This window comes from Winogradskyella ludwigii (assembly GCF_013403985.1).
Taxonomy (GTDB): Bacteria; Bacteroidota; Bacteroidia; order Flavobacteriales; family Flavobacteriaceae; genus Winogradskyella; species Winogradskyella ludwigii.
The window spans coordinates 230686-288356 of sequence record NZ_JABFDF010000005.1; the positions used below are offsets into that span (position 1 = coordinate 230686).

The window sequence follows — 57671 nt, forward strand, 5'->3', positions numbered from 1 at the left end:
GTCACATCTAATTCCGAAGGATCTAGTTTATCAAAATTCTTACTTAATTCGATTCGTTCTTCTTTATAGAAAGAAATATATCTCGAAAATAATGCCGAAGAAATTAAGGTGCTTGGTACTCCAAGTTCTGCAGAAGCAATAGTTGTCCAATTTCCAGTGCCTTTATTTCCTGCTTTATCTAATATCTTTTTTACTAACCAATCGTCTCCTTCTTTCTTTTGAAATATAGTTGCTGTTATTTCTAATAAATAACTACTCGCAGAAGCTTTCCAACCTTCTAAAGTTTTAGAAATGACATCTGGATTCTGACCTAAAGCCTCTAAAATAGTAGACACTTCAGCCAATAATTGCATTTCTACATATTCTACACCGTTGTGTACCATTTTTATAAACTGACCACTTCCTTCTGGACCAACGTAAGTACAACATGGTAAACCATTCTTGTCTTTCGCAGAAATTGTTTCTAAAAAGCGAGCCACATTTTCATAAGCATCTTTATCTCCACTTGGCATTATAGATGGTCCTTTTAAAGCTCCTTCTTCACCTCCAGAAACTCCGGTTCCTATAAAATGGATTCCTTTTGTTTTTAAATACTCGTTGCGTTCTTTTGTTTTTTTATAATTAGAATTCCCACCATCTATTATAATATCGTTTTCAGATAAATGCGGCAGTAAATCTTCGATAACATAATCTATTGTTTTTCCCGCATTAACCATGAGCATAATTTTTCGTGGTTGTTGCAGTGAGTTAACAAAAGAAGCAATATCATCAAAAGCTTTGGCTTGATCTAATTCCGAGTATTGCGCTTTAAAATTCTTAGCAACATCTTCCTCTACACCATCAACATGTCTATTAAACATAGAAATTTTAAAACCGTTGTTAGCTAAATTTCTACACAGACTTTTGCCCATGACTCCTAAACCAAATAATCCAAATTCTGAAGTATTCATTAATTCTTGTTTTATCTTTTTAATAATTTGTTCTGGTGTTAAGCTTATATCAATCTCAATAGCATTTTTAGGTTCTTCTAAAATATCGAATTGTGATTTCAATAATTCCGAAGGCATAAAATGATCTGCTCGACTATTTACACGTTCAAAAATCTGATCAAAAGATCCTGCGAGATGAACCCATTTGGTTTCGTTTTGAATATCAGAACTTAAAATATCACGATACTTTTGTTTTAAAGCAGAACATACAATGACACAACTAGTATTAATTAATTGTGTTTTTGCTAAGTTATTTAAAGTCTCTAACCAACCTTGTCTATCATCGTCATTTAAAGATTGACCACTAGACATTTTAGTAATGTTAGCCTCTGGATGAAAATCATCTCCATCAAAAAAAGCCATATTTAAGTCTTGCGCAAGTAGTTTCCCAATGGTGCTTTTACCACAACCAGAAACTCCCATTACAAATATTACATTTTTCAATAGTTTGTATTTTATTCGTTAGGCATTGTACCTTCTCCAACAGTGGCTTCCTTGAACCAAACTTCAGAATAACAGCCATTTTCATACTGCTTAGCAATATCTCCGTTATAAGTTTCAGATCCTGTATACCAAACCATATTCTCTTCGGGATCTTTACCGTTGGTTTGGTTATATGCACCTTGTTTAAAATAATTTATTTCGCCAGCATAAGCACTGTCACGCTCTATACCATCGCGACCTATTGATGCATACAATGACCATATCTGTTCTGGAATGTCTTGTTTTGTCGAAAAATCAGACTTCAATAAGTTTTTTGTGAACTTCACTGTTTCGTGTCCTTCACTTGTAAATGTAAGGTACATTATACCTTTATAAACATTTATTTCGTAACTGAATTCTTCACCTAAGGCAACACCATTTTCTGGTTCTGCAGGATATTCATTTGCACTTGGTCCAACTGCAGACATATCGTAACCCCAAATTGCTGTAGAATAATCCCATCTTGTTGAATTATCTTCACCATCTGTGTTAATTTCATAGTTCCAATACACAGACCCTTTTGTATGACCAGGGAATTTTTTGTAGAAGATTTTTATAGGTTCATTTTCGTGACCTTCATCACTATGAATTTGCCCAACTACCACTGAGTAAGATGCTGCAACTCTAGCATCTCCTGAAGTAGAAACATGTTGCACTTTTAATGTTCCTGTTAATTTACCGCCAACTTCTGGTATCCAGTGCTTTTTTTGACCCAACTCTGTTCTTGTATTACTAGACGTTCTTGATGTAATACCAGAGTTTGGTGTTTTATAAACGACCCAATCAATATCATTTTCGTTTTCCACATAGAAAAAATCATCTTTTTCATAACCAATTAAATCATCAGCCTTTGTACCATCTCCTAATAGAATCTTCCACTCATCCATAAATGGAATAACATCACTTGGGTATTTTGTGACTTTAGCAGTCTCAGCGGTATCTGTAGGTGAACCTGACGCGGTTTTAGAATTTTCTTTACAAGCGAATGCTGTTAAAAGAATAGCTAATGTAAATGCTACTTTTTTCATTTTGTTAGGGTTTATTAATTCTTAATGATTTAAACGATCTTTAGTGAATCATCATTTTACTCTATTCTTATTTTTAGAAACAATAATTATATTAAAAAAGAATGTAAAGTGGTTCAGTAGGATTAACAGACTAACTTTAATTTTTTATTCTGAACCACTTTAATCTTACCAGTATTTTGCACAATATGTTCTGGCTTTAGACCTCTTAATACATTAATTTCATTACTAAATTTTCTTCTGTTTTTATCTGACCAGAGTTTGTTAAACTGTTTTCAGATTCTATATTATTCTTCGCTCCCCATAAAATGGAAACAAATTGAACTTTATTATTTGTAAAAGTGTTTTTAGTGATATTCACATTTACAATACCATTATGGTTTAGCAATCTTTTATTTTCTTCATTAGCACCACAATTAATAAATGTACTGTTAGACACTAAAAGGTTTCCTCCTATAGTAGACTCATCATAACCACCTCTGTAATAATCAATCACATTAGCTTTCACGTTATTGAAATTACAGTTATTAATCGTTAAATATTCTGTGTTATAATCTCCTTTATCGTTTGTTTCTTCAGAAAGTTCAATTCCATTTTCACAATTTGAAATTGATGTATTTTCAAAAGTTATACGTTCTGAAAATGATTCTTTATATACTTTAAGAACATAACCAAAATCACTGATTTCTGCATTTGTAACGGTTAATCCAAAATGGTTAGACATGTTTTTATTTAAACTTGCAAAAGCATAATTTGAAGTATGCCCTTTTAAACTAATATTATTTACTGTCAGTTTACCCTTAGATTCTAATGAAAATAATGGTGTGTTAGATGCACCAGAAAAAACCAATTGTGCTTTTTCGTTTCCTTGAGACTGAATAATGATTGTTTTATTAATCACCAAAGATTTATCTAAACTATAAACACCTTTAGCTAAAGCAATGATATCTCCGTTGGTTGCTTCATTTATTTTAGTTTGTATGTCTTCTGCTTTGGTTACAGTATGAATTACAGGTTCTTTTGCTTCAACTACATTTGAAAACCATGACGTACCATATTTAGATTTGTCTAATATGTTTGGATTAGCAACATCTGCACTTACAGTTGCACCAATCGTATTATTATCTTTTCTTGAAGCACCAAACAAATCCTTTTCAATAGTATTGAAATCGAATCCATTATAAACTTCAACGTCATTAGAAATTCCCGTAGGAATTAAAATATTATCGGATACTTTTTTCAATTCTAAAGATGCGGTTACAATTCCACCATTAAAATCTTTAAAACTGACACCTTTATTATCTACAATATTGTCTTTAAATAGTACACCGTCTGCTTTGTCATTTTCAACGACAATGGCAGAAAGTCCTTTGTCATTATATATAACATTATTAGCAACAGTAGTTCTGATAGCTCGTGCAGATCTAATTTCAGATTTCGGTAAAACATCTGCTTGTGCAATATTTGTACCCACTCCAAATTGCCAAGGCGAACTACAATTTACATAAGTATTATAAGCAACCACCACATCTGTTACTTGGTTATAGCGGTTTAATGGCGATTTAGGAATTCCATTCATCACAGCCAATGGACTTCTAAAACTTGTACCTATTAAGTTATAGAAATAGTTATTGGTAACCCAATGTCCTGTATTAATGATTCTAATTCCTCCAACATTTTTATTTACACCATCTCCAATAAAGTAGTTACCATCGATAATAGAATAATTTCCATGACGGGTTACTAATGAGCCTTCACTTTTATAAAATACGTTGTTTCTAAATTCGTTGAAATTAGTTTTACTTGAAATGACTTCAACTTCACCATTACACTCTTCAAATAAATTATTGGCTACCATAGTATGGCTAGGAGACATAGATGTATAACTATTACCTAATTGAATAGTTTCTCCACTTGGACCTCCTTTTACTGGTCTTGGCCCAAAATGATTATTTACAATTTGATGGTAATTATTAATACTTTCAATACCTTCTATACTTACTCTAACAGTAGGTCCTCTATTGGTTTTACCAGCAATATAGCAGTTACTTAATTCATTATACCTTCCCCAAAACTGAACCCATAAATCACTGTTATCTCGTTTTGGTTTGTTAAAATCTTCAATAACAGAATTGGTTATTTTACAGTTAAAAGCGATTTCATCTAGTGTATCTTTATGGCTTATTTTAAAATCTACTACAGCACTAGAAGGTGAAAATCCATTTTTAAAATGTAAACCTTCTACGACTAAATATTCACCTCCGAATTTTAAATACGATTGCCCTTCAATAATAACCTTACCTGAAGTTTCAGCTTTTAAGGTTATTGGATTGTCTTTAGTCCCTTGTCCTCTAAAATTAATTTCAAGATTTTTATAAACACCATTCTTTAATATAAGGTCATCTCCCGGTTGGGCATTTTTAATGGCATTGTTTAATTCAGTACTATTAGAAATTAATAGAAGTTTTTCTTCTTCTGTTTGCTTATCACAAGAGAAAAATGCTAATAATAAACTGATAGCTAAGAGATACTTTTTCATTTATTAATTCTTTAAATTTTAATAGTGATCAATTTCACTACAACTTAACCCTTGGTTATCAACATCTTAATCATTAGAACATACTAAAAAAAAGTATCATACTATTAAATGACAACAACACTAACAATAACGACTTATAACGCTTATTTTTAATTGGTTAACCAGATTGGTTAACCAAAAATAATATAATTTTTTAGACTACAAAAAGTAATTAGGTTAATTTTACATATAATAGGGTTAATTGTAAATAGAAGACGCCTATATCCAAACGGAATTGGTTTAATAGCCTCCGATGTGATAATTAAGGTTAAAATAGATTTTGGAGATCGAGATATAACCTAATAATTATTATCGATTCTATTGCGCAGTATAATGGTATAAATAAGAAAAACCGCAACATCTTATATTAAGATTATTGCGGTTTTACTAAGTACTCAAGGCGGGAATCGAACCCGCACGTCTTGCGACATTGGATTTTGAATCCAACGTGTCTACCAATTCCACCACTTGAGCAAGTGTAATTTGATATTCCGATTACTCTACTAAAGTAAATTCGGACTGCAAAAATAGAAAAATATTTTTGGCTATTCGCTAAAATTAGTAGGTTTTATACTTTAGATAGAAAAAATAATTTTCTAACTTTGAAACGAACAGAAATCCCTTAACCAGACCCACTAAACAACTGATATCAAATGCCATACGAAACCAGAAAAGCCAAAATTTTTGCATGTTCTCAAAGTACACACCTTGCAGAGCAAATAGCTAAAAAATACGGAACTAAGCTAGGTAAAGTAATTACTTCAACTTATAGCGATGGTGAATTCCAACCGTCTTATGAAGAATCTATCAGAGGAACACGAATTTTTATTATAGGATCTACCAATCCAGGTCCAAAAAATTTAATGGAAATGTTATTAATGATAGACGCTGCAAAAAGAGCATCTGCAAGACATGTCACAGCTGTTATGCCTTATTTTGGTTGGGCAAGACAAGACAGAAAGGACAAACCTAGAGTTCCTATTGCTGCTAAATTGGTCGCTAAAATGTTAGAGGCTGCAGGAGCAACTCGTATTATCACTATGGATTTACACGCGGATCAAATTCAAGGATTCTTTGAAAAACCCGTAGATCACTTATTTGCTTCTACTATCTTTTTACCATATTTAAAAAGTTTAAATTTAGACAACCTTACTATTGCGTCGCCTGATATGGGAGGTTCTAAACGTGCTTATGCTTATTCTAAAGCTTTAAAGAGTGACGTTGTTATCTGTTATAAGCAACGTGCAAAAGCTAATGTGATCTCTCATATGGAACTTATTGGAGATGTAACAGGCAAAAATGTTGTCTTAGTAGATGATATGGTAGATACTGCTGGCACATTAACCAAAGCTGCAGATTTAATGATGGAACGTGGTGCATTAAGTGTAAGAGCTATTTGTACACATCCAATTTTATCTGGGAATGCTTACGAAAAACTCGAAAACTCAAAACTAGAAGAATTAATTGTAACCAATTCTATTCCTTTAAAGCAGCAAAGCCCAAAGTTAAAAGTGTTAAGTTGTTCTGATTTATTTGCAGATGTGATGCATAATGTACATCATAACGAATCTATAAGCAACAAATTTGTAATGTAACCCACACAAAACCCATAGCTTAAGACTCTTACAACTTACTAACAGAAGGCTATATGCCAATACATGCTCATGTTAAAAAAAACATGAGCTAACTACTAGTATTTTCATTTAAAATATTTACATTTGCAGCCCTCAAAATGAGGGAATTAAAATATTAATAAACAAACATTTCAAAAATGAAATCAATTACAATTAACGGATCTCAAAGAGAAAGCGTAGGTAAAAAGGCAACTAAAACCTTACGTAATGCTGGTCAGGTTCCTTGCGTTATATACGGAGGAGACAAGCCATTACATTTCTCATCACCAGAATTGGCTTTTTCAAAACTTGTATATACAGCTAGCGCTCATACAGTTGTGATTGCCTTAGATAACGGTGTAGAATACAATGCTATAATGCAGGATATTCAATTTCACCCAGTAACAGATAAGATTATACACATCGATTTTTATCAAATTTTCGAAGACAAAGAAATTACTATGGAAATTCCTGTACACACTACAGGTTCTTCTAAAGGAGTTATGAATGGTGGTAACTTAAGAATGCCATTCCGTAAGCTTAGAGTAAAAGCAACGCCTTCTAACCTTCCTGATTTTGTTGAAATCGACATCACTCCTTTAAAAATTGGTAGTAAATTATATATTACTGAATTAGAGAATGAAAACTACAAGTTTGTACACCCAGATAACACTGTTGTTTGTCAAGTAAGACGTAGTAGATTAGCTGTTGTAGATGCAGATGATGAAGACGAAGAAGAAGTTGAAGCAGGAGATGTGCCAGCAACTCAAGTTGGAGACTCTGAATAAATAAAACTATTCAAATACAAAAAGAGACTATCTGAAAAGATAGTCTCTTTTTTTTTGTGCTTAATTTATAAAGATCTCTAAAACCAAAATCCGAGATTAAAATACCAATACCCATTACCTGTATCTGGAGAGTAGGCATATTTAGCTTCTAATGGTCCCAAAAACGTTTCTAAAGAATATCCTAAAGCATAACCATTGTAAGTTGGTGAAGAAAAGAATTGACCGCTATCAAAAAGTCCGTCAGCTATATTCGCATAGTTTGCCGCGAATAAGACATGGTGCTTTTTAAAAACCTCGTAATCCAATGTAAACGTCGTCTTAACAAAACTATCCCCTGTTAAAGTTAAATAGTCGTAACCATAAAAGGAATAAAAATTATTAATAAAGTTAGATCCATAACCTCCTAATCCAAATCCAAATGCATTTGTAGATTTGTCTCCAAGTTTAAAACCTCCGTTAGCTTCTGTTTTTAAACTGAGCTTATTATTAAAACTAAAAGCATAACCAAGATCTGCTTTAGCTATTGAAAAATTTCTAAAACTGGTATTAAAACCAGTAGCGTCTACATACAGGTGAAAATCACCATTAAAATAAAAACCGCTTTTTGGAAAATGAAAATTATCATAAGTATCATAATTTAAATTCCCAAAAACACTATAATAATTAGAGTTTTCAAAAGTGATTTCAGTTTCATCATCGTCTTCAATAATAGTTTCAGACGTTATTTTAAAACGCTTATGCTCTATCCCTAATCGTAACGAAAAATCTTTCTGAAAAATAGTTTGCAAATATACCTGGTTGGTAAAATCTGATATTTCGGCATCAATTCTATTCAAGCTTGCTAATAAAGGTGAATTTTCATCTAACGCGAGTAAAGGATTAACATTTTTATTAAACTGATTAAATCGGGATTTTAAACCTAAACTGATATAGAACCCTTTATCAATAAAATAATCAAAATTATATCTAGAATTATCCCCTAAAATAACATCTAATGAGGCAATATCATTATTAAACAACAACTTCTTCTTGGTTAAATTAGCGAGCAGAGCACTCTTATAAAGCCCATCATAATGTATACCTAACCTAAGAAATGTAGAAGTTTCAGATTCTATAACATTACCTATAAGTTTATATTCCGATTCGTTTTCAGTAGGTTCTAAATCATATCTAAATGTATCAAAATTACTTGTAGCAATAAGACTGTTTATACCTTGTTTAAAATCTGTATAGCTTATTCTTTCTTCATCTTTTAGCTTAAGTTTTCCTAAAATAAAAGACCTTGTATACCGTTCATTACCTCCTAAACTAATGCGGTTAATGGTAAGACTATCAATAATTTTTAGTTCTGGCCGCTCTATATAATTAGACTGTTGGTTTTTTATATCCTGAAGTTTAGATAAATTAATTCTAGCTGCAGACTCTCCATGAAAAATAATATCCTTGCCTTCATCAAAAGAAATTACTGAAAAGCTAGAGATGTCGGGTTTGATATAAACATCCGTCAATTTTACTTTACTTCTCATAGCATTTATTGTACGAAAATTATTAATCTGTAGTAAAATATCTGGAGCAGATTTTAAAGCTAAACGATCTTTTAATGCATCTTGAACATCTACTCCTATAATAATATCCATTCCTTTTGCACGTAATTCTTCAACAGGAAAATTATTGGTAACACCACCATCAATTAAAATATTTCCATCAATACTTACCGGCTGAAACAATGATGGTAAGGCTCCGCTTGCTGTAACAGCTTCTGCCAATTTACCTTTTTCTATGATTAAAGATTCTCCTGTTTCTATATTAGTAGCAACACAAAAGAACGGAATAGGTAGCTTTTTAAAATCTCTAATACCATTAACAGGAAGTAATAAATGATACAGTAAATTATATACATTTTGCCCACGAGATAATGCAGAAGGCAAAGCGATTTTAAATTTATCAAAAGGTAACGTTACCATGTATTTTTGAGCATTCTCCCGTTCATAAAAGGACTTAGATGCTCTTGGAAAGTCGTCATTTATTAAGACATTAAAATCTTGTTCTCTAAAAATTGTTTCTAATTGTTTACCAGAATAACCTGCAGCATATAAAGATCCTATAATGGCTCCCATACTTGTACCTGCAACATAATCAATCTTAATACCTAGACTATCGATAACTTTTAAAACACCAATATGCGCAAAACCTTTAGCTCCACCACCACTTAATACTAAACCTACTTTGGGTTCAGGCTTAGACATCTCCTTCTGCGCATTTAATTGAAAAAACGCAGTAACAAATATGAGCACTATGAGAATTATTGTTTTCATTTTAATACACCAATCAATTTCTTTTTAATCCGAAAGGTTTTTTATTCTTTATGATAATAATTATATACTTTACTAGCTCTAGAGACTCCAACAACCGCCTCTAATTCATCTAACTTAGCGTTACCAATACGTTTTACCGTTTTAAATTGCTTCATTAAATCTACGATTGTTTGCTCTCCTACACCAGGAATATTTTCTAGCTCAGTTGTTAATGCTCCCTTGCTTCGTCTATTTCTATGATGCTCAATTCCAAAACGATGCGCTTCATTTCGTAGTTGCTGTATTATTTTTAAGGTTTCGCTTTTCTTGTCTAAATATAAAGGAATTGGATCATCTGGATAGAATAATTCCTCTAAACGTTTTGCAATACCTATAATCGCGATTTCTTGCCTCAAGCCTAAAACATCTAAGCTTTTTAATGCTGACGATAATTGGCCTTTACCACCATCTATAATAATCAGTTGTGGCAATGGCTGCTCTTCCTCTACTAAACGTTTGTAACGTCTGTACACCACCTCTTCCATAGATGCAAAATCATCTGGACCAACAACTGTCTTAATATTAAAGTTACGATAATCTTTTTTACTCGGTTTTCCGTTTTTAAAAACCACACATGCTGCCACCGGATTTGTTCCTTGAATGTTAGAATTATCAAAGCATTCAATATGTCTTGGTTCTTCAGACAAACGTAAATCAGCTTTCATTTGTGCCATAATCCTATTTGCATGCCTGTCTGGATCTACAAGCTTCACTTGTTTAAATTTATCCATTCTAAAATACTTAGCATTACGTATAGACAAATCTAAAATACTCTTTTTATCACCAAGTTTTGGAATGGTAATCTTTAAATCACCTCCTAAATTCACTTCAAATGGCACATAAATTTCTCTTGAATTTGAATTAAAGCGTTGTCTAATTTCAGTAATTGCTAATTCTAATAGATCTAAATCTGTTTCCTGTAACTTTTTCTTTAATTCCAGCGTATGCGATCTAATGATTGACCCATGGCTTAGTTGTAAAAAGTTAACATAAGCGTAAGATTCATCACTAACAATTGAAAACACATCTACATTATTAATCTTAGGATTTACAATCGTAGATTTGGCTTGGTAGTTTTCTAAAACTTCGAGTTTTTCTTTTATTTTCTGAGCATCTTCAAATTGCATCTGTTCTGCAAATTGCCTCATTTGAATTCTAAATTGTTGTAAGGAATCTTTAAAATTTCCTTTCAAAATCTCTCTAATCGCTACAATGTTGGCTTGGTATTCCTCTTCGGTTTCATAACCTTCGCAAGCACCTAAACAATTTCCTAAATGATACTCTAAACAGACTTTATATTTCCCCGAGCTAATTTTTGATTCAGACAAATCGTAGTTACACGTTCGTAATTGGTATAACCCTTTTATTAAACCTAAAAGCGTTTTTACGGTTTTCATACTCGTATAAGGTCCAAAATATTCTGAGCCATCTTTAATAACACGTCGTGTCGGGAATACTCTTGAAAACCGTTCTTTTTTTATACAAATCCAAGGATAAGATTTATCGTCTTTTAATAAAACGTTATACTTTGGTTTGTATTTTTTAATGAGATTGTTCTCTAACAGCAACGCATCATTTTCGGTTTCTACAACAATGTGTTTAACAGAAACTATATTTTTAACTAAAACACGTGTTTTGCCATAATCGTGATGCTTATTAAAGTAACTACTAACTCTCTTTTTTATATCTTTAGCTTTACCAACGTAAATTAACTGATCATCAATATCAAAATATTGATACACACCAGGCTGGTGTGGTAACGTTTTTATCTGTATTTCTAGAGTCGTTTTTGGCATTTTATCAAAGGTAATACTTCAATTTTTGATAATCTTTAATTTACTTTAAAAACAATACGACTAAAGCAACATAATGATTACATTGCATCACTATTTTAATAAAAAAGAATGCCTAAAAAATTTATTGGAAGAATAGACAAAGCAGATTTTCCTGCCCTAGATTTAATTGATATTGATATAAAAATTGATACAGGAGCCTATACCTCATCCATTCATTGTCATAAATATTATGAAGAAGATGGTGTCCTAAAATGTTTATTCTACGACAAAGGACATCCTAATTATAATGGAAAAAAGATCCTTTTTAAAAACTACACCACTACAAAGGTAAAAAGTAGCAATGGTATTGTTCAACGACGCTATAAGGTTAAGACGACTATATTTTTATTCAACAAAAAATATAGCATTCATCTTACTCTAAATGATAGAGACGATATGAAGTATCCTATTCTAATTGGTCGTAAGTTTTTGCTGAAAAAATTTGTTGTCGATGTGACCTTAAAAAATGTATCTTTTCAAGAAAAAAACCTATTAAACACATAACTGTAATTTTACCTATTCTATATTAAAACCCAAGACATGAACATTATTATATTATCAAGAAATCCTAATTTATATTCTACAAGGCGTCTTGTTGAGGCCGCAACAAAACGCAAGCATACTGTAGAGGTTATAGATCCTTTAAAGTGTGAAATTATTATTGAAAAGAAAAACCCTGCGATTATATACAAAGGAAAACACTTAGAAAATATAGATGCCATCATTCCACGTATTGGAGCTTCTGTAACATTTTATGGAACGGCTGTGGTAAGACAATTTGAGATGATGAAAGTTTTCTCTACAGTAGAATCTCAAGCTTTGGTTAGATCTCGTGATAAATTACGAAGCTTACAGGTGTTATCTCGTGCAGGTTTAGGAATGCCTAAAACTGTATTTTCAAATTACACTAAAGATGTATCTGAAGTTATTGAGTATGTTGGCGGAGCTCCATTGGTTATTAAATTATTAGAAGGTACACAAGGTCTTGGTGTTGTTTTAGCTGAAACCAAAAATGCAGCAGAATCTGTTTTAGAAGCTTTTAACGGCTTGCAAGCGAGAGTGATTGTACAAGAATTTATTAAAGAATCTAAAGGTGCAGATATAAGAGTTTTTGTAGTCGATGGTATCGTTGTTGGCGCAATGAAAAGACAAGGTAAAGAAGGTGAATTTAGATCTAACTTGCACAGAGGTGGAAGTGCAAATATTGTAGAACTTTCTGATGAAGAAGAAAATGCAGCACTAAAAGCAGCAAAATCTTTAGGACTTGGCATTTGTGGTGTAGACTTGTTGCAATCTGCCAGAGGACCTTTAATATTAGAAGTAAATTCTTCTCCCGGTCTTGAAGGTATAGAAACAGCGACTCAAAAAGATATTGCTAAAACCATTATACGTTATATAGAACGTAATATTTAAACGTCTATGAGTACAAAACAAACCAATGTCTTAAATATTTTAGGCACAGCTGTTGCACCTGGAAAAAGTGCTATTGTTAATTTTGAAGTTGCCAAATTACATACGCGTAATACTCTAGAAGTTCCAATCATTATTGAGCGCTCTAAAAAACCTGGACCTACAGTTTTAATGACTGCAGGTATTCATGGTGATGAAATTAACGGTGTAGAAATTATAAGACAAATTATCGCAAAAGGTATTAACATTCCTAAGACAGGCACCATTATTTGTGTTCCTGTCATTAACGTTTTCGGTTTTTTGAACATGGACCGTCTTTTTCCTGATGGACGAGATTTAAATCGTTCTTTTCCTGGAAGCGCCAATGGTTCTTTAGCCAGTAGAGTCGCACATTTTGTGATGACAGAGTTAGTACCTCATGTCGATTTTGCGATGGATTTTCATACAGGTGGAGCAGACCGTTTTAATGCCGCACAAATTAGAATTGTAGAACAAAACCCAAGACTTACCGAATTGGCTCATATTTTTGGTGCTCCCTTTATTTATTATTCTCAAAACTTAAACAAATCGTATAGAAATGCTTGTGATAAAGCTGGTATACCTATGTTATTGTTTGAAGGCGGAAAATCTTTTAATATCCATAACAATATAACCAACACAGGCGTCAATGGTGCCAAACGTGTGCTGCATCATTTTGGCATGCTTAGAAGTAAGTTTAAAGTATCAAGACCTAAAGCAGATGCTGTGGTAATTAAAGAAAGTAAATGGCTGAGAGCGAAATACTCTGGAATGTTTAAAGCCACTGTAGACATTAATGCTCCTGTAAAAAAAGGTGATGTATTAGGAAATATTACAGATCCTTATGGTAGTTTTAATTACTTTGTAAAATCGCCTTATTCAGGTTATGTTTTTAATGTGAATGAATCTCCTATTATTTATCAAGGTGATGCTATTTTCCATATTTCTACCGAAATTGAAGCCTAATGAAAAAGTCTTTATTAAGAAAAAAATATAAAGAATTACGTCAGCAACTATCCCTTACTGAAGTTGACGATTTTAGTTTAGACATTGCTAACAAACTCTTAACCTTAAATATTTGGGATAAAACCTTCTATCATATTTTTCTTTCTATTGAAGAACAAAAAGAAATAGACACCGATTATATCCTAAATATTTTAGCCGGAAAAGATAAAAATATTATCATTTCTAAAAGTAATTTTGAAGATTACAGCATGACGCATTATTTGCTCACTGATAATACAAAAATCAAGAAAAATGCCTACAATATTCCTGAACCAGTAGATGGTATAGAAATCCCGTCATCACAATTAGAAGTGGTTTTTATTCCGCTTTTAGCTTTTAATGAAACAGGCCATAGAATTGGTTACGGAAAAGGATTCTACGATCGTTTTTTAGCGAATTGCAAACCTAAAACATTAAAAATTGGTTTGTCTTTTTTTGAAGTTGAGGATGAAACTATTGAAGCTTCAGAAGATGACGTTAGATTGGATTATTGTGTAACTCCGAATCGTGTGTATCATTTTTAGATGACTCTTCAAAAGCTTTCTTATTAAACACAATTAAAATCCCAATGCCTGTGCTAATTGCCATATCAGCTATATTAAAAACAGGATCAAAAAACGAAAAGTATTTCCCTCCAATTAAAGGTAAATTATCAGGCATTACTCCGCTCCAAATCGGAAAATGCAACATATCTACTACATTACCATGAAACACATCAGCGTAACCTCCGTCTTCTGGTAAAAATGTAGCCACTTGCATAACGCTATCATTAAACAAAATACCATAAAAAACAGAATCTAATATATTACCTAAAGCACCAGCAAAAATAATAGAAACAGCAAATATTAAGGTCTTAGACTTTTGTTTTTTAGTAACATCTATTAGCCAAAATGCAATACCTGTAACCGCTACAATTCTAAATAAGGTTAATATAAGTTTAGCAGATCGGTCAGAAATTAACGTGGTAAAATCACTCAGTTTAGTTCCCCAAGCCATACCATCATTTTCTATAAATGCAATTTTAAACCACGAAAACACCGTTACATCTTCTCCCAATTGAAAATGAGTTTTTATATAAATTTTACTGATTTGATCTATCAGTAAAATTACCATGATAACTATAGACGCTTTTTTTAAAGACATATTTTTATTGAGTAATAGTCGCAAAAATAACCGATTATATCTGTTTTTCTACGGTTATATCTCCATTTATAGATTTCAATTCCCAAGCAGCATCTAAATCGTAAAATTTATCTAAATCAACTTTCCCATGATTAGATTGCGCATTAACCGTTGCACTTTTGGTTATTACACTAATATCTCCATCAAAAGTATTGATCGTTGCAGTTTCAACGTTACCATTAATACGACATTTACCTTGTTGTAATTCAATAAAGAGGGACTTAAATTTCCCATTTAAGTCTACTGAAGCAATATCACTTAAAACAGTCACTGTCAATTGTTCTGGAATTTCAAGATATAACGTTGCTGCAATTACTTTATGTGCATTGCGTTTATCATCAGGGATTTCCATAAATGATAAGTGTTCTAAACTTAAATTAAGGGTATGGTTTTCTTTGATTGATACCATCTGAAAATCATTTTGATATTCTCCATCTAAGGTTGAAGTCATCTTAATTTGATTCGTTTTTGAAGTTAAAACTGAAATTTTAAAAATATCATTTCCATGTATTGAAATGGACGTAATACCATCTGCTTGTATATGCTTTTCTAAAATATTCTGAGCTTTGATAATTAATGAGCTCAAAATAAAAAACACCAAAAAAGCCATGAAATTTATATTCCATGGCTTTATGATTTTGTTTTTTCTCAAAATAGAATCTCAATTTATGAGATTCCTGCTCTACTGAAACAAGTTCAGCACAAGTCGCAGGAATTGGTTACTGCATATTCTTAGCTTCGATACTTAATGTAGCATGAGGCACTAACTTTAAACGCTCTTTGTTTATTAGTTTTCCTGTAACACGACAAACACCATACGTTTTATTCTCGATACGAATAATGGCATTTTTTAAATCACGAATAAATTTCTCTTGACGAATTGCTAATGCAGAGTTAGCTTCCTTACTCATGGTTGCACTTCCTTCTTCGAAAGCTTTAAAAGTGGGAGACGTATCATCTGTACCATTATCAAAATCATTCATATAAGCACTTTTAATCAATTGTAAATCGTGCTCTGCTTTTTTGATTTTTTCTTGAACTAAAGTTCTGAATTCTTCTAAATCTTTATCAGAATATCTGTTGGTTGTAACTTGTGCCATCTTTTTAGTGTTTTTTAATAAACAATTTGGTATTTACTTCATCAAAAGCAATTTCTATACCATTGTCTACAATGTCCATAATTTTTAAATCTTCTGTTAATGTTTCTGATTTAATATACGCCTCATTTGAAGAAACTGCTTCCACAATGTGGTCATCTTTTTGAAGTTGTACGTCAATTCTGTCCGTAACCTCAAATCCTGAATCTTTTCGTAAGTTTTGAATACGATTTACAAGCTCTCTTGCAATCCCTTCTTTACGTAAATCTTCATTGATGGTAACATCTAAAGCCACTGTTAAAGCACCTTCATTTGCTACAAGCCATCCTTCAATATCTTGCGATGTTATCTCTACATCTTCAAGTCCTAAATTAATCTTTTTCCCGTTAATTTCAACTTCAATAGTACCATTTTGCTCAATGTTTTTAATATCATCAGCACCAAAAGCAGCTATCACACTAGCAATCAGCTTCATATCCTTTCCGAACTTGGGCCCTAAAGTCTTAAAATTAGGCTTAATTTGTTTGACTAAGATGTCTGAAGCGTCTTCTAAGAGTTCAATTTCTTTGATATTTACTTCATGCTTTATTAAATCTGCAACTGCTTCAATCTCTTCCTTTTGTTGTTTATTATCAATAGGAATCATAATTTTTTGAAGTGGCTGACGTACCTTAATCTTCTCTTTAGCTCTCAACGATAATACCAATGAACATATTGTCTGCGCACTCTCCATTTTTCGCTCTAATACTTTATCGATGATGCTAGTATCTGCAATTGGGAAATCTGCTAAATGCACACTTTCAAAAGTTTCTTTTTTGGTAACAGCATTTAAATCTAAATACAAACGATCCATAAAGAAAGGTGCAATTGGTGCGCCTAACTTCGCAATGGTTTCCATACAGGTATAAAGTGTTTGGTATGCCGAAATTTTATCAGTTTGGTAATCACCTTTCCAGAAACGTCTTCTACTTAAACGCACGTACCAGTTACTTAAATAATCTTGTGTAAAGTCTGAAATTGCTCGCGCAGCTCTCGTTGGCTCGTAGGCTTCGTAGAATTTATCTACTTTCTGAATCAAGGTATTTAATTCAGATAAAACCCAACGATCAATTTCTGGTCGTTCTTCTAATGGAATATCAGCTTCACTGTAATCAAAACCATCAATATTAGTATAAAGTGTGAAGAATGAATAGGTATTATAAAGTGTACCGAAGAACTTTCTGCTCACCTCAGCAATACCTTCACTATCAAATTTTAAATTATCCCAAGGATTTGCATTACTAATCATGTACCAACGCGTAGCATCAGCTCCATATTTAGATAAGGTTTCAAAAGGATCTACAGCATTTCCTAAACGCTTAGACATTTTCTGTCCGTTTTTATCTAACACTAATCCGTTTGAAACGACATTTTTATAAGCAACATCATCAAAAATCATAGTAGCAATAGCATGAAGTGTATAGAACCAACCTCTCGTTTGATCAACACCTTCTGCGATAAAATCTGCTTTTCTCCAGGTATCATCAACTTTTGCTTTATTTTCAAATGGATAATGCCATTGTGCATAAGGCATAGAACCAGAATCGAACCAGACATCAATTAAATCACTTTCGCGATGCATTGGTTGACCTGATTTTGAAACCAAGACGATATTATCTACTACGTTTTTATGTAAATCTATTTTGTCATAGTTGTCTTCAGACATATTATCGACTTCAAAGCTCTTGAAGATATCTTCCTTCATCATACCTGCCTCAACGGCAAGTTGCATTTCAGCTTTTAATTCTTTTACAGAACCAATACAGATGACTTCTTTACCATCTTCTGTTCTCCAAATTGGTAATGGAATTCCCCAGAAACGTGAACGTGATAAATTCCAGTCGTTTGCATTTGCTAACCAATTACCAAAACGACCTTCTCCAGTTGATTTTGGTTTCCAGTTAATTCCTGTATTTAACTCATGCATTCTCCCTTTTACATCTGTGATTTTAATAAACCACGAATCTAATGGGTAATATAAAATTGGCTTGTCCGTTCTCCAGCAATTTGGGTAACTGTGCTTATATTTTTCAACCTTAAAGGCTTTATTTTCTGTTTTTAATTGAATAGCAAGTTCTACATCTACAGAACGTTCTGGCGCTTCACCATCATCGTAGTATTCGTTCTTCACATATTTACCAGCATATTCTCCCATTTCTGGTCTAAACTTTCCTTGTAAATCCACTAATGGCACTAAATTACCATTCTCATCTTTTACTAAAAGTGGTGGAATTTCTGGTGACGCTTGTTTTGCAACTAAGGCATCATCTGCTCCAAATGTTGGTGCTGTGTGTACAATTCCTGTTCCGTCTTCAACCGTTACGAAGTCTCCAGAAATAACTCTAAATGCATTTTCAGGATTATCGTTTGGTAACGCATATGGTAAGAGTTGCTCGTATGTGATACCAACTAAATCTTTACCGATAAAATCTTTTACTACAAAATAAGGAATCTTTTTATCGCCTTCCTTATATTCTATTAATTCTGATTTAGCTTCAACACGTTTAAATTTACCATCAAATTGTTTGTTGACTAAATTCTTAGCCAAAATCACATTCATGGGTTTAAACGTGTATTGATTATAGGTTTCAACTAAAACGTATTCAATCTTTGGCCCAACCGTCAACGCTGTATTACTTGGTAATGTCCAAGGTGTTGTTGTCCATGCTAAAAAGTAAATATCACCTTCATTTTTAAGAAAATCTGGTAACGAATCTTCATTCGCTTTAAACTGAGCCACAACCGTTGTATCCGTTACATCTTGATATGTTCCTGGTTGGTTTAACTCATGAGAACTTAAACCTGTACCAGCCTTTGGTGAATAAGGCTGAATAGTATAACCTTTGTATATTAAATCTTTTTCGTAAATCTGCTTTAACAACCACCAAACCGTTTCCATGTATTTGGATTTGTAGGTAATGTATGGATCGTCCATATCTACCCAATAACCCATTTTTTTTGTGAGGTCATTCCATGTATCCGTATAACGCATTACGGTTTTTTTACACGCTTCGTTGTATTCTTCAACCGTGATTTTTTTACCAATATCTTCTTTGGTAATACCGAGTTCTTTTTCTACACCAAGTTCAACTGGTAAACCGTGCGTATCCCAACCTGCTTTACGCTTCACCTGAAAACCTTTCATGGTTTTATAACGTGGAAAGATATCTTTAATCGCACGCGCTAAAACGTGGTGTACACCAGGTAAACCGTTTGCAGAAGGTGGTCCTTCAAAAAACACAAAAGGTGGTTTTCCTTCTCTTGTGGTTACACTTTTATCGAAGATGTCGTTAGCTTCCCAATAGTTACCGATTTCGTCAGCAACGTTTGGTAAGTTAAGTCCTTTGTATTCAGGGAACTTTGTGCTCATTATTCTGTTTTATTTACGAGCAGCGAAAATAGCGAATTTTAAGGAAATAATATATTGTAATTAATGCAAAAGAGGAAATCTGTTTCTGTGCATTTCTAGCCCATTAAATTTGAATTTAAACTACTCTCTTTTTTATATTAGTAAAATAGAAAAGGTCAGTATAAAATTACACTGACCTTTAGTTTATTTCATATTAACGATTACTTTTTTAGTGATCCATTGATTGTTTTGATTCTCTACTTTTACAATATAAGTTCCAGTTGATACTTTAGAAATGTCAATACCATTACTAAGTTCCTGTTGGTCTTTGTTGTGATATTGGTTAATGGTCTGTCCTAACATGTTAATGACACTTACTGATTTTGCTCCATTTACAAGTCCATTAATAAAAAGTTTTCGTTCTTTATTACTGACATATACTTGAACATCGTTTAATTGAGACTCTGAAATACTAAGTGCATATTCATTTTGGAACACGATATCAAATCGATTTGTAAAAGAACCTGGCTCACTAACAAAACTATAATCTGAATTTCTAATATCTGTATAACTATTTTCGTAATTATCTCTTAAATAAACGGCTTGAGAACTCTCAAAATCCTCAAAATCTGTTACCGAAATAGTACATATCTGTTGTTCGGACGATTTATAGATTAATGGCACTACTTTATCAGAATCTATAGCTGAATACGCTTGTGTAACCATCGAACTGCCTTCAAACAACGTATAAAAATCATTTGCTTGCACATCCGTCATTTTTCCGTCATAACTATAATCAAAACCTTCAGACGTAAAATCACTAAAACCAATAACCATTTCTCTACTAAATCCGTTATCCGCTTCAAATTTTAAATGAAGTTTTTGCATTACATCTTCAACATTTTCTGCATTATCGTAGTCTTCTGTTTCGGTATTGGCTGTTCTAAAAAAGACACTCTCTCCGGTAGATTGTTTCTTATAAATACGTTGACCGTTATTAAATTCAATATGACCATCATTTATGACTTCTGTGAAAAAAGCCTGACCAACACTAATATACTGAGTAGGCGTTAGTGTTCCATCTTGAGAACCATTGTTTCCACCGCTTAAACCTTCAAATTGGTATGCTCGTATTTTTGCCATTTTATTGATAATAGCATAACCACCTTCGTATTCACTTATATAATGTGAGTTACCAGCCCATTGCTCCCACAGATATAATGTACCATCAATAACACCTGCATTATCATCAATAAATTGATGTGCATCTATAGCAGAAGGATAAGGATTACCTACCAAAGTTGTCGTCAGGGTTACATCTGGTTCACTCTCGTTAGCTGAGTCTCCATCAACATCATCTGCAGCTATTAAAACTGTGCCGTTGTTTGGTTTTCCTTCAAATATATAGTCTTGCGTTGTACCTGCATTTCCTGTTCCTTTATGAATATACCCTACTCCTGGATTTAATTGAGTCGTTGGAGAGTAACTTTCCCAATCGTAATAAGTAACCCCATTTAAGAAGGTGTACATCCAACGTGTACTTATTTTCCCTGTTTCATTGTATGCTGATGTAAATTCAACGGCATTAGCATTTCCTTCTTTTAATGTATTGATACCAAAAGCAGAATTGTTAGCATTATTAAAGGTTGTATTATTATCTAAAAGTGTTGTTGCTCCTACTGCTCCAATGGGAGAAGAAAAATAATTATATCGAAATGAATTGGATGTTCCTGTTTGGCGTCTTAAAATTTTACCTGTTGCAGAGGTTACTAAGTCACTATTAATTCCTTGAATTAATTGAGAATCGTTTTTTAAGTCTAAGACTCCATTAAGTTCTAAATACCACGTATTATCAATTTCATTTTCGCCATTAATTGTAAGTGTTTTATCAGCATCTACTATAAGTCCAAGTCTTGTGTGAGAAGTTGAAGAGGTTATATCATTTTTGATATGTACAATTGACCAATCTTTTTCAAATATCTCGTCTGAAACATCCCAAACATCTCCATATAACCATGATTCTGGACTAGACCAATCTCCATCTGCACTAGTGACGTAAGGCAAAGGTGCTGTTTGCGGCTTTACCGTATTAATATTATGCATTTTTAAATCGTGTGAATTTGCTGATTCGTCTAACAATTCTGATTTAAGAATATTAGACATAGGATAATAAGCCTTAAGATTACCCCAAGCTACACGCTCTAAAGTTTGTGAATCTTGAATATTCTTAGGTATAATATTACCTCTTACAATACCTTCATTATCTTCAATCTCTTGACACATCATTTGTTGTATTTGTTGCGCAGAAAGAGCATCTTCAAAAATTCTTACTTCATCTATAGTTCCATTAAAATGGGCAGATCCAGCTGGACTTGTATTTGTTGGATAACGCCCTATTGTAAATGGCCTACTCGAATAAATGTGATCAGTACCATTATAATTTTTGGTAAGTAACGTTGAATTCAAGTTAGTATCCGTTTCAGTATTTAACAGCTCTCCATTAAGATATACTTTTAAAGAGTTTGTTCCGGAATCAAAAACACCAGTGACATGGTACCATACATCATTTTCCATTTTTCTGTTATCCGTAGGCAGTTGTTCTACATTAAGACTGCTACTTGGATAGTTACTAGAAGCAGTGACTTGTTCCTGAGTATAAACAACAAATGCAGGTTTTCTTCCTTTCGTTATAGTCAATCGCATATTTTCCTGACCTGCAATACTGTAAACAGAACTTAAATTACCTGTAGCAGTATTAGCTTTAATTTTTACCCAAGCCATAATTGTTCCTTCATTCCAATCTTCAATAAAAGACGATGTGTCTAGATAATCATCTAAACCATCAAAATCTACTGATCCTGAAGAAAAATAAACATCTATATCATCTCTATAATCTAAATCTCCACCTAATAATAAATCTCCATCAGTATCCGGTAAAATAGATAGGTCTAATGGATTATCAATATCTTCGTTAATATCTAAAATAGCATCGTTAATATTTGTTGTTTCGAAGTTATCGTCTAAACCATCTCCATCGGCATCATTTCCTGATAGCGTATTAGCCATTCCATTTTCTTGAATATCTGGAGTTCCATCATTATCACTATCTAAATCTATATAATCTGGGATACTATCTCCATCAGTATCTTCTAGACTAGCAAAACCAGATCCGTAATTATCGTTTACACCATCGTTGTTTAAATCTACCATTGTTGCTCCACTATCACTCGGAGGAAGATAACCATTTGTGGATTGTGCCTCTACATTATCTGGTATACCGTCATTATCTGAATCTATATCTAAATAATCTTGAATCCCATCATTATCTGTATCTGTACAAATATTTACTGACAATACAGAAAAAGGAATTAATGTTTTAGAAATAGTTGCGCTAGAATAAGACACCGTTAGAGACTCTAATCCAGTTCTCTCATAAAATAATATAGTAATTGGGTAAATACCCGGAGTTAATGCAATAGTTCCTGATCGTTCTTGTGCAGCATGATCCCCATCATTATTAACAATCTCATTGCCATCAATAAACAATTTAGAACCATCATCTGACCTTGTATAAAACCTATACGTTTCTTCTGTGCTAATAGTAATAAAACCAGTATATCGAATGGCAAAAGTATCGTGATCTCCAGGTGTAATCATAGCCCAAAGGACATCTACATCGAAATCAGACACAGTACCTGTTGCTGTAGCTCCAGTAGTTGGAATATTATCTACACTTGGTGAGACATTTATATCATAAAATTCATAAGACAAGCCCTCAGTAATTTCAGCACATATAACGCCTTCATTTACATTTAGTATACCATCATTATCACTATCTAAATCTGTAGTATCTCCTACACCATCACCATCCATGTCTGCATCTAAAGTAAGAGTGGCACTATTTTCGATTTGGACACACAAATTATCTGAATGTGTTACTAATAAAGTGTACACACTACCATCTAATCCGGTAACATCCGAAATATTTAAACTAGCCGATGTAGCACCTGAATAAACACCTCCATTGCTTAGGTCTGTGCCATTTAATTGCCATTGGTAGTTTAAGGCCGCACTTACATCAGTAGTGCTATTTGAATAATCTGGCACACCTCCTGTTGTAAATGTCGTTGTACTTGTCGCTGTTGCACTAGTTATAGTAAAACTTGTAGCTCCACCTATTACAACTAACTGATCGACCAAAGCTGTAGCATCTACTGTAGTTTCTGTTGCTATAGTCACATTTGCAGTTGTACCTGTGTATGCCGTTGAAGTACCTGTAACTAAACCACTAGCGCTAATACCTGTACCATCTACTTGTCCGTCTGCATCGCTATCTGCATGGCCAGCTTCAATAACATCATTACAGCCATCACCATCACTATCTGTATTTTGAAAATCAAAATTACCGTCACCAGAAGTATCAATTAGTGTTGTAGCTTCTGCAGTATCGTCTGCTCCATTGTTGTTATTATCATTAAACACTGCATCATTACTATCTAACACTCCATCGTTGTTGCTATCTAAACTTCCGTTACCAGCTTCTTCTACATCGTAGATACCATCGTTATCTGAATCTAAATCTAAATAATCTGGAATCCCATCATAGTCTGTATCTAAACAACTATTTTCTGATAATACGGAAAAAGGAATTACTGTCTTAGAAATAGTTGCGCTCGAATAAGACATACTTAAAGTCTCTTCTCCTGTTCTTTCAAAAAATAGTATCGTGATTGGATAAACACCTTGGTTAAGCGCTATAGTTCCTGAATCTTCTAACATACCATGTAAACCATCGTTATCAACAACCTCATTTCCGTCAATAAACAATTTAGAACCATCATCTGAACTTGTATAAAATGTATATGTTTCGGTGGTATTAATCTTAATAAAACCACTATATCTTATTGCAAAGTTCTCATGATCACCTGGTGTAATAGAACCCCAAAGTGCATCTACATCTATTTCAGATACACTACCTATTGCTGTAGCTCCAGTCATAGGAATATTGTCTACACTTGGTGAAACATCTATATCGTAAAACTCATAAGTTAGACTATTACTAATTTCATCGCATACAGAACCTTCATTAATATCTAGTATACCATCATTATCACTATCTATATCTGCATTGTCTGCAATTCCATCACCATCCATATCTGGCGCATCTAATTCTCCACCAATATTAATGAGGTAATTTTCTACTTCTCCATTGCTATAATTATAATCACAAGACGTAAAATTTATATTAGTACCACCTCTAACACCAATTCGCACATTAGAAAGTGCTTCATCTGTACTGCTTGGTAACGTTATACTAATAGGTACGTCCACCACTTTTGTTCCTCCTACGTTGTTGTTATCTTGAAATGTAAATAAAAAACGTTCACCTGAATCATCAAAATCATCATCCAAGCTTTCATTGAGGTTAATCCAAATAACCACTGTGTTTTCGTTGGTATTCCACCCATTTAACGACACACTAATCGTCCCTTCAAGAGCCTGACCAATAGGAACATTATCTTCAGAAAAAGAAGAATAATTAGTAAAACCACCTGTTGTTCCTGTACTACTATTCTCTATTCCTGCAAAAGAAACGTTAGAAATAAATAAAATATTACCGCTTTGGATATTTTCCGTTTCACAAAAATTAGGCTCACTTTCTCCTGGATTACCTTCATTATCTGACACAAATAAAACCTCATAATCTTCAACTTCCCCTGCATTGTAATTATACTCACATGATGTAAAACCTGTATCGTTTCCAGACCTTAAACCAACACGCATTCTTGCAAGTCCATTCTGAGCATAAGAAGGTATTGGAATACTGATAGGTACTTGCACTGTTTTAGTACCACCAACATTATTATTATCTTGGAATGTAAATAAGAACTGTTCTCCACTATCATCAAAATCATCATCGATTTCATTAAAATTAAACCACACAGCAACAGTATGAATATTGGTATTCCACCCATTAAGAGTTACTGTAATATCTCCTGTAACTGTGTCTCCTGCATTAATAGACGTTGGGGAAACGTCTGAATAATACGTATACGAACCTTGAGTACCTGAACTACTATTGTCTATTGTTCCAATATTTACATTAGATATATGGAAAGTCCAACCACCATTCACCCCAACATTATTTGGTGTACAATATTGCGCATTAACATTAAAAGTTATAAAAATTATTATAAATAATAGTCTGAAGTTATTTTTCACCATCATAGCATTTCACATTACTTATTGATTTTCAAATACTTAAATAAAAATCAATATTTATTTGCGACAAACATAGGATAAAAAGAACAAAAACAACGATTAAATGCATTTTTATTCGATTAAATGCATTTCTTTTATTAAAATTAAACCTCTACTTACACTAAAAACCCAACCAAATCCTCTATTTTAGAAATCAATTGAATCTTGATAACCGTATTTTTCAAGGCGATTTTATTGTATTTAGATACAAAAATGGATGAAAACCCTAATTTTTCAGCTTCCAAAATACGTTGTTCTACACGCTGTACAGGTCTTATCTCACCAGATAAACCAACTTCTGCTGCAAAACAATAATCACTTGGCAATGCAACGTCTTCATTAGAAGACAAAATTGCCGCAACGACTGCTAAATCTATAGCAGGATCATCAACTGTGATGCCTCCAGTAATATTTAAAAACACATCTTTAGCTCCTAAGCGGAAACCAGCACGCTTCTCCAAAACTGCCAATAACATATTTAGACGTTTGGCATTGAAACCAGTAGCCGAACGCTGTGGTGTTCCGTAAACCGCTGTACTCACTAAGGCTTGGACTTCAATCATTAACGGTCGTAATCCTTCTAAAGTTGCAGCAACAGCATTTCCAGATAATTCTTCGTCTTTTTCTGATATTAATATTTCGGATGGGTTAGAAACTTCTCGTAGTCCTGAACCTTGCATTTCATAGATTCCTAATTCGTTGGTAGATCCGAATCTATTTTTGTTAGCTCTTAGAATTCTGAATACATGATTTCGATCTCCTTCAAATTGTAAAACCGTATCAACCATGTGCTCCAAAATTTTTGGTCCAGCAATATGACCATCTTTAGTAATATGACCAATTAGCAAAACTGGTGTTGCTGTTTCTTTGGCAAATTTAATGAGCTCGGTTGTGCATTCTTTGATTTGAGAAATGCTACCTGCAGACGATTCTATATAATCGCTATGCAATGTTTGAATGGAATCAATAACGACAATATCAGGCTCTAAAGCTTCAATTTGCTTAAAGATATTTTGGGTTTTGGTTTCTGTAAGAATGTAACAGTTATTGCTACTAGGATTAATACGCTCAGCACGCATTTTTATTTGCTTCTGGCTTTCTTCACCAGAGACATAAAGAGTTTTGTATTGTAATTTTAAGGCTATTTGAAGTAAAAGTGTACTCTTACCAATTCCTGGTTCACCACCAAGAAGTGTTAAAGACCCATGAACCATGCCGCCTCCAAGGACACGATTAAATTCGCCATCTTGCATATCTAAACGTGCTTCTTGCGAGGTATCAATATCATTAATCAATAACGGTTTAGAAACCCGTTTTGAAGACGTTGTTGGTGTTTTCCAATCGCTTTTTTCTGGTTTTTGAATCACTTCTTCTGCAATGGTATTCCATTCCTTACAAGAGGTACATTGTCCTTGCCATTTGGCATATTGACTGCCACAATTTTGACAAAAAAAAGTTGTTTTTACTTTAGCCATATTCGAGTTTCACAATCCAAAATAACAGGATTATTATAGTTAGAAATGGCTAAATTAATACAATTTTAGTTGATATCTTTAAACCAACTTACAATCGCTAAAACTTTTAAAGCAGCTAATTTAGAAGGCAAATGCGTAGAAAACAACATTACTTTTGCCTTATTATATGCAGATTCGAACAAATAATCTGTGGACCATTTATGTTTTCTAACTCTACTCATCATCATCGTCATCATCATCAATATCTTCATCTAAATCTACTACAGTTAATTCATCAATTTTAGAAAAGATAAAATCTCTGTTAATATGACTCACATCGTTTAACGTTAAAGCAGACTCATATAGTTTTTTTGCTTTTTTTGTTTTCCCTAGTTTTTCTGCAGATTGTGCTAAATAATAGGTTCCCATTAAAGATTCTGGATGCAATTTATTTGCTAGCGCTCCTAATTTAGCTAGTGATTTCAAATCCTCGCGTTGTTCAGCGATTTTAATAACTTTCTCTATTTCGTTTTCACTAATTTCTTTTTTAATCCCAAATAGTTTTTCTATTCTTTTATATCTATCTGTTAAATAATTATCCAGAGTCCCTTCATAAGGCAGTACTTTTTCTTCAAGTTCTTTCTCTCTCAACGGATTATAGATATCAAAAATCTTTTCAAAAGACCTAGCTAAAGCACTTGTAACCAACGTGTAATGATTCTCACCTTTAAAATCATCAAAATAATAAGTTAGATTCTGATTATCCACTTCTTGTATCTGTGAATTAGTAGATAGTATACTTTCTCGAAGTTGTGGAATATCTTTTTGAGAAGTTGCTAAATAATAGAAAATATCATCTTTAAAAAGAGACAAACGTTTTGATATAAAATTATTTAATGATCCTACAAAATCTGGACTTATACATACATAAGCCTGAAAAGCCAATCCCTCTTTAAACAAGTAAGAATTAATAAAATTCCCCATATTATCATGACCAACAGCAACTCTAAATTTACTAGTGTTGTATTTTTTGTCTATATATGGTAATAATTCGTCTGAAACAAAATCGTGAAATCTAAGACCTGATTCTGTTGGTAAGCCTGTTCCTGGCTCATAGTAACCGTCATAGAAACGATTTTCTCCTTGCATAATACCAACAACTATTGCTCCTGGCATATTATCAAAATAGGTTTGAAAATCTACTTGTCCTGCAACAGGTTCAAATAAATAATCACCATCAAATACAATGATTACTGGATATTTTTCGTCTGCCTTAGAATCGTAATCCTTTGGTAGTTTAATTTTTAGCTTACGAACTGAGCTAAGTCGAGATGAGGCGATTTCCTCATAAGTTACTTGTGCATCTGAAAATACATAGACAAGACAAGCAAGAACAACTAAAATAGTTTTTCTCATGGTTAAGTAGGTTTAAATTGGGACTCCAAACATACTAAATATTCGTCAAGTTGTCAATTTTTTTCGATGAAATACACTTAATCGTTTAATAATTCTTGAATTTCATACATTTTATCAAGCATAATCTCCTTGTCTATGAATTGAGATGGCTGCAAAAGTAAACCTGATTTGTAACGTATTAAAGCCTTTCTAAGATTACCTTCTTTCTCATAATACATCCCTGAATAATAAGCATTTAACATAGATTCAGGATAGATTTTCTTAATGAGTTTTGATAATTTCCCTAAAGATTCTACATCGTCCTTTTTATTGGACGCAGCGGCAATAGCTCTGATATCATTTTCAATTAATTTTTTTTCAAATCCATAAAAATATTCAATGTCTTCATACTTTTTTACTAGATAATCGTAAGGCGATCCTTCAAAAGTCAGTACTTTTTCATTATACTCTTTAGTATTAATAGGTTTAAAAAGTCCAAATATTTGGTTTAAAGCTTTTGGAATACCTCGTCCCACTAAAGAATAGTGGTTAGCATCTTCAAAATCATCAAATTGATAAAAGAGTTTTTTGTTTTCTATAGCAGAAATAACCGTATTAGTTTCTAAAATTGATGCTCTTAAGGCTTTTAAATCTGCATCTCCTGTAGCCATATAGTAGAAGGTTTCTTGCTCTAAAATCTCTATACGCTGTTTTAATCTATCCGTTATTTTAGGTGCCAAATCTGGACTCAAAGCTATATAAGCCCTAAACATAGGTTTATCTTTAAACAAGTAATAGTTAATGAAATTAGCACTTAAATCATGCCCAACAATAATTCTAAAATTTGAAGCCTTATAATTCTCTTCTATAAATGGTAATAATTCTGCACCAATAAATTCATAAAAATCAGCTCCTTCATGCAAAGGAAAATTGCTATCATCATCATAATAAAAGTCATCGATTCTTGTATTTGCTTGTTTTATACCTACAACAATACAATCTGGAATATCCTCCCAATACGATTGATAATCGATATTACCAGCAATTGGCTCAAACAAATAATCTCCATCTAAAACAACAATTAAAGGGTACGTTCGCTTCTCTTCGGGATTATAATTTCTTGGTAATTGAATTTTTAATTCGCGTTCTCCATCAAGCTTATAAGAATCAATAGTTTTATAAATGGCTTGAGCCTGAATATTTAAGCCTATAAAAAGCGCTATAAGAAGTATGTGAAAATTCTTGATTCTAAACATGTACTAAAAATTTAAAGTATGGTAAAAAATTAATTTATGGCTTTCTTTCTGTTGTAAATAGGTAAATATAATAAAGACAGACCACCTATAATAATAATTACTAAAGTCTGTGTAGACCACATTATCCATCCAAATGCTCTACTTGGATCTTCCGCTAAACCAAATAACGTTGAAAATGCAATAACTACTGCTTCTGGAAACGAACCAATACCTCCGTTCGTCGCAGCAATACTAAAGCTAGCCAATATAAAACCTATGAGGATTGCTGCAATAGATACGTTATGCAATTCTGGTAAAGCAAATGTAGTCACATAAAACATCAATACATACATAGCCCAAATAAAAAGGGTGTGACCTATAAATGCCCATTTTTGTTTCATTTTAAAAATACTAAGCATGCCTTCAATAAGTCCCATTACAAAACCTTTTACTTTTAACGCCAATTGAGACCTACTCTTGGTTATAAATAAAAGCAAGGCCATACCTAAAATTAAGAGTACGATACCTGATACAACTAATGCTATTGGATTAAATTTATCTACGAAAAATTTATAAATAAACTCAAACTCTAAAAAAAGGGCAATTACTATTATGAGTAACAACATCACAGTATCTGCAATACGCTCTGCAACTATGGTCCCAAAACCTTTCTCAAAGGGAATGCCTTCATAATTTTTTAGAATCGTTGATCTCGCAATTTCTCCAGCTCTAGGAATGGTAAAATTAATAAGATAAGCCGCATAAACAGCCATTAAGCTATTACCAAATTTTGGTTTATAACCTAAAGGTTCTGCCATAAAACGCCAACGATATGCTCTAGACACATGACTTAGAATACCTAAAACAACTCCAAGGCATATCCAACTATAGTTAGCGTCTTTAAAATATTGAACTAAAGTAGAAACTGAAATTTTAGACAAAGAGTACCATACCAGACCAACTCCTAAGAGCAACGGCACACCAACTTTTAAGATGGTTTTAGGTTGAGCCACCAGTTTATTTTAGAAGATTAGTAGCTTCGTCTGGAAATACTAAACAGGGTTTAAAAACTTTAGCGTCTTCAATATCCATGAACGCGTAAGTGATAAGAATCAAGGTATCTCCAACAGAAACTTTTCTTGCAGCAGCACCATTTAAAGTTATTTCTCCACTTTTTCTTGGTCCTGGGATACAATAAGTTTCTAAACGCTCACCATTGTCATTGTTTACGATCTGAACTTTTTCACCTTGAATAATATTAGCGGCTTCCATTAAATCTTCATCAATAGTGATACTACCAATATAGTTTAAGGCCGCTCCTGTTACTTTTACGCGATGAATTTTAGATTTTACTACTTGAATTTGCATTTTACAAAGGTAATTAATTTAAAGCGATGTTATCGATAAGTCTAATATCGCCTGCATAAACAGCTATAAACGCTCTATATGTTTTATTTGTTGATTTTCGATATACTGGTTTTAAGGTCGCTATATCTGCAATTATAATATATTCCAACTCTAAGAGCGGTTGTTTTTCAAATTGCTTTGTAACCCATTCCGTTACTACTTTAGCACTTTTTGTGCCAAACATTTCTTTGGCAGTATTTAATGTTTTATAAATAAAAGGTGCCGCAACTCTATGATCTTGTGTTAGTCTAGCATTTCTAGAACTCATAGCCAAGCCATCCTTAGCTCGGTAAATAGGGCAACCAATGATCTCTAAAGGTAAATTATGTAATTCTACTAACTTTCTAATAATCTGTAATTGCTGAAAATCTTTCTCTCCAAAATAAGCCGTGTCTGGCTTAACAATTTCAAATAAACGTTTTACAATGGTACCAACTCCGTCAAAATGTCCTTTCCTAAAGGCTCCTTCCATCTCGTGCTCTAGCCCATCAAAACTAAAGGCTTGCGATTGGATATTATCTGCATAAATATCTTCAACAGAAGGCGCATACACAATAACCTTAGTGTCACTCACTGTTTTTAACAATGCAATATCTGCATCTATAGTTCTTGGGTATTTAACTAAATCATCTTGGTTATCAAACTGCGTAGGATTAACAAAGATACTCACCACCGCAAAATCATTTTCACTCAAAACCCTATTTACCAAAGACAAATGGCCTTCATGCAAGGCACCCATTGTTGGCACAAAACCAATAGAACTCCCATTAGCTTTCAATGCCGTTATATAAGTCGATAATCCTGTTTTATTCTTAAAGTTCTTCAATGGAGTTATAAAAGTTTAACGCATGCAAACATAATATAATACTAGCAATCTGCACAAATTTTTGTAATTTTGCATGTTTTTTACTATTAATTTCAAAAGCAGCAGATTTATGAAAGATAAACGAATATTATATGTGTCCTCGGAAGTTGTTCCATATTTACCAGAAACAGAAATTTCTTCAATGTCATTTGAAGCACCTAGAATGGTAAACAAACAAGGAGGTCAAATAAGAATATTTATGCCTCGCTTTGGAAACATAAATGAAAGAAGACATCAATTGCACGAAGTTATTAGACTATCAGGTATTAACCTGGTGATTAACGACTTAGATATGCCACTAATTATAAAAGTAGCATCTATTCCTAAAGAACGTATACAAGTTTACTTCATAGATAATGAAGACTATTTTAAGAGAAAAGCAACATTAACAGATGAAGAAGGTCAATTATTTTCAGATAATGATGAACGTGCTATTTTCTTTGCAAAAGGAGTTATAGAAACTGTTAAAAAACTGAATTGGGCTCCAGACATTATCCATGTTAACGGTTGGTTAGCATCACTACTACCATTATATTTAAAAGAATTTTACAAAACAGAACCTTTATTTACGGAAAGCAAAATAGTAACCTCTGTATACAATCAAAGCTTTGAAGGAACGTTAGATACAGGAATGCTATCTAAAATAAACTTTGACGGATTAAACTCAGAAGTAACAACGCTTTTAAAACAACCTAGTTATGTTAATCTAATGAAAGTGGCTATCGATAATTCTGATGCTATCATTAGAGGTTCTGAAGAACTACCTGAAGAATTAGATACGTATTTAAATGATTTAACAAAACCTGTATTAGACTATTATTCTGTTGAAGAATTTGCGGATCCTTACACAGAGTTTTACAATAATACCGTATTAAAAAACAGTTAGTACACTTATGAAAAAGAATAAATTTGCCTTACAGACAATATCATTCGGCCTAATTCTATTAAGTTTTATTGCTTGCGATAGTGATTTTGCTACGTTAGAGTCTGATGTCATTAATAATGATATTGCAACTAATTTTGATATATTTCCTAAAACATATGATGTTATTGCTTATACTAAAACATTAAAACCAGTACAAACCAATAACTTAGCTCTAAGCACATTAGGAATATATGATGACCTTTATGGTAGAACAAAATCTAGTTTTGTAACACAACTGACACCTAGTGATTACGATCCATCATTTGGCGACGAAGTAGTAATAGATTCTGTGGTTGTTACAATCCCTTATTTTAGTACTGCAACAGGTATAGACGATGACGGTAAAATAACTTATGAAGTAGATTCAATAATTTCAAAAGGTGAAAATTTCAGTAAAATTGAACTAAGAATTTTTGAAAGCAACTATTTCATTAGAGATTTTGACCCATCTGCTGAGTTTAACGAAAGTCAAGCTTACTATTCAAATAGGTCTGCTTCATCTTCAGAAATGATATCGACTACTGCTTTAGAAGGACAAGAACTTACTTTTGTAGATTATGATGATGCTACAGGAACTATTATGACTGTAGTCGATAATGAAATTGAAATAAGTGATGAAGGATATAGCTTAAAAGATGTTAATGAGTTAGATGATAATGGTGACAAAACACTACTATCAAACGAAGCTCCTGCAATAAGAATTATGTTAGATCCTACATACTGGCAAAATAAAATTATTGATAAAGAAGGAGATGCTGTTTTAAGTAACCCAAACAACTTTGCAGATTACTTTAGAGGACTTTATTTTAAAGCAGAACCTGTAAACGAAGACGGAAGCTTTCTAATTTTAGATACAAGTACTTTAAGCGGTTCAAACGTTACAGTATACTATTCAAAATTAACGGCATCAACAACAGATGACGAAGACCTAACAGACCAATCTACTTTTGTTTTCACTTTTGGATCTAATAAAATTAATTTCTTCGATAATACATTTACATTTCCACTTAACGATGGAGTTCCGGAATCCGGAGATAGCAGAATTTACCTAAAAGGAGGCGAAGGAGCTATTGCAGGAGTAAAACTATTTGATGGTGACGATTTAAGAGATGGAGATGATAACACCTTTGATGACTGGAAAGAGTTCTTCGTAGAAACGGATGAAGATGACGGAACATTTATACGTTCTAAACGATTAGTTAACGAAGCCAATCTTGTGTTTTATGTAGACAGTGATCAACTAGATCTTTTAAATGAAGATCCAGAAAATGAACCTAACAGACTTTATTTATATGATTTAACGAATAAAGCTCCCTTAATAGATTATTATTTAGATGTTACTAATTCTGCTTCACCTGAGTTTTCTAAAACGGGACATCTTGGTGCTTTACAACGTGTCGATGATGAAGCTGATGGTAGAGGTATTAAATACAAACTAAAAATAACGGAGCATATCAACAATTTATTATTACGCGATTCTACAAATGTTGAACTTGGATTAGCAGCATCATTAAATGTCAATATAGAAGATCCTAGTTTTAGTTCTAGTCAGAATAAAATTCAAAGCTCAGACGATTTAGATGACACTGTACCTTTAGGTTCAGTGCTAACTCCAAGAGGTACAATTTTATATGGTAACGCCACAGAACCTGAAAATGAAAGTAAACGTGTATATTTAGAAATTTATTACACAGAACCAAACTAATTAAAAAACGAATCTATGTGTGGAATTGTTGGATATATTGGCCATAGAGAGGCTTATCCTATTATTATTAAAGGGCTACAGAGATTAGAATACCGTGGATATGATAGTGCTGGTATAGCATTGTACGATGGTAACACTATTAAATTATGTAAAACTAAAGGAAAGGTTTCTGACCTTAAAGCTAAAATGGAAAGTGAAGTTTCTACAGATGGTACTTTAGGTATTGGTCATACACGTTGGGCTACACACGGAGTACCAAACGATGCTAACTCTCACCCTCACTATTCTAATTCTGGAGATTTAGTAATTATTCATAATGGTATAATTGAAAATTACGATTCATTAAAAAAAGAATTAATTAAACGTGGTTATACGTTTAAATCAGATACAGATACAGAAGTATTAATCAATCTAATCGAAGACGTTAAGAAAAGTGAAAATCTAAAATTAGGTAAAGCCGTTCAGATTGCGCTTAACCAAGTTGTAGGAGCTTATGCTATTGCCGTATTTGACAAAAATAAACCTAATGAAATTGTGGTTGCAAAACTGGGTAGTCCTTTGGCTATTGGTGTTGGTGACGATGAGTTTTTCATAGCAAGTGATGCATCTCCGTTTATTGAATATACTAAAAATGCTATTTATCTTGAAGATGAAGAAATGGCAATTATTAGAAGAGGCAAAAAGATCAAAGTTCGAAAAATCAAGAATGACACCTTAGTAGATCCTTACGTTCAAGAACTTCAACTTAATTTAGAACAAATTGAAAAAGGTGGCTATGATCACTTTATGTTAAAAGAGATTTATGAGCAACCTAGTGCTATTTTAGACACCTTTAGAGGTCGTTTATTAAGTAACGAGGCTATTATCAAAATGGTCGGTGTTGAGGATAATATGAAAAAATTCTTGGCTGCAGATCGTATTATAATCGTTGCTTGTGGTACATCTTGGCATGCTGGTTTGGTGGCAGAATATATTTTTGAAGATTTAGCAAGAATTCCTGTTGAAGTAGAATACGCTTCAGAATTTAGATACAGGAATCCTGTTATTACAGATAAAGACATCGTCATCGCTATATCACAATCTGGTGAGACAGCAGATACTTTAGCCGCTATTAAATTAGCCAAATCAAAAGGTGCTTTTGTTTTTGGTGTATGTAATGTTGTAGGTTCTACAATTGCAAGAGAAAGTGATGCAGGTGCTTACACGCATGCTGGACCAGAAATTGGTGTAGCATCAACTAAAGCCTTTACAACACAAATTACAGTACTTACCTTAATGGCATTACGTTTAGCGAGAGCCAAAGGCGTTATGTCTAGTTCAGAATTTAGACATCACCTTATTGAATTAGAAACGATTCCAAGTAAAGTTGAGGAAGCTTTAAAATCAGATGCTTACGTTCATACCGTTGCTGAGATTTATAAAGATGCTAAAAACTTTTTATATTTAGGTAGAGGATTTAATTTCCCTGTAGCTCTAGAAGGTGCATTAAAATTAAAAGAAATCTCTTATATACATGCCGAAGGATATCCTGCTGCAGAAATGAAACATGGTCCTATTGCTTTAATAGATGAGCAAATGCCTGTGGTTGTTATTGCGACTAAAAAAGGACATTACGAAAAAGTGGTGAGTAACATCCAAGAAATCAAATCAAGAAAAGGTAAAATTATAGGTATTGTTACTAAAGGAGATGTAAGTGTTAAGGAATTAGCAGATCACGTTATCGAGGTTCCAGAAACATTAGAATGTCTTTCTCCATTACTAACAACTATACCTTTACAATTGTTATCTTATCACATTGCAGTGATGCTAAATAAAAACGTAGACCAGCCACGAAATCTAGCTAAGTCTGTTACAGTGGAATAACATAAATGATTACAAAAATCATATTTTTAAAGCCTTAAAATTGAATAATAATCAGTTTTAAGGCTTTATTTTGTCAATAAAGTGCTATGCACGCATAATTTTTACGCATTTATTCATTAATTTTCATATATTTAATTAAATTGCTCAACTAATAAATTAACTAACTCTCTAAAATGAAGACAATCTTAAAGCTTTTCACGATGCTTTTTTGCGTGGTATCTTTCGCACAAACCACAATAAATGGTAAAATTATAGACAATACCGGGTTACCACTACCTGGCGCAAATATTGTAGTAGTGGGTACAAGTACAGGTACCGTTTCAGATTTTGATGGGAACTACACACTAACTGTAGACCAACAACCTCCTTTTTCAATCCGTATTAGTTATACAGGTTTTGAAACTCAAACTATTGAAATCACAACAAATAATCAAACCGTAAATATTACACTAGAAGAAGGAAATTCTCTTGATGAAGTTGTAATCTCTGCTTCAAGAACCCCTGAGCGAATTTTTGAATCTCCTGTAACTGTAGAACGTTTTGGCTTAAAAGAAATCAAAAACACAGCCTCTGCAGATTTTTATGGTGGTTTAGAAAGTTTAAAAGGTGTTGATGTAAACACCAGTAGTTTAACGTTTAAATCCGTAAACACTAGAGGTTTTGCAACCACTGCTAATACGCGTTTTATGCAATTAGTTGACGGAATGGACAACTCTACTCCTGCATTAAATTTCCCTATCGGAAATCTTGTTGGTATGGTTGAAACAGATGTTCATAGTGTAGAATTACTACCTGGAGCCTCTTCTGCTTTATACGGAGCAAATGCCTTTAACGGTATCTTATTTATGCGAAGTAAAAACCCATTTGATCAGCAAGGCATAAGAGCAGTCATTAAGAAAGGGATTACATCTCAAAAAGCCGCTGGTGATAATGAGTATACAGATATTGGTATTAGTATGGCTTATAAATTCAGCGATAAATTTGCAGCAAAAGTTAACTTCGGTTATTTAAACGGTACAGATTGGGCTGCAAATAGCGACGTAGATAGTGATAGATTTGGAGGTACTAGAGCGACTAACTTAAACTATAACGGTATCAATGTTTATGGAGATGAAGTTTCTGCAAATATTAATGATTTAGCTGGCGGAACTGGTATTGTCCCAGACGTTTTTGTAAGTAGAACAGGTTATGAAGAACGTTATTTAACAGAATATAAAGCGCAAAGTATCAAAGCGGATTGGGGATTATATTACCGTCCAATAGAAGATAGTAATTTTGAAATCCAATATATCGGAAAAGTGGGTACAGGTACTACAATTTACCAAGGGACTAACCGATATAATATTGATGGATTCTTTCAAGAACAACATAAGATAGAGCTTAAAAACGATAATTACTTTGTAAGAGGTTATGTTGTAGCAGATAAAGCTGGTGATTCTTATGATATGGTATTTACTGGAATTAACATTAACAGAGCTTGGAAAAGTGATGCCGATTGGTTTGGAGATTATATCAATACTTACGTAGCAGCGACATTAGGAGGTGGAGCTACAGATACACAAGCACATGCGGCTGCTAGAGCTGCTGCTGAGAACGGAAGGTTTGCTCCAGGATCTACAGAATTTAAAAATGCGTTTAACAGAATCATTCAAGATCCAGATTTAGCAACAGGATCTCAATTCCAAGATGCATCTAAATACTACCATGCAGATGGTAACTATAATTTTAGTCATTTAACTGACATTGCAGATATCCAAGTTGGTGGATCTTACAGAAAATATAAATTAAACTCTTTTGGTTCAATTTATACGGATTATGATGGACCAATCGATTATAGTGAATTTGGTGTATATACTCAAGTTCAAAAAGATTTAGAACTTAGTGAAGAAATGAAATTAAAAATAACGGCTTCTGCACGTTATGATAAGTCAGAGTATTTTGATGGATTTATTTCACCTAGATTATCGTTAGGGCTAACATTAAACGAAAACCATAACATTAGAGCATCTGCTCAAACAGGTTTCAGAAATCCTACTACGCAAGATTTATTTATTGGATTAGATGCTGGTAGAGCAATATTAGTCGGTTCTGCTCCAGATAATTTAGATCGCTATACTAGAGATTTCACAGCAAGTGATGGAACTGTCTATACACAAACTGGTGGTGCTGCTTATAATAATTCTTATACAGCAACTTCGGTACAACAATTAGCTGCAACTGGCGACCCTTCTGTTTTAGAAATCGCTAATCCAAACCTTGTTTCTCCAGAAAAAGTATCTTCTATAGAAGTGGGATATAGAGGAAAAATCAATAAAGTGATTATAGATTTTAGTACGTATTATAACAAATACCAAGATTTTATTTCTTCAGAAGTGGTAATAGCACCATTATACGGATCAGTAGCAGATGGCTCTGCTGTAGCCGCTATAGCGAGTAGTGATTTCACAACATATAGTGCTTACACAAACTCTGATGTAGATGTTAATTCTTATGGAGCTTCATTAGGCGTGTCAACTAAAGTAATGGGAGATTTTGATTTAGGTGGAAGTTATACATTCACGAAACAAGATTTTGACCAAGCTGCAAACCCTAATTTCGAAACTAACTTTAACACACCAGAGCATAAATTTAAAGCGCATTTTGGTAACACAGAGTTATTTAAAAACTTCGGATTTAATGTCGCTTATAGATTTAGTGACGATTATTTCTGGGAAGCAACATTTGGTGATGGTGTAGTACCAGAATTCCATACCGTAGATGCACAAATTAATTACAAAATCCCAGCATTGAAATCGACTATTAAAATAGGTGGTACAAACATTGGTGGTAAAGAATATTTCACTGTATTTGGATCAGGTCATATAGGATCAATGTATTATGCTTCTTGGACAATTAATAACTTATAAAAAACACAAAATGAAAAATATAAAATATTTATTACTGTCAGCTGTCCTTATTGGATTTACAGCATGTAATGATGAAGAAGATTTTGAAGACCAATTAGACAATCCTACTACAGAGGTAATATTACCAGCATTAACACAAGGTGAAGCTGATTTCTCAAAGTATATTGCCGTAGGAGCTTCGTTTTCTGGAGGCTTTATGGATAACGCTTTATTTATTGCTGGTCAGCAAAGTTCTTTTCCTTATTTATTATCTCAAAAGTTTGCCTTTGTAGGTGGTGGTAGCTTTACTTTACCCTTAATGGAAGACAATATTGGAGGGTTTGTATTAGGTACAACAGTAGTATCTCCACCAAGACTTTACTTTAATGGCAGTGGTCCTACTCTTTTACCAGCAACACCAACAACAGAAATTACAGATGTATTATCTGGACCATTTAATAATTATGGTATTCCTGGTGCTAAAAGTTTTCACCTAGGCATAGCAGGTTACGGTACATTAAATCCATATTTTGGAAGAATGGCATCAAGTCCTACAGCAACTATTTTAGGTGATGCAGTGGCTCAAAACCCAACATTTTTTACCTTATCTGAAATAGGAGGAAATGATGTTCTATCGTATGCAACATCTGGAGGAACAGGTGTAGATCAAACCAATAATTTAGACCCATCAACTTATGGTTCAAATGATATAACAGATCCTAATGTATTTGCAGCGTCATTTTCGACAACTGTAGATGCCTTAATGGCAAACGGCGCAAAAGGTGTGGTTGCTAATCTTCCTTACATTACAACATTAGCACATTTTACAACAGTACCTCACAATCCATTAGACCCAACAAATGAAGCTTTCGGACCTCAGATTCCATTATTGAATTCAATCTTCGGAGCTTTAAATCCAATTTTTAATGCTGTAGATCCAAGTAGAGCCATTGTTTTTTCTGAAACAGCTGCAAGTGCTGTAGTTATTAAAGATGAGACGCTTGACGATATTTCTGCTACAATCGCAGGTGCCTTAAATGCAAGTCCAACATTCCCTGCTTTTATTGCACAATTTGGATTACCTGAAGCAGCTGCTCCATTAGTAGCTAATTTATTAGCTAATACTTATGGACAGACAAGACAAGCTACTAACACAGATTTATTAGTATTACCAAGCAGTTCTGTAATTGGTACCGTAAATGAAGACTATGCTGCTGCATTACAATTACAAGGGTTACCAGAAACACTTGCTGCGCAATTTGCAGCAGAAGGAATTACACTTCCTTTAGAAGACAAATGGGTTTTAATTCCAAGTGAACAATTCGCTATAAACACAGCGACCGATGCTTATAATGAAACTATTAATGCTATAGCAACAAGTAAAGGACTTGCTTTTGTAGATTTTAAATCAATTTTAGAACAAGCATCTACAACAGGCTTTGCATCTGGAGATTTTATTCTAACTACAGATTTAGTGTCTGGAGGCTTAATAAGTTTAGACGGAGTTCATTTAACATCTAGGGGCTATGCCTTAATGGCAAATGAGATGATGAAAGCTATTGATGTAACTTATGGATCAAATTTTGAAGCTTCTGGTAATTTAGTAGATCCAGGAGAATACCCAACAAATTACCCACCTACATTACTACAGTAAAAACAAAGTATATATCACGATAAAAAACGCTCTCATATTGGGGGCGTTTTCTATGCTTAAAAAAGCCATAAATTTTGACGGAGTATTTAAAATAAAACTCATATCTTTGCAGCGCGAAAAACCGAGGTATTCAAGTAGATTGATAAAGTCTGTTTTTCATAGTTAAACAATTGCAAAACAAAAACATAAGAGTAATGTCAAAAGTTACAGGTAAAGTTGCACAAATCGTAGGTCCAGTTATTGATGTTGAATTCGCTGCTGGTTCAGAGCTTCCAAAGATTTATGATTCGTTAGAAATTAACAATCAAGATGGTTCAAAATTAGTATTAGAAGTACAATCTCACATTGGTGAAGATACCGTACGTACTATTGCAATGGATTCATCAGATGGTTTAAGTAGAGGAACAGAAGTTCATGCAACTGGTGCTCCAATTCAAATGCCAGTTGGCGATGATGTTTACGGACGTCTCTTCAACGTTATTGGTGATGCTATTGATGGCTTAGGTGATTTACCTAAAGCTGGTGATGCTGGTTTACCTATTCACAGACAAGCTCCAAGATTCGAAGATTTATCAACGTCTACTGAAGTTTTATTTACGGGTATTAAAGTAATCGATTTAATTGAGCCTTATGCAAAAGGTGGTAAAATTGGTTTATTTGGTGGTGCTGGTGTTGGTAAAACAGTATTAATTCAGGAGTTGATTAACAATATTGCAAAAGGTCACGGTGGACTTTCTGTATTTGCAGGTGTTGGTGAAAGAACACGTGAAGGAAACGATTTACTTCGTGAAATGTTAGAGTCGGGTATTATCAAGTATGGTGATGACTTTATGCATTCTATGGAAGAAGGCGGATGGGATTTATCTAAAGTTGATAAAGCTGGAATGAAAGAATCTAAAGCCACTTTCGTATTCGGACAAATGAATGAGCCTCCTGGAGCTCGTGCTCGTGTAGCACTTTCAGGATTAACTATAGCAGAATATTTCCGTGATGGAGCTGGTGAAGGGCAAGGAAAAGATGTATTATTTTTCGTAGATAATATCTTCCGTTTTACACAAGCGGGTTCTGAGGTATCTGCATTATTAGGTCGTATGCCTTCTGCAGTAGGTTACCAACCAACATTAGCAACCGAAATGGGTGCGATGCAAGAACGTATTACATCAACAAAAAGAGGATCTATTACATCTGTACAAGCGGTTTACGTACCTGCAGATGATTTAACGGATCCAGCTCCAGCAACAACATTTGCTCACTTAGATGCAACAACGGTATTATCTCGTAAAATTGCTGAGCTAGGTATTTACCCAGCAGTAGATCCATTAGATTCTACATCAAGAATTTTAACAGCTGATATTTTAGGTGATGAGCACTACAACTGTGCACAACGTGTAAAAGAGTTATTACAACGTTACAAAGAATTACAAGATATTATTGCTATTCTTGGTATGGAAGAATTATCTGAAGAAGATAAAATGGCTGTTGGTAGAGCAAGACGTGTACAACGTTTCTTATCACAACCTTTCCACGTAGCAGAGCAATTTACAGGACTTAAAGGGGTTTTAGTTGATATTAAAGAAACGATTAAAGGATTTAATATGATTATGGATGGTGAGTTAGATCACTTACCAGAAGCAGCTTTTAACCTTAAAGGTTCTATTGAAGACGCTATTGAGTCTGGAGAAAAAATGCTTGCAGAAGCATAATTGGTTTATAATTGTTGGTTACTAATTTTTCTAACAATCATCTACTAACAACAAACAACTAAAAGAATATGTATTTAGAAATTGTATCACCAGAAGCCACATTATTTAACGGAGAAGTAACTTCAGTTACAGTTCCTGGAGTTAATGGAGAGTTTGAAATGTTAACAAATCACGCACCTATTGTCTCTATTCTCAAAGAAGGACATGTAAAAGTTGCTGGTAATATTCAGTTAGATGAGGACGTTGAAGCTAAATTCACAAAATCTGATAAAGGAGTATGGTTAGCAATCAATTCTGGTACTCTAGAGATGAAAGATAATAAGCTAATTATTTTAGCGGATTAATTCCTTCATTATATAAATTATAAAAGCGCGAAATATTACATTTCGCGCTTTTTTTATGCTTATTTATTGGTGTTTAACATGATTACTTAATCAATTCCTATTAAACTCTAAATTTTTATAAGTTAGTCACTTTCAAGTCTTGTGTCTTTGTTCTAACAGCAAAGCGTTCTAATTTTTAATAACCTACATGCGCTTTACAGCTTCTAATTCTACTTTCAATTCTTGAAATAGCATCATAATACTGCTCAGTTTTAATTCCTTTTCATCATATTCTTGGGTATTGATGCAACAGGTAAATTCCCAAATTTCTAAAATCGTTTCACGAGCCACTAAATACGGTTGATAGGTTTTGTTGTCTGAACTTAATAATAAGTTCCTCGTATCTCCTTCTGGAATATAAACACGCTTATAAACCAAACCATCATCTTTAGTTAAGATAATATAAGTCCGTCCGTTTTTAACATCAGTAATGTCTTCTGTAAATTTGGCGACTATAAAAGCCCCATCTTTTACAGGCAACATAGAATCTCCTTTAATAGGAAATGCGCGGTGCGTGCCTGTAGGCAAAAACGGCAATTTAATTTTTTGAAGCTGCTCTATATATTCCGGATCATCATAACCCGATAAATAACCTGCAGAGGCCTTTGTAGGTATAATTTCAATGAGATCTTCATTATTCTCATTTACAGTCACAGGAAACAATACACGCTTATTCCCTACTTCTATAAACGACGTATCTTTTGCTTTACGTAGATCATTCTTTACCAAAATATCAATAGGAATATCAAAAAAGTTAGACAAGTCTATTAAACGGTCTATTGGTGGCTCAGAACGCCCTTCTTCGTAAGAACCCACAACAGAGCGTGTCCAGTTAAGTTCATCAGCAAAACGCTCTTGAGATAGCTTCCTTAGCGAGCGTAAATGTTTTATGTTGGCTTGTATGGGTTTCATATTTATTTCCCAAGAAAGTGGGAATCTTTTTTATTTAATATTACTACAAATGTAAGCAATAAAAACTACATATAGTAGCTAATTTTACAGTCTAGCTTTTTTATTTATGTATTTAAATTGTCACACCTACTACAGTCTTCGCTACGGAACCATAAAACCAGAGCAGCTCCTTGCTATTGCATCCGAAAACGGCGTTCAAACCCTTGCGTTAACCGATATCAATAGTACGTCTGCGTGTATGGACGTGATGCGTTTATCAAAAAAGTACAAAATAAAACCAGTGCTTGGAGTCGATTTTAGAAATGGAGCACAGCAACAATTTATTCTTATAGCAAAAAACAACCAAGGATTTAAAAACATTAATACCTACCTGTCTAAATTTCTTCACAATCACAATTTGCAAATTCCTGAACGCCCAGATGAAGATTTAGACGATTGTTTCGTGATTTATCCGTATCAAAACGACATAGATTTCGAATTAAAACCTAATGAGTTTTTAGGCATTACACCTCAAGATCTTAATCGACTTAAATTTTCAAAATGGAATCAATTCAAACATAAACTCGTGGTCCTAAAAACAGTGTCCTTTCAGAATAAAAAAGGGTTCAACACCCATCGTTTACTACGTGCTATTGCAAATAACACCTTGTTAAGTAAACTACCAAAATCTGAAGAAGGTAAAGAAAGCGATATGATGCTACCGTATAACGACCTCTGCGAAACCTACTCAGAATTCCCAAACCTCATCAATAATACTGAGAAACTTTTAGAAGATTGTACCACCACGTTTGATTTTGAAAATACCACACCCAAAAACCAAAAATGCCTCACTGAAAACGAAACTTCAGATTATAAATTATTAAAGAAACTAACTTACAACGGCATTAACTATCGGTACGGAACAGACGTTGAACAAAAAGTTTATGATCGTATTGAAAAAGAGCTCGATATCATTAAAAAAAAAAGCTTCGTATCCTACTTTCTCATCAACTGGAAAATCTTAGAATACGCCCGAAATAAAAACTATTATTACGTTGGTCGTGGTAGTGGTGCCAATAGTATTATCGCCTATTTATTACAAATCACAGATGTAGATCCTATAGAACTCGATTTATATTTTGAACGTTTTATTAATCTCTTCCGTCAGAATCCACCAGATTTTGATCTCGATTTTTCTTGGCGAGATAGAGATGATATTACCACCTATATTTTCAACACTTTTAAACACACAGCACTTATTGCGGTGTATAACACCTTTAAATTTAGAGCATCTATTCGCGAATTAGGGAAAGTTTTTGGCTTACCAAAGTCCGAAATGGATAAACTCACTAGAGGAAAATACAGTACTAATCAGCTCGATCAATTATCGCAACTCGTCATCAAATACAGTACCTATATTGAAGGCTTCCCCAATTATTTAGGCATTCATGCTGGTGGAATTTTAATTTCAGAACAACCCATCCATTCGTATTGTGCCACATTTATGCCTCCAAAAGGGTTTGCGACGACGCAATTTGATATGGTCGTTGCAGAAGATATTGGACTTTATAAATTCGATATTCTGAGTCAACGTGGTTTAGGAAAAATAAAAGAAGCGGTAGAAATTATTGACGAAAATTATAGCGACCAACCGCCTATTGATATTCATGATATAAAAGGGTTTAAAAAAGACGAACGCATAAAGGATTTGCTACGACATGCCAAAGCCATTGGTTGTTTTTATGTAGAATCTCCAGCCATGCGCATGCTCCTAAAAAAATTACAAGTCGATAATTATTTGGGCTTGGTGGCAGCAAGTTCTATCATTAGGCCTGGCGTGGCTAAAAGTGGCATGATGCGCGAATATATTTTACGCTATCGTTATCCCGAAAAACGAAAAGAAGCACATCCTGTGTTGCAAAAAATTATGCCAGAAACCTATGGAATTATGGTTTATCAAGAAGATGTCATTAAAGTTGCACACCTCTTTGGAGGTTTAGATTTGGGAGAATCGGATATGCTGCGTCGTGGTATGTCTGGAAAGTTTAGATCACGAGACGAGTTTGATAAAGTGAAACAAAAATTCTTTGACAATTGTATAAACGATGGCAAACCCGAAGCTTTAGTGACCGATATTTGGCGACAAATTGAAAGTTTTGCTGGCTATGCGTTTGCCAAAGGGCATTCGGCTTCTTATGCTGTTGAAAGTTATCAAAGCTTATTTTTAAAAGCTTACTATCCTCTAGAATACATGACCGCAACTATTAATAATTTCGGTGGATTTTACAGCACAGAACTTTATGTTCACGAAGCTAGAATGCACAATGGTATCATTGAAGCTCCATGTATTAATAAATCGTTTACACAAACCATTATAAAAGAGAAAACGATCTACTTAGGCTTTATGTTTTTACAATCTTTAGAATCTAAAACCATCAATCGTATACTGAATGAACGCGAAAAAAATGGCCACTTTCAATCGCTAGATGATTTTATAGAACGAGTTCCCATTTCTATAGAACAGATATCCATTTTAATTAAAATCAATGCCTTTCGGTTTACAACAATTAACAAACGTGAATTGCTTTGGGAAGCGCATTTAAAAATTAGTAAAACGGTAGTACAAGACGAGGTGATGACACTATTTAAAACCCAACGGATTAACTATAATACACCAGAATTGCCAAGTACAGACTTAGAAAATGCTTTCGATTCGATTGAATTGTTAGGATTTCCCATTTGTAATCCATTTTATTTATTAGAACAACATTCGATTAGTAATTTACGCGCTAAACACTTAAAACAACTAGAAAACAAACTTATTATCATTGAAGGTTACTTGATTACCACAAAAAACACCAAAACATCGAATGGTAAAATGATGCATTTTGGAACGTTCTTAGATCGTGATGGTGATTTTATAGATACGGTTCATTTCCCTCCTACTGTAGCCAAATATCCATTTAGAGGAAAAGGGATTTATAGCATCATAGGCAAAGTCATGGTAGAGTTTGATTGTGTTACGATTGAAGTTTCAAAAATGGAACGCTTGGCAATTATTGAAGATCCACGTTACTCGGTAAAATCTTTGAATCCTACGTTTCAAAATAAACGAAGTTTTACCGATTTGAAAAGAGCCATCAGTTAAGGAATTTTAAAAAACAACATTTCGTCACTTCGAGTGATTTGCGAAGCATGAGTAAATTGTATCGAGAAGCATTTTATCCTGCAAGGTTTCTAAAACATTGTAGGTATAACTAAAAACATTTTAAAGAATAACATGGCGTCACTTCGAGTGAATTTGTGAGGCACGAGTAAATTGTATCGAGAAGCATTAATAATATTAAAATTTTAAAAAGATATAATACTAAAAATGAGTAACAACCGCAACATCGTACACATGGATCTCGACACCTTTTTTGTGTCCTGCGAAAGACACATGGATAGTAGTCTCAATGGAAAACCGATTCTCATTGGTGGCACAAGCGACAGAGGTGTTGTAGCGTCTTGCAGTTACGAAGCGCGCACCTTTGGTGTGCATTCTGCCATGCCAATGCGTATGGCCAAACAATTGTGCCCAGAAGCCATTGTGCTTAGAGGCAACTCTGGGATTTACACTAAATTCTCAAATGACGTTACCGATGTGATTAAAGAAAGTGTGCCGCTTTATGAAAAAACATCAATCGATGAATTTTATATGGATCTCACCGGAATGGATAAATTTTTTGGTTGCCACAAACTAGCTTCAGAACTCCGCCATAAAATAATTAGAGAAACCGGTTTACCTATTTCATTTGGCTTATCGCTTAACAAAACCGTGTCTAAAATTGCGACTGGTGAAGCCAAACCCAACAACGAAATCAGAATCCTTCCAGGTGATGAAAAACCATTTCTAGCTCCACTTTCGGTTAAAAAGATTCCTATGGTTGGCAATGTGACTTATAAAACCCTGTGTGACTTAGGCGTAAAGCGTATACAAACCGTACAAGAAATGCCCATGCAACTTATGCATAAAGTATTAGGCAAAAACGGTTTAATGATTTGGAAAAAAGCCAATGGCATAGACAATTCTCCTGTAATGCAATACCACGAGCGTAAATCTATTTCTACAGAGCGTACGTTTAATCAAGACACTACAGATGTTGCCAAATTAAAAGGGATGATTGTTGCTATGGCAGAAAACTTAGCCTACCAACTCCGTCGTGGTCATAAACTAACGGCTTGTGTGACGTTTAAAATTCGGTATTCAGATTTTCAGACCTACACACAACAACAACGCATTCCATTTAGTGCTATGGACCATATGCTTATTCCTGTGGTCTTAGATTTGTTTAAAAAACTATACCATCGTAGACTTTTAGTACGATTAATTGGCGTAAAATTTAGTCATTTAGTAGAAGGAGGGCATCAAGTGAATCTTTTTGAAGACAACGAAATTCACCTCAACCTAACCAATGCCATGGACAAAATGCGCGAACGTTATGGAGATAGAGTCGTTATGAGTGCTGCAGGATTAGAAGCTAAAACCATTAGCCGTTTTAACCCGTTTAATGGAGAACCGCCTCCTTTATTGGCTAATCGACGTCAATAATTTTACTTCGCACCCAACCAAGCCTCACGATTTGCTTTCTCTCCTTCAGATAATTCATCTAAACTTGAAATAGCATAAGACGTATCAGCATCTAAAGTGAGTTTTACAGTGCGTTGCTTTCCGAAGCGCTCGTAAACCACATCGACGGTTTGATTCGGTTTTACAGTTCCTAAAATTTTATTTAAATCTGATGCTTCATTGATATCAACACCATCAATTTTAAGTAATTTATCTCCTTTTTCAAGTCCTGCGGTATAAGCTCCGGAACCGACTAGCGTATTACTTGTAATCACTTGGTTTTTTAAACGCAATCCAAAAGCAGGCTGTTCTGTGTTTTGTTGTAATTGCACACCAACCGTTTTAAACAAGGTTTCAAAATCTGGCATGCCACTTTTATAAATGTAATTGTTGAAAAAAGCATCACCAAATTCAGCACCAGCATAATCCTTTAAAGTTTGCTGTAAATCCGCAATGGTATAATACCTTTCAGTCTTTCCGTAGGTATTCCACACCAATTTCATGTAATCATCTAGATTCAATTTTTCTGCCCTAAGTGATAAATCTAAAGCCAAGCCTAACATACTTCCATAAGAATAATAGGATATAAACGTATTATCGCGATTGATATCATCTACAGAACGTGCCGCATCTACAAACGGTGCTTGGTAGCTCATCTCAATAGGATTAAAAAACTGTCGTCCTGGAGAATTCCACACGTAATTAAAAGTTCCTGTCAATCCTTTTATATAATCTTCCTGTACTATAAGTCCAGCTCTGGTTAAGGTTAAATCATCATAATAACTAGTAAAGCCTTCAGCAAACCAAAGCTCACCACTCATGTTAGCTTCTTCAAAATTAAAGGGCTCTAAACTTTCTGGTCGTATACGTTCTACATTCCAGCAATGAAAAAACTCATGACTAACAGTACCAATATTACGATCGGCTCCATCAGCTAAACTTCGTGTGCTGGTGACGATAGTAGAATTCCGGTGTTCCATACCATCTCCTGTGGCATTAGGAATATAACAGCCTAAAAATGTGTATTCTCCGTAATCGAAAGTTGGTAATTCGCCAAAAACGGCTTTTTGTTGTAGGATTGTTTTTTTGACCTTTTCAAAATAATCATCAAATTCTGCTGCGGTTCCATTGTGATGTAAAGCAAAATTCACCTTTTGGCCATCCTCCTCAAACGAACGTACCATATGGTCACTGATCTCGGTTGGACTATCCATAAAATACTGTAAGTTATCAGCGGAATAACTATTACCTTCTACAAGCTTTAACTGCGTAGCCACTTTCCAATTTAAATCTTCGCGTCGTTTAAATTCAATATTGAAGCTATCATTTTCCAAACTCGGAGCATACATAAAGGTCGCTGGCATATTAAGATGGGCGTGCGTCTCGTCGATTTGCGCATAAGTACCATCACCATGGTTAGCGTATAAAGTATAATTGACTATTATAGTGCCATCGTGATTGTTCACGTTCCAAGAATACGGATCTGGACGTGTCGTTTCTAAAACATTACCCTTCCCGTCTGTAACCTTTACGTTATAAACATTCTTAGCAAATTCGTGAATAGCATAGCGTCCTGGTGAACTTCTCGACATTCTAAATGTGGCTTCACCGGATTTTAAACCTTTAAACGTAGCCGTGATTTGAGCTTCATGATGCACTGCATTTTCAAACGAAATGATATAATTTGAACTTCCTGTAGTTGTTAATTCTGTTTCAGAAGTTGTATCGTCTTTGCAATTCACTAAACATAAAAAAGACAGTAATAAAATTAGGCTTCGCATCTATTCAATTTTTTAGACACCCAAGGTACTAATTTTTAAAACCTTTAATCTTCCACATACTCTAAAATATCACTAGGCTGACAGTCCAAAGCCTTACAAATCGCTTCTAAAGTAGAAAACCGAATGGCCTTTGCCTTTCCTGTTTTTAAAATGGAAAGATTTGCGGTTGTGATACCCACAATTTCAGCAAGTTCGTTGCTCTTCATGCCACGTTTGGCTAATATGAGGTCTAAGTTGACTATTATGGGCATAATTATATCGTTAAATCGTTTTCTTCTTTTATAATCTTAGTATCTCTAAGTACAGTACTCATTAGCATTAAAAATAACCCCATCGCAATTATTAATAAATAGACCAATGTTTTTTCACTTAAACCAACTAAAACTTGCCGTTTATAAAACATATTGCTAATCTCATCAATAAACCATAAAGCGACTGAAGAAAGAATCATAAGTTTTCCGGAATTAAACATGCCACTTATAAGTTCGGTATTATAAAAATCTTTTTTTAATAACAATTTTGTCGCCTTTCTTAATTCCCAAAGCGCAGCAACAAAAACAACATAAACCAAAAGCTCTAAAAAGGTGAAAACATAAAGCATTCTTTCCGTTTTAAAAGTTAATGCATCATATTTTAAACCGATAAAATCTTGTTTGACATCAAAGAGAATCATTGATAAAACGAAAATCCCTAAACCAATGCTCATTAGAATAAGAAAAATAATAACATTTAGTATCGTATAAAGTGTTTTTGCAGAATTCATAATTATCGTTTTACGATAACAAATATATAAAAATTATCGATAAACAATAATAAACTATTAGAAAAGATAATTTTAATATTAGACCTGTCAGGTTTTAAAAACCTGACAGGTCTCCACAAGAATATAGTACCTTTACCTCATGCAAGAAACCTTCGTCACCATAGCCAGATATCCATATTCTACAGAAGCACAAATAGCAAAAGGTAGATTAGAAGCCGATGGTATTGAAGTCTTTCTAAGAGATAATCTTACCATAGACACAGACCCTTTAGTAAGTCAAGCCATTGGAGGCGTAAAATTAAAAGTACTTGCCAAAGACGAAGAACAAGCACGAGCCATTTTAAAAGCAATCAAAGCTTATTCTGTAGACAATGAAGGCAACCCTATTATTTGTCCCAATTGTAAAGGGGAACATATTGAAATGTACACCACCATTAATAGTTTCAAATCCTTGATGTCGTTTCTAATTGGCCTCTTATTCTTTACATTGCCCTTCAGCGCACGCTACCAATACAAATGTGAGGATTGCAACACAGAATTTCCTATTAAAGATTAAGGACGTTAGTATAAGCGCTTTTCAACGTTGTAATAACAGTTTCTAGTTCGGCTTCATTTAAATGTCCAAAACCAAAACGAATAGCACAAGTATGCTTATCTTGATATAAAATGGTTTTAGGCAGAAATAAATCGAGTTTCTCAGCTTCTTCAGCCAATTTAACTAAAGAAATAGTATCTACAAATTGCAACCATAGCGCCAAACCTCCTAAAGGAACCTCCCAAGTAATAATACCTTCAAAATATTCTGCCAAATAATAACACAAACGGTCACGACGTTGCTTATAAGTCACAATATTTTTCTTCTTTAGGCGGTATATTTCACCTTCAGAAATCAATTCAGATAACATCTGCTCTTGTATTAAATCTCCTTGTTTATCTAATAATTGTAAATAGTTTTTGGCTTCAGAAATAAAGTTTTCGGGCGCCACCACAAACCCGGTATGAATACTAGGAAATAAAGATTGTCCTAATTTACCCAAATAAATAACCATACCTCCAGCATCAGCACTGGCCATAGGCAACATCGCCGAACCTTCAAACTGAAAATCATAATCATAATCATCTTCAATAATCGCAAATCCATAGGTTTTTGCCATTTGTAATAATTGCAAACGACGCTTAGCACTCAACGTTACCGTGGTTGGATAATCTCTATGTGCACAGATATACACGCAGCGTATACTGCCTTTTAAGAAGTGAGTCTTTATATAATCCACATCTAAACCTTCATCATCTATAGGGATGGTTCTAATCGTAGCTCCGGCTTGCTGAAAAATCATATTGGCCGCATAATTACTTAACTGACCAACGAGCACCAAATCGTTCTGTTTGATTAACAGCTGAGACACAATATATAGACTCATTGCTGTACTGCGCGTATTAATTAAGTTACTAGGCGTAATATGAAACCCACGCGTGGCATTTAAATAATTACAGAGTTGTGTACTAAAAACCGAAGGCGTTAACTCCGTTGGTTTGTTCCATTTATTAAGTAAGGGCTTACGTTTCATAGCCGCACTATACCATCTCGAAAATTCATGCACAGGATGCAAACGCAAGTCGGGTTGACCATCATTAATCGTAAACTTCGCTCGTGTTTCTTCTGCTGTGGATGCCAAATGAAAAGATTGCTCAAAAGGAAAACCGGCTACTTTAGAAGATGTGTACGCCTCGTTTATGGGCTGTGATGTGGCTTTAATGGTTGCTGTAGAGGCTTCGGGCACCAATACAAAAGTGCCTTTATTAGCAATAATATCTACCCAACCTTGGGAGGCCAATTCTTCATAAATCGCAACAGCGGTATTACGATGTACATTTAAGAGCGCACTGAACACACGAGTTCCGGGTAACTTACTACCTTTGTGCAGGTAACCACGTTGTATAGCGTTAATCACTTGTTGCGAAACTTGAATATAAACAGGTTGCACTAGCGATTTGTCAAAGGTGACAAGTTGTTTTATAATGTGATTAACCGGACTATTCATTGTTTTAAAACTGGACTACTTTAATCGTCCGGAAAGTTACGACTTTTGTAGCGTTAAAATTAAATGATGCAACAGCAACCGTTGCAAAACTCAAACAGATGAAAAATACAGTCTTACTTTATACCCTTATTGCAGCTAGCATTTTTAAACTAAATGCTCAAGAGAAACCTCCGGTGATCAAAACGGATTCGCTAAAAGAAGTGATCATTACCTCAACACGTATCGATCTACCCTTCAAAGAAAACTCAAGAACTATTAATATAATGACAGCTGCAGATATTAAAAATAGTGCTGCAGTAACGGTTGTAGAGGTTTTACAGCAAATCGCGGGAGTAGATATTAGACGTCGTGGTACTGGCGGAAGTCAAGCCGATTTATTCATCAGAGGTGGTGGTTTCGACCAAACCCTCTTATTAATTGATGGTATTAAAATGGACGATGCGCAAACAGGACACCACACCTTAAATGCGGCTTTACCTCTAGAAGTAATTCAACGTATCGAAATCATAAAAGGACCTGCAGCGCGCGTATTTGGACAGAATGCGTTTACAGGGGCGATTAATATTGTAACAAAATCAACACTAAACAACTCAGTTTCTGCGAATATTGAAACCGGGTCTTTCGGACAACTTAATGGTTCTGCAACCGTTGGTACGGAATTAGAAAACTCATCACACATCATCCACGCAGGGAAAATGACCTCTGAAGGGTACAGAAACAATTCAGATTATGACAATTCTAATTATTTCCTAAAAAGTGTCTTCAACAAAAAAGACCAAGCCATTGAAATGATTGCCACATTTTCTGAACGTAAATTTGGTGCTGAAAACTTTTACACCACCAACCCTGCTTATAACGAATACGAAGAAACCCAAAACAGTTTAATCGCATTCACCACGAAGTTTCAATCTAAAAACTTCAAAATTCAACCACGCGTATACTGGAAACGGAATCAAGATCTATTTCTTCTCAAACGTTTTGAACCTAACTTTTTTAGAAACCTTCATATTTCTAATAAAATGGGTGCCGAAGCTAACGCCTCTTACACCTCTGAATTAGGGATTACAGGATTTGGAATAGACATCTCTAAAACCTATTTAAAAAGTAATAATCTAGGAGATCGCAACCGTTTTATGACCACTTTGTTTTTAGAACACAGATTTCAATTTATCGATAACCGTTTAGATATTACACCTGGCGTTGCTGTAACGTACTTTTCAGATTTTAAGTTTAATGCGTTTCCAGGATTAGATGTTGGCTTTGATATTACCAACAACCTTAAAGCTTACGGAAATATTGGATTCACCTACAGGATTCCAACCTATACAGATTTATATTACAGTGATCCAAGAACCAACGGAAATGAAGATTTAGAACCAGAAGAAGCCTTTGCGCAAGAAATCGGTATTAAATACCATTCTCAAAAATTGAGAGCGAGTTTATCTATCTTTAATAGAGATGCCACAAACCTAATAGATTACGTGAGACCAAATACAGTTGAAGAAATTTTCACAGCAACCAACATTGCAGAAGTTAACACTAAAGGTTGGGAATTTGATGCTGCTTATAACTTTAAGCTCAACAGTTATAACCAAACCATTGCTTTTGGATACGCCTTTTTAGATGATAATATTTTAGAACAAAACGAAGAATTATCCCGTTACGCCTTAAACACCTTAAAACACCATTACACCTCACGTTTAAGCACGCAGTTATTTAAAAATATACGTCAAAGCATCGTTTACAAATATGCAGAACGCACCACAGGACAAACCTATAATGTTTGGGATGCCTCTATAATCTTAGAGTTAAAACAAGTAGAGCTTTCACTAACCGCAAGCAATATTTTTAATGCCGATTATATAGAATCTGGTTTCACACCAATGCCACCAAGCAACGTCTTATTTGGTATGCGCTACAAATTCCTTTAATAATTTGTCATTCCTTCGAAATCAAATATACCTTCAGTTACATCAAAGCTAATCCATAACAAATAACAACCCACTTTGTCATTCCTACAAAAGCAGGAATCCACAACCAATAACCAAACCCAAATTCAAGACCACTCTGTCATTCCTGCGAAGGCAGGAATCCACAAAAATACTATACCACTAAAACAACTCCTAGAAGTATAACACCAGCTAATTCATTTTAAAAATAAACCAACATCAACAACACACTTTGTCATTCCTGCGAAAGCAGGAATCCAAAACAACACAACTCAGCTCAAAACAGTTTCTATAATTCCAAAAACTACTAATTATATAAAGTTCTAAAGAAAATCAACATCAAGAAACCTAGTGGATTCCTGCCTTCGCAGGAATGACAAAAGACTAAAAAATAATACATGAATACTATTTTATAATATCTAAAACCGTAAATACCTCAATATAAATTCAATGCGCGTTCTCATTCCTGCAAAAGCAGGTAAACCGTAGACATTGAAGCTAATACATAACAAATAACAACACACTCTGTCATTCCTGCGAAGGCAGGAATCCACAACAAAACGAAACCACTAAAACAACCACCCATAAACCCTACACCAACTAATTCGTTCTAAAAACAAACCACCACCTACAACACCACTCTGTCATTCCTGCGAAAGCAGGAATCCACAAAAATACTATACCACTAAAACAACCACCCATTAGTCTCACACCCTCTAATTCTTTATAGAACTAAACCAACAACAACAGCAACAACCCGCTTTGTCATTCCTGCAAAGGCAAGAACCCACAACCAATAACCAAACCCCAATTCAACACCACTTGTCATTCCTGCGAAGGCAGGAATCCACAACAAAACGAAACCACTAAAACAACCCCATAAACCCTACACCAACTAATTCGTTTTAAAAATAAACCTCCACCAACCAACAAACTCTGTCATTCCTGCGAAGGCAGGAATCCATAACAACACCAAAAACAAAATATTTCCCAAAATTTCTGTAACAAAACCCACCCACAAGATACTAATACCTTGAAAGTCGTCTAAATCTCAAAACTCCCTTGAGGCTCCAAACGTATAAAAACAACCATACAGTAATAACCATCAAAACAAAATCCATTATCCCAATTTGAAGCGCTGCCTTCAAACACAAGAAACGGAAAACACTAAAGATTTAAACCCCTTTAAAGATGGTAATGGTGTCACAGATTTACTTTCAAAATTAAGATGGTATAATCTTACAATCGTTGTACCTTTAGTAACTCAAATTTAATACGGAATCTTATGGCAGAATGGTTTTCAAATTTAGAATTTCTACCCAAAATATATTGGATGCTAGCCATTGCAGGCTCGCTAATATTTACAGTGGTAATGATTATGGCCTTCGCCGGAGGAGATACAGATGTAGACGCTGATATCGATGCCGATCTAGAAGCCGGGTTTCAATTCATATCCTTTAAAAACCTTGTCGGCTTTTTTACCATTTTTGGTTGGAGTGGCATTGCGTGTATAGACGCCGGACTCTCAACTCCGGTAACCCTAATGATATCCGTGTTTTCTGGATTAATTATGATGGCAATTATGGCGGCACTCTTTTTCTTTATTAGCAAACTATCAGATAGTGGCACCTTAAACTATAAAAACGCACTTAATGCCGTGGGAGAAGTCTATTTAACCATCGGTGCAGACCGCTCTAAAATGGGAAAAGTAAGCATTAGAGTTCAAGGTTCTTTAAGAGAATTAGATGCCCTTACAGATGCATTAACCCCATTAAAAACAGGGACCATTATTAAAGTACTGGATGTTACTCCTAACGGAATTCTCATCGTAGACAAAACCCGTAAACCTATTGAGCCTAGTAAAACTCCAACCGATCCTTTACTAACGCCTCAACCACAAAAGAAATTACAGAATTAAAAACTAACCTTCAAATTTAAAAACTATGCATGTACTAACCATTCAAAACATTAATGTGGAAAGCCTCGGCGGACCTATGCTATTCATTTTTGTGGCCTTATTTATTGTGGTCACCATCATCATTTTAATCAAACGCTACAAACGTTGTCCTTCAGATAGAATTTTAGTAGTCTATGGAAAAGTGGGAGGCGGACAATCAGCCAAATGTATCCATGGTG

The 57671-nt window shown here is 34.0% G+C and carries 43 protein-coding genes and 1 tRNA gene (2 of these 44 only partly in view); 20 read left to right on the forward strand and 24 right to left on the reverse strand.

Going from position 1 to position 57671, the window contains the following annotated elements; translation table 11 throughout:
* The 4 genes from gndA to HM981_RS13410 all read right to left on the reverse strand — a co-directional run.
* Positions 1 to 1433, reverse strand: partial view of an NADP-dependent phosphogluconate dehydrogenase gene (gndA, locus tag HM981_RS13395; RefSeq protein ID WP_246286258.1) — the 5' portion only. It extends 451 nt beyond the left edge of the window; 1433 of the gene's 1884 nt are visible here — the first part of the coding sequence; it begins with the start codon at positions 1431 to 1433; the stop codon falls past the left edge of the window.
* Between the two features lie 11 nt (positions 1434 to 1444).
* Positions 1445 to 2500 carry a polysaccharide lyase family 7 protein gene (locus tag HM981_RS13400; protein WP_179339316.1) on the reverse strand — a complete coding sequence of 352 codons (1056 nt, stop codon included), beginning with the start codon at positions 2498 to 2500 and terminating at the stop codon, positions 1445 to 1447.
* A gap of 205 nt (positions 2501 to 2705) precedes the next feature.
* Positions 2706 to 5036: a chondroitinase-B domain-containing protein gene (locus HM981_RS13405; protein ID WP_179339317.1), complete on the reverse strand. Its 2331-nt coding sequence runs from the start codon at positions 5034 to 5036 to the stop codon at positions 2706 to 2708.
* A 431-nt stretch (positions 5037 to 5467) separates the two neighbouring features.
* Positions 5468 to 5549, reverse strand: a tRNA-Leu gene (locus HM981_RS13410).
* 179 nt (positions 5550 to 5728) lie between these two features.
* Here HM981_RS13410 and HM981_RS13415 point away from each other — a divergent pair.
* Entirely contained in the window at positions 5729 to 6670 is a 942-nt protein-coding gene (locus tag HM981_RS13415; RefSeq protein ID WP_179339318.1) for a ribose-phosphate pyrophosphokinase, read from the forward strand.
* Between the two features lie 176 nt (positions 6671 to 6846).
* Positions 6847 to 7476: a 50S ribosomal protein L25/general stress protein Ctc gene (locus tag HM981_RS13420; protein WP_179339319.1), complete on the forward strand. Its 630-nt coding sequence runs from the start codon at positions 6847 to 6849 to the stop codon at positions 7474 to 7476.
* A gap of 77 nt (positions 7477 to 7553) precedes the next feature.
* On the opposite strand, the gene HM981_RS13425 is transcribed toward HM981_RS13420, so the two are convergent.
* Together HM981_RS13425 and uvrC are read right to left on the reverse strand one after the other, a co-directional pair.
* Positions 7554 to 9791: a patatin-like phospholipase family protein gene (locus HM981_RS13425; protein WP_179339320.1), complete on the reverse strand. Its 2238-nt coding sequence runs from the start codon at positions 9789 to 9791 to the stop codon at positions 7554 to 7556.
* A gap of 41 nt (positions 9792 to 9832) precedes the next feature.
* Positions 9833 to 11626 (reverse strand): excinuclease ABC subunit UvrC, encoded by a 1794-nt coding sequence (gene uvrC, locus HM981_RS13430; RefSeq protein WP_179339321.1) that lies wholly within the window; start codon positions 11624 to 11626, stop codon positions 9833 to 9835.
* Positions 11627 to 11734: 108 nt separating this feature from the next.
* Here uvrC and HM981_RS13435 point away from each other — a divergent pair, with 108 nt between their 5' ends.
* Genes HM981_RS13435 through HM981_RS13450 form a run of 4 tightly spaced genes read left to right on the forward strand, consistent with a single transcriptional unit; the run spans position 11735 to position 14622 of the window.
* Positions 11735 to 12169 (forward strand): ATP-dependent zinc protease family protein, encoded by a 435-nt coding sequence (locus tag HM981_RS13435; protein WP_179339322.1) that lies wholly within the window; start codon positions 11735 to 11737, stop codon positions 12167 to 12169.
* Positions 12170 to 12205: 36 nt separating this feature from the next.
* Entirely contained in the window at positions 12206 to 13078 is an 873-nt protein-coding gene (gene rimK / locus HM981_RS13440) for a 30S ribosomal protein S6--L-glutamate ligase (protein WP_179339323.1), read from the forward strand.
* Positions 13079 to 13084: 6 nt separating this feature from the next.
* Positions 13085 to 14059, forward strand: coding sequence for a succinylglutamate desuccinylase/aspartoacylase family protein (locus HM981_RS13445; RefSeq protein WP_179339324.1), 975 nt, complete (start codon positions 13085 to 13087; stop codon positions 14057 to 14059).
* Complete coding sequence (locus HM981_RS13450) at positions 14059 to 14622, forward strand: 5-formyltetrahydrofolate cyclo-ligase (protein ID WP_179339325.1); 564 nt, start codon at positions 14059 to 14061, stop codon at positions 14620 to 14622. The genes HM981_RS13445 and HM981_RS13450 overlap by 1 nt, the downstream gene beginning before the upstream one ends.
* Here the strand turns inward: HM981_RS13450 and HM981_RS13455 are convergent.
* From HM981_RS13455 to panC, 12 genes are all read right to left on the reverse strand, one after another.
* A complete protein-coding gene (locus tag HM981_RS13455; RefSeq protein ID WP_179339326.1) occupies positions 14576 to 15241 on the reverse strand; it encodes a lipoprotein signal peptidase in 666 nt (221 codons plus the stop codon). The two genes, HM981_RS13450 and HM981_RS13455, sit on opposite strands and share 47 nt — an antisense overlap.
* Before the next feature lie 34 nt (positions 15242 to 15275).
* On the reverse strand, positions 15276 to 15866 hold the full coding sequence (locus tag HM981_RS13460; protein ID WP_179339327.1) for a DUF4097 family beta strand repeat-containing protein: 591 nt from the start codon (positions 15864 to 15866) through the stop codon (positions 15276 to 15278).
* Between the two features lie 133 nt (positions 15867 to 15999).
* Positions 16000 to 16380 carry a TraR/DksA family transcriptional regulator gene (locus HM981_RS13465; RefSeq protein ID WP_179339328.1) on the reverse strand — a complete coding sequence of 127 codons (381 nt, stop codon included), beginning with the start codon at positions 16378 to 16380 and terminating at the stop codon, positions 16000 to 16002.
* 4 nt (positions 16381 to 16384) lie between these two features.
* Positions 16385 to 19786 carry an isoleucine--tRNA ligase gene (gene ileS, locus HM981_RS13470; RefSeq protein ID WP_179339329.1) on the reverse strand — a complete coding sequence of 1134 codons (3402 nt, stop codon included), beginning with the start codon at positions 19784 to 19786 and terminating at the stop codon, positions 16385 to 16387.
* Between the two features lie 183 nt (positions 19787 to 19969).
* Complete coding sequence (locus HM981_RS13475; RefSeq protein ID WP_179339330.1) at positions 19970 to 25993, reverse strand: PA14 domain-containing protein; 6024 nt, start codon at positions 25991 to 25993, stop codon at positions 19970 to 19972.
* Positions 25994 to 26142: 149 nt separating this feature from the next.
* Entirely contained in the window at positions 26143 to 27501 is a 1359-nt protein-coding gene (radA, locus tag HM981_RS13480; RefSeq protein WP_179339331.1) for a DNA repair protein RadA, read from the reverse strand.
* Between the two features lie 65 nt (positions 27502 to 27566).
* Positions 27567 to 27752, reverse strand: a complete 186-nt coding sequence (locus tag HM981_RS13485) for a hypothetical protein (protein ID WP_179339332.1) — start codon at positions 27750 to 27752, stop codon at positions 27567 to 27569.
* The gene (locus tag HM981_RS13490) at positions 27715 to 28896 is read right to left on the reverse strand and encodes an alpha/beta hydrolase (RefSeq protein ID WP_179339333.1); all 1182 of its coding nucleotides are present in this window, start codon (positions 28894 to 28896) and stop codon (positions 27715 to 27717) included. Before HM981_RS13490 ends, HM981_RS13485 begins: the two co-directional genes overlap by 38 nt.
* A gap of 77 nt (positions 28897 to 28973) precedes the next feature.
* Positions 28974 to 30131, reverse strand: coding sequence for an alpha/beta hydrolase (locus HM981_RS13495; RefSeq protein WP_218846445.1), 1158 nt, complete (start codon positions 30129 to 30131; stop codon positions 28974 to 28976).
* A gap of 29 nt (positions 30132 to 30160) precedes the next feature.
* Positions 30161 to 31123, reverse strand: a complete 963-nt coding sequence (locus HM981_RS13500; protein ID WP_179339334.1) for a lysylphosphatidylglycerol synthase transmembrane domain-containing protein — start codon at positions 31121 to 31123, stop codon at positions 30161 to 30163.
* Positions 31124 to 31127: 4 nt separating this feature from the next.
* Positions 31128 to 31478, reverse strand: a complete 351-nt coding sequence (gene panD / locus HM981_RS13505; protein ID WP_115815707.1) for an aspartate 1-decarboxylase — start codon at positions 31476 to 31478, stop codon at positions 31128 to 31130.
* A 13-nt stretch (positions 31479 to 31491) separates the two neighbouring features.
* Positions 31492 to 32343, reverse strand: coding sequence for a pantoate--beta-alanine ligase (panC, locus tag HM981_RS13510; RefSeq protein WP_179339335.1), 852 nt, complete (start codon positions 32341 to 32343; stop codon positions 31492 to 31494).
* 109 nt (positions 32344 to 32452) lie between these two features.
* Here panC and HM981_RS13515 point away from each other — a divergent pair, with 109 nt between their 5' ends.
* The 7 genes from HM981_RS13515 to HM981_RS13545 all read left to right on the forward strand — a co-directional run bounded on the left by HM981_RS13515 (position 32453) and on the right by HM981_RS13545 (position 43461).
* Entirely contained in the window at positions 32453 to 33268 is an 816-nt protein-coding gene (locus HM981_RS13515; protein WP_179339336.1) for a glycogen/starch synthase, read from the forward strand.
* Positions 33269 to 33275: 7 nt separating this feature from the next.
* Positions 33276 to 35012, forward strand: a complete 1737-nt coding sequence (locus tag HM981_RS13520) for a DUF4270 domain-containing protein (protein WP_179339337.1) — start codon at positions 33276 to 33278, stop codon at positions 35010 to 35012.
* A 15-nt stretch (positions 35013 to 35027) separates the two neighbouring features.
* A complete protein-coding gene (gene glmS, locus HM981_RS13525; protein ID WP_179339338.1) occupies positions 35028 to 36875 on the forward strand; it encodes a glutamine--fructose-6-phosphate transaminase (isomerizing) in 1848 nt (615 codons plus the stop codon).
* Positions 36876 to 37048: 173 nt separating this feature from the next.
* Positions 37049 to 39781 (forward strand): TonB-dependent receptor, encoded by a 2733-nt coding sequence (locus HM981_RS13530; RefSeq protein WP_179339339.1) that lies wholly within the window; start codon positions 37049 to 37051, stop codon positions 39779 to 39781.
* 10 nt (positions 39782 to 39791) lie between these two features.
* Positions 39792 to 41414 carry an SGNH/GDSL hydrolase family protein gene (locus tag HM981_RS13535; RefSeq protein WP_179339340.1) on the forward strand — a complete coding sequence of 541 codons (1623 nt, stop codon included), beginning with the start codon at positions 39792 to 39794 and terminating at the stop codon, positions 41412 to 41414.
* Positions 41415 to 41608: 194 nt separating this feature from the next.
* Positions 41609 to 43117 (forward strand): F0F1 ATP synthase subunit beta, encoded by a 1509-nt coding sequence (atpD, locus tag HM981_RS13540; protein WP_179339341.1) that lies wholly within the window; start codon positions 41609 to 41611, stop codon positions 43115 to 43117.
* A gap of 68 nt (positions 43118 to 43185) precedes the next feature.
* On the forward strand, positions 43186 to 43461 hold the full coding sequence (locus tag HM981_RS13545) for a F0F1 ATP synthase subunit epsilon (protein WP_179339342.1): 276 nt from the start codon (positions 43186 to 43188) through the stop codon (positions 43459 to 43461).
* A gap of 183 nt (positions 43462 to 43644) precedes the next feature.
* Here HM981_RS13545 and HM981_RS13550 read toward each other — a convergent pair whose 3' ends face one another.
* Positions 43645 to 44412, reverse strand: a complete 768-nt coding sequence (locus tag HM981_RS13550) for an XRE family transcriptional regulator (protein ID WP_179339343.1) — start codon at positions 44410 to 44412, stop codon at positions 43645 to 43647.
* Positions 44413 to 44518: 106 nt separating this feature from the next.
* On the opposite strand from HM981_RS13550, the gene HM981_RS13555 reads away from it, so the two are divergent.
* Together HM981_RS13555 and dinB are read left to right on the forward strand one after the other, a co-directional pair.
* Positions 44519 to 47539 (forward strand): DNA polymerase III subunit alpha, encoded by a 3021-nt coding sequence (locus HM981_RS13555; protein WP_179339344.1) that lies wholly within the window; start codon positions 44519 to 44521, stop codon positions 47537 to 47539.
* 225 nt (positions 47540 to 47764) lie between these two features.
* Entirely contained in the window at positions 47765 to 48982 is a 1218-nt protein-coding gene (gene dinB, locus HM981_RS13560) for a DNA polymerase IV (protein WP_179339345.1), read from the forward strand.
* A 2-nt stretch (positions 48983 to 48984) separates the two neighbouring features.
* Here dinB and HM981_RS13565 read toward each other — a convergent pair whose 3' ends face one another.
* Genes HM981_RS13565 through HM981_RS13575 form a run of 3 tightly spaced genes read right to left on the reverse strand, consistent with a single transcriptional unit; the run spans position 48985 to position 51544 of the window.
* A complete protein-coding gene (locus HM981_RS13565) occupies positions 48985 to 50781 on the reverse strand; it encodes a M61 family metallopeptidase (protein WP_179339346.1) in 1797 nt (598 codons plus the stop codon).
* A 44-nt stretch (positions 50782 to 50825) separates the two neighbouring features.
* Positions 50826 to 51032 (reverse strand): helix-turn-helix domain-containing protein, encoded by a 207-nt coding sequence (locus tag HM981_RS13570; RefSeq protein ID WP_179339347.1) that lies wholly within the window; start codon positions 51030 to 51032, stop codon positions 50826 to 50828.
* 2 nt (positions 51033 to 51034) lie between these two features.
* Positions 51035 to 51544 (reverse strand): hypothetical protein, encoded by a 510-nt coding sequence (locus HM981_RS13575; protein WP_179339348.1) that lies wholly within the window; start codon positions 51542 to 51544, stop codon positions 51035 to 51037.
* Between the two features lie 139 nt (positions 51545 to 51683).
* Here HM981_RS13575 and HM981_RS13580 point away from each other — a divergent pair, with 139 nt between their 5' ends.
* Positions 51684 to 52100 (forward strand): putative signal transducing protein, encoded by a 417-nt coding sequence (locus HM981_RS13580; protein ID WP_179339349.1) that lies wholly within the window; start codon positions 51684 to 51686, stop codon positions 52098 to 52100.
* On the opposite strand, the gene HM981_RS13585 is transcribed toward HM981_RS13580, so the two are convergent.
* Positions 52090 to 53586 (reverse strand): aminotransferase-like domain-containing protein, encoded by a 1497-nt coding sequence (locus HM981_RS13585; RefSeq protein ID WP_179339350.1) that lies wholly within the window; start codon positions 53584 to 53586, stop codon positions 52090 to 52092. The genes HM981_RS13580 and HM981_RS13585 overlap by 11 nt on opposite strands.
* Before the next feature lie 98 nt (positions 53587 to 53684).
* On the opposite strand from HM981_RS13585, the gene HM981_RS13590 reads away from it, so the two are divergent.
* Positions 53685 to 55517, forward strand: coding sequence for a TonB-dependent receptor plug domain-containing protein (locus HM981_RS13590; RefSeq protein WP_179339351.1), 1833 nt, complete (start codon positions 53685 to 53687; stop codon positions 55515 to 55517).
* Positions 55518 to 56259: 742 nt separating this feature from the next.
* On the opposite strand, the gene HM981_RS17545 is transcribed toward HM981_RS13590, so the two are convergent.
* The gene (locus HM981_RS17545; RefSeq protein WP_262890191.1) at positions 56260 to 56391 is read right to left on the reverse strand and encodes a hypothetical protein; all 132 of its coding nucleotides are present in this window, start codon (positions 56389 to 56391) and stop codon (positions 56260 to 56262) included.
* A gap of 274 nt (positions 56392 to 56665) precedes the next feature.
* On the opposite strand from HM981_RS17545, the gene HM981_RS13595 reads away from it, so the two are divergent.
* The 3 genes from HM981_RS13595 to HM981_RS13605 form a co-directional block, all read left to right on the forward strand.
* Positions 56666 to 56809 carry a hypothetical protein gene (locus HM981_RS13595; protein WP_179339352.1) on the forward strand — a complete coding sequence of 48 codons (144 nt, stop codon included), beginning with the start codon at positions 56666 to 56668 and terminating at the stop codon, positions 56807 to 56809.
* A gap of 104 nt (positions 56810 to 56913) precedes the next feature.
* Positions 56914 to 57453: a hypothetical protein gene (locus tag HM981_RS13600; protein WP_317167179.1), complete on the forward strand. Its 540-nt coding sequence runs from the start codon at positions 56914 to 56916 to the stop codon at positions 57451 to 57453.
* Between the two features lie 25 nt (positions 57454 to 57478).
* A protein-coding gene (locus tag HM981_RS13605; RefSeq protein WP_179339353.1) for a flotillin family protein crosses the window boundary here: on the forward strand, positions 57479 to 57671 show its 5' portion. Its footprint extends 1484 nt past the window's final position; only the first 193 of its 1677 coding nucleotides appear in the window; the start codon lies at positions 57479 to 57481; its stop codon lies beyond the right edge, outside the window.

Bases quoted from the DNA above. Each gene is read 5' to 3' on its own strand.
- atpD (WP_179339341.1), top strand. From the start codon at position 41,609: ATGTCAAAAGTTACAGGTAAAGTTGCACAAATCGTAGGTCCAGTTATT.
- HM981_RS13405 (WP_179339317.1), bottom strand. From the start codon at position 5,036: ATGAAAAAGTATCTCTTAGCTATCAGTTTATTATTAGCATTTTTCTCT.
- HM981_RS13555 (WP_179339344.1), top strand. From the start codon at position 44,519: ATGTATTTAAATTGTCACACCTACTACAGTCTTCGCTACGGAACCATA.
- HM981_RS13565 (WP_179339346.1), bottom strand. From the start codon at position 50,781: ATGCGAAGCCTAATTTTATTACTGTCTTTTTTATGTTTAGTGAATTGC.
- dinB (WP_179339345.1), top strand. From the start codon at position 47,765: ATGAGTAACAACCGCAACATCGTACACATGGATCTCGACACCTTTTTT.
- HM981_RS13490 (WP_179339333.1), bottom strand. From the start codon at position 28,896: ATGAGAAAAACTATTTTAGTTGTTCTTGCTTGTCTTGTCTATGTATTT.
- HM981_RS13455 (WP_179339326.1), bottom strand. From the start codon at position 15,241: ATGTCTTTAAAAAAAGCGTCTATAGTTATCATGGTAATTTTACTGATA.
- HM981_RS13425 (WP_179339320.1), bottom strand. From the start codon at position 9,791: ATGAAAACAATAATTCTCATAGTGCTCATATTTGTTACTGCGTTTTTT.
- HM981_RS13590 (WP_179339351.1), top strand. From the start codon at position 53,685: ATGAAAAATACAGTCTTACTTTATACCCTTATTGCAGCTAGCATTTTT.
- HM981_RS13535 (WP_179339340.1), top strand. From the start codon at position 39,792: ATGAAAAATATAAAATATTTATTACTGTCAGCTGTCCTTATTGGATTT.
- HM981_RS13485 (WP_179339332.1), bottom strand. From the start codon at position 27,752: ATGAAGATATTGATGATGATGACGATGATGATGAGTAGAGTTAGAAAA.
- HM981_RS13515 (WP_179339336.1), top strand. From the start codon at position 32,453: ATGAAAGATAAACGAATATTATATGTGTCCTCGGAAGTTGTTCCATAT.
- HM981_RS13415 (WP_179339318.1), top strand. From the start codon at position 5,729: ATGCCATACGAAACCAGAAAAGCCAAAATTTTTGCATGTTCTCAAAGT.
- HM981_RS13400 (WP_179339316.1), bottom strand. From the start codon at position 2,500: ATGAAAAAAGTAGCATTTACATTAGCTATTCTTTTAACAGCATTCGCT.
- HM981_RS13530 (WP_179339339.1), top strand. From the start codon at position 37,049: ATGAAGACAATCTTAAAGCTTTTCACGATGCTTTTTTGCGTGGTATCT.
- HM981_RS13585 (WP_179339350.1), bottom strand. From the start codon at position 53,586: ATGAATAGTCCGGTTAATCACATTATAAAACAACTTGTCACCTTTGAC.
- HM981_RS13520 (WP_179339337.1), top strand. From the start codon at position 33,276: ATGAAAAAGAATAAATTTGCCTTACAGACAATATCATTCGGCCTAATT.
- glmS (WP_179339338.1), top strand. From the start codon at position 35,028: ATGTGTGGAATTGTTGGATATATTGGCCATAGAGAGGCTTATCCTATT.
- uvrC (WP_179339321.1), bottom strand. From the start codon at position 11,626: ATGCCAAAAACGACTCTAGAAATACAGATAAAAACGTTACCACACCAG.
- HM981_RS13600 (WP_317167179.1), top strand. From the start codon at position 56,914: ATGGCCTTCGCCGGAGGAGATACAGATGTAGACGCTGATATCGATGCC.
- HM981_RS13420 (WP_179339319.1), top strand. From the start codon at position 6,847: ATGAAATCAATTACAATTAACGGATCTCAAAGAGAAAGCGTAGGTAAA.
- HM981_RS13575 (WP_179339348.1), bottom strand. From the start codon at position 51,544: ATGAATTCTGCAAAAACACTTTATACGATACTAAATGTTATTATTTTT.
- HM981_RS13450 (WP_179339325.1), top strand. From the start codon at position 14,059: ATGAAAAAGTCTTTATTAAGAAAAAAATATAAAGAATTACGTCAGCAA.
- HM981_RS13580 (WP_179339349.1), top strand. From the start codon at position 51,684: ATGCAAGAAACCTTCGTCACCATAGCCAGATATCCATATTCTACAGAA.
- HM981_RS13465 (WP_179339328.1), bottom strand. From the start codon at position 16,380: ATGGCACAAGTTACAACCAACAGATATTCTGATAAAGATTTAGAAGAA.
- ileS (WP_179339329.1), bottom strand. From the start codon at position 19,786: ATGAGCACAAAGTTCCCTGAATACAAAGGACTTAACTTACCAAACGTT.
- HM981_RS13545 (WP_179339342.1), top strand. From the start codon at position 43,186: ATGTATTTAGAAATTGTATCACCAGAAGCCACATTATTTAACGGAGAA.
- panD (WP_115815707.1), bottom strand. From the start codon at position 31,478: ATGCAAATTCAAGTAGTAAAATCTAAAATTCATCGCGTAAAAGTAACA.
- HM981_RS13445 (WP_179339324.1), top strand. From the start codon at position 13,085: ATGAGTACAAAACAAACCAATGTCTTAAATATTTTAGGCACAGCTGTT.
- HM981_RS13475 (WP_179339330.1), bottom strand. From the start codon at position 25,993: ATGATGGTGAAAAATAACTTCAGACTATTATTTATAATAATTTTTATA.
- rimK (WP_179339323.1), top strand. From the start codon at position 12,206: ATGAACATTATTATATTATCAAGAAATCCTAATTTATATTCTACAAGG.
- HM981_RS13435 (WP_179339322.1), top strand. From the start codon at position 11,735: ATGCCTAAAAAATTTATTGGAAGAATAGACAAAGCAGATTTTCCTGCC.
- radA (WP_179339331.1), bottom strand. From the start codon at position 27,501: ATGGCTAAAGTAAAAACAACTTTTTTTTGTCAAAATTGTGGCAGTCAA.
- HM981_RS13495 (WP_218846445.1), bottom strand. From the start codon at position 30,131: ATGTTTAGAATCAAGAATTTTCACATACTTCTTATAGCGCTTTTTATA.
- HM981_RS13570 (WP_179339347.1), bottom strand. From the start codon at position 51,032: ATGCCCATAATAGTCAACTTAGACCTCATATTAGCCAAACGTGGCATG.
- HM981_RS13550 (WP_179339343.1), bottom strand. From the start codon at position 44,412: ATGAAACCCATACAAGCCAACATAAAACATTTACGCTCGCTAAGGAAG.